Consider the following 55,809-nt stretch of genomic DNA (forward strand, 5'->3'; position numbering starts at 1 on the left):
CTCGTGGTCGAGGACGGCGCCGTGGTCGGTCGCGGCACCCACGAGGAGCTGCTCCAGGACTGCCCGACCTACCAGGAGATCGTCTCCTCCCAGCTCGGCGCGGAGGCGACGGCATGAGCGGGCACGAGACGGCCCGGTCCGAGGGCCCCGACGGCCCCGACAACCCCGACACCCCCGGCGGCCGGCTGCAGGAGACCGAGCGCATCCCGCCCAGCGGCGGCGGTCCGGGCCGCGGACCGTTCGGCGGCGGCATGGTCGGGCAGAAGGCCTCGAGCTTCGGACCGTCCGCCCGCCGGCTGGTCGGCCGGATGGCGCCCGAGCGGACCAAGGCGGTCCTCGTCGTGGTGCTGGCGGTGCTCAGCGTCGGCCTGACCGCGCTCGGCCCCTGGCTGCTGGGCCGGGCGACCGACCTGATCTTCTCCGGCCTGCTCGGCGCACGGCTCCCGGAGGGCCTGACCCGGGCCGAGGCCGTGGCGGGGCTGCGGTCGCGCGGCGAGGACCAGCTGGCCTCGATGGTCGGCTCGATGGACCTCGTGCCCGGCCGCGGCGTCGACTTCGACGCCGTCGGGCGGGTGCTGCTGCTCGTGCTCGCGGTCTACGTCGTGGCCGCGCTGCTGGCCTTCGTCCAGGGCTACCTGCTCAACGACGTGGTGCAGAAGACCGTGCTGCGGCTGCGCGCCGAGGTGGAGGACAAGGTCAACGCGCTGCCGCTGGCCTTCGTGGACAAGCAGGCCCGCGGCGAGCTGCTCAGCCGGGTCACCAACGACATCGACAACGTCAGCCAGACCCTGCAGCAGACGATGAGCCAGCTGCTCACCTCGTTGCTGACGGTGCTGGCCGTGATCTCGCTGATGTTCTGGATCTCGCCGCTGCTGGCGATGGTCGCGCTGGTCTCGGTGCCGGTCTCGATGCTGGTCGCCAAGGTCGTGATGGGCCGCTCGCAGGGGCTCTTCGTGACCCAGTGGCGGCGTACGGGACGGCTGAACGCCCACATCGAGGAATCCTTCTCCGGGCACGCCCTGGTGACGGTCTTCGGGCGCCGCCGCGAGGCCGAGGCGGTCTTCGCCGAGGAGAACGACGAGCTCTACCGGGCCAGCTTCGGGGCGCAGTTCGTGAGCGGCCTGATCATGCCGATCATGATGTTCGTCGGCAACCTCAACTACGTCGTCATCGCCGTGGTCGGCGGGCTGCGCGTGGCGAGCGGGTCGCTGTCGCTGGGCGACGTGCAGGCCTTCATCCAGTACTCCCGCCAGTTCACCCAGCCGCTCACCCAGGTCGCCTCGATGGCCAACCTGCTGCAGTCCGGCGTCGCCTCGGCCGAGCGCGTCTTCGAGCTGCTCGACGCCGAGGAGCAGACCCCCGACCCCGCGCCGTCGGCGGTGGCCGGCACCGGCCCGGTCCCCTCCGGCGTACGCCGCGGCGAGGTGCGCTTCGAGCACGTCGACTTCTCCTACGACCCGGCGCGACCGCTGGTGCAGGACCTGTCGCTCGTCGCCCGGCCGGGGGAGACGGTCGCCATCGTCGGCCCGACGGGCGCGGGCAAGACGACGCTGGTCAACCTGGTGATGCGGTTCTACGAGGTCGATGCCGGACGGATCACCCTCGACGGCGTCGATGTGGCCGCCGTGCCCCGGGCGGTGCTGCGGCGGCAGACCGGGATGGTGCTGCAGGACACGTGGCTGTTCGCGGGCACGATCCGCGACAACATCGCCTACGGCAACCCCGACGCGACGTCAGAGGAGGTGCTCGAGGCGGCCCGGGCCACGTTCGTCGACCGGTTCGTGCACTCGCTGCCCGACGGCTACGACACCCTGGTCGACGAGGACGGGTCCAACCTGTCGGCGGGGGAGCGCCAGCTGGTGACGATCGCCCGTGCGTTCCTCTCCGACCCGGCGCTGCTGATCCTCGACGAGGCGACCTCGTCGGTGGACACCCGCACCGAGCTGCTGCTGCAGCAGGCCATGCGGGCGCTGCGCAGCGACCGCACGTCGTTCGTGATCGCCCACCGGCTCTCCACGATCCGCGACGCCGACCTCATCCTGGTGATGGAGGACGGCGCCATCGTGGAGCAGGGCACCCACGAGGAGCTGCTCGCCGCCGACGGGGCCTACGCCCGCCTGCACGCCGCGCAGTTCAGCGGGGCCGGGGTCTAGCCGGGGTCCAGCCGGGTCTAGCCCGCGCCGCCGCCGCCGTTGTCGAGGGTGTCGGACCCGTCGTCCTCCTCGGAGCCGACGCGGCCGTCGCCGGTGCCGTCGCCGCCGGAGCTCGTGCCGCCGTCGGTCCCGCTGCTCGAGCCGCCGGCGCCGGAGCCGTAGTCGGCCTCGTCGGCGGTCAGGGGAGCGGTCTCCGGGTCCTCCTCGCGGTCGGCGCCGATCTGGTCGTCGTCGTTGCCGGTCTGGTCGGGGTGGGTGGCCAAGGGGTTGTCCTCTCCGGGCTGCAGGTCCTCGGGCAGCTGGGCGTCGGTCACCTCGCCGGGCTCGCCCGGCTCGACGTCCCGGCTCGCCGAGCCGCCCGACTCGCTGTTGCTCGAGTCGCTGCTGCTCGACTCGGTCGTGGTCGACGCGGTCTCGGTCGACTCGTCGGTCGTCTGGTCCTCGTCCGGCTGCTCAGTCATGCGAGCGACGTACCCCACCACCGGGGGCGCAGACAAAGTCCGTTGAACCGACGGACCTCCCGTCCTACGCTGGTCGGACACGGGAAAGGAGGTGGTCCGAGGAATGAGTTCTTCGAGGACGCGTGAGGTGGCTGCCCACTAGCAGCGCACCGCCCAGCCGCGTGAGCGCGCTGGTGAATTCCAAGCAGTCACCCGACCCGCAGACGATCCGGGAACACGTCCCCCGGAGCGGCCGAACCCTCGGCCACGTCTGCGGGTCGCCTGCTTTTGTAGGGTGCGCCCATGGCCGACGACGAGACCATCCTGGCGCTGGAGCACGAGATGAGCGTGCTGATCCGTCGGCTGCGCCGCAGGATCGCCGAGCGGGCCCGCCTGGTGCACCCCGAGCTCGCGCCCGTGGCGTACTCGATGCTGATGGCGCTCCACGACGGCGGCGCCCAGCGGGCCAGCGCGCTGGTGGAGCTGTTCTCGATCGACAAGGGGGCCGTCAGCCGCCAGGTGCAGACGCTGCTGGAGCTCGGGCTGATCGAGCGCACCCCCGACCCCGACGACCGCCGGGCCGCCATCTTGGAGATCACGCCCCTCGGGCGCGAGCGGCTCGACGCCGTCGCGGCCCAGCGGCGCCTCGAGGTGATCGAGAAGCTGCACGACTGGTCCGACGAGGACCTGCGGGACTTCGTCGACGTGATGTCGCGCTACAACACGGCGCTCGAGCGGGGCTGACGGGCGCCGGAGGGCCGCTGCCGGGCCGGGCGGCGACGCCCGCTGCGTCGATGGGAGAGGATGGGCACGTGAGCGACCTGATCGACACCACGGAGATGTACCTCCGCACCATCTACGAGCTCGACGAGGAGGGCATCGTCCCGCTGCGCGCCCGGATCGCCGAGCGGCTGCACCAGAGCGGTCCCACCGTCAGCCAGACCGTGGCGCGGATGGAGCGCGACGGGTTGCTGACCGTGGAGGGCGACCGCCACCTCCAGCTCACCGAGGAGGGCCGCAGCCTGGCCACGCGGGTCATGCGCAAGCACCGCCTCGCCGAGCGGCTGCTGACCGACGTGATCGGGCTCGACTGGGAGCTGGTGCACGAGGAGGCGTGCCGTTGGGAGCACGTGATGAGCGAGACCGTCGAGCGCCGGCTCCTCGAGCTGCTCGACCACCCCACCGAGTCGCCCTACGGCAACCCGATCCCCGGACTGGCCGAGCTGGGGGAGACGCCGGCCGGCGAGCAGTTCCGCGACGGCGTCGAGTCGTTGACCGACGTCGCCGGTGCCGAGTCGCTGCGGGTGCGGGTGCGCCGGATCAGCGAGGAGATGCAGAAGGACGAGTCGCTGATGACCGCGCTGCGCCGCGTCGGCGCGCTGCCCGGGGCCGTCGTGGCCGCGGTCGCGACCGCCGAGGGCGTCCTGCTCGGCTCCTCGGGCGAGACCGCCGAGATCGTCCCGGAGGCGGCCGACCACATCTTCGTGACCGTCGCCGGCGAGGTCACGCGGGTCTGAGCGCCCCGCGCTCCTGCTCGGCCGCGTCGGCCAGGTCGCTGAGCCAGCCGCTGCAGCCGGTCTCGAGCTTGAGCGTGGCCAGGTCGTCGCCGCGCGTGGCACCCCGGTTGACCAGCACGACCGGTGTGCCCGCCTTGGCGGCGTGGCGCACGAAGCGCAGGCCCGACATCACCGTCAGCGAGGAGCCGACGACCAGCAGCGAGTCGGCGTCGTCGACGGCGGCGTAGCAGCGGGCGACCCGGTCCTTGGGCACGTTCTCGCCGAAGAAGACCACGTGGGGCTTGAGCCGGCCGCCGCACGCCTCGCAGCCGGGCACCACGAAGTCGTGGGTCTCCTCCAGGGCGACGTCGCCGTCGGGTCGCGCGGCCACGTCGGCGTGGGCCTCGGCCCAGCCGGGGTTCAGCTCGGTCAGCCGCCGTTGGAGGGGTGCGCGGTCCGACGTACGGCCGCAGTCGAGGCAGACCACCTTGCTGACGCGCCCGTGCAGCGCCACGAGCTGCTGCTGCCCGGCACGCTCGTGCAGGCCGTCGACGTTCTGCGTGATCAGCAGCGGCACCCGCCCGGCGGCCTCGAGCCGCACCAGCGCGCGGTGCCCGGCGTTGGGCTCGGCCGAGCCCATCCGCGACCAGCCGACGTGGGCGCGTGCCCAGTAGCGCTGCTGGCTGGCCGGCGTGGCCACGAACTCCTGGTAGGTCATCGGGCGCCGCGCCGGGGCGCCCGGCCCGCGGTAGTCGGGGATGCCCGAGTCGGTGGAGAGCCCGGCGCCGGTGAGCACCACGGTGCGCGGCCCGAGGAGGTCGAGCAGCTCCGCCGGGGGAGGCGCGTGGTCAGCCACGGGCGTAGCGCACCTCGGCCCGGGCGCGCGCCTTGGCGGCCTCCTCCTCGCGGTTCTTCGGCGGCGCCGGCGTGCTCAGCCCGTCGAGGAGGCGTCGCGTCGCGGCCTCGACCTCGGCGATCGCGGCGTCGAACGCGGCCTGGTTGGCCTGCGAGGGACGGGTCGACCCGCTGATCTTGCGGACGTACTGCACGGCGGCGGCGTGCACCTCGTCGTGGGTGGCCGGGGGCTCGAAGTTGTGCAGGGTGCGGATGTTGCGGCACATGCCACCGAGGGTACGTCGCACCCGGCCGTCCGGCATGGGACAGGATGGGCGGCCCGACCCCCGACCACCTCTTCCCAGGAGCCCCGGTGCCCGAGCCCACCCCTGACCGAACCCCCGACCGGGCCCACGACCTCGTCGTCCTCGGGGCGACCGGCTTCACCGGCGAGCTGACCGCGGCCTACCTCGCCGAGCACGCGCCGGCGGGCCTGCGCTGGGCCCTGGCGGGGCGCAACCAGGGCAGGCTGGAGGCCGTGCGCGGCCGGCTCGCGCAGATCGACCCCGCCCTGGCCGAGCTGCCGCTGCTGCAGGCCGACAGCAGCGACGAGGTCTCGCTGCGCACCCTCGCGGAGTCCACCCGTGCGGTGATCACCACGGTGGGCCCCTACCTCGCCCACGGCATGCCGCTGGTCGCCGCGTGCGCCGCGGCCGGCACCGACTACCTCGACCTCACCGGGGAGCCGGAGTTCGTCGACCGGGCCTACCTCGCGCACCACGAGACCGCCGTGGCCTCGGGCGCCCGGCTGGTCCACGCCTGCGGCTTCGACTCGATCCCGCACGACCTCGGCGCGTGGTTCACCGTGCAGCAGCTCGGTGACACCGACCCGATCACGGTCCGCGGCGTGGTCCGCGCGGCCGGCACCTTCTCCGGCGGCACCTTCCACTCCGCGCTCGGCGCGATGAGCAACGCCGGCGGGATGCGCAGCGCGATGAAGGAGCGCCGCGCCCGCGAGCCGCGCCCGCAGGGACGTCGCTCGCGCGCGGTGGCCGGCAAGCCCCACCGCGACCGGGTGCTGGGCCGCTGGCTGCTGCCGCTGCCGACGATCGACCCGTTCGTGGTGGCCCGGTCGGGCGCTGCGCTGTCGTCGTACGGCCCGGACTTCCGCTACAGCCACTACGCCGGTCTCAAGACGCTGCGCTACACCGCCGGTGCCGTCGTCGGCGTCGGCGCGCTGGCCGCCGCCGCCCAGGTCGGGCCGCTGCGCTCCCAGCTGCTCAAGCGGGTGCCGCAGGGCCAGGGTCCCTCGGAGCAGCGCCGCGAGAAGTCGTGGTTCACCGTCGACTTCGTCGGCGAGAGCGCCGGGCGCACCGTCCACACCCGCGTCTCCGGCGGCGACCCGGGCTACACCGAGACCGCCAAGATGCTCGCCGAGTCGGCGCTGTGCCTGCTCCTCGACGACAACCCGACGACCGCCGGCCAGGTCACCACCGCCCAGGCCATGGCGGCCAACCTGGTGCCGCGGCTGCAGGCTGCCGGGATGCGGTTCGAGGTCGTCTGAGGATCGGCAGTGGTGGGTAGTCCGAGACGAAAAGCACCGCCGACAGCCTGATGACGGTGCTTCTCGTCTCGGACTACCGGGGTTCCGGGCTCAGGTGAAGAGCGTGTCGCCGACGAAGCCGGTCGAGCGGCGTACGCCGGGAGGCACCGCCCACAGGCCCGAGCCGGTGTGCTGGAGGTACTCCATCAGCCCGTCCTGGGCCGAGAGCCGGGTCTGCATCGGGATGTAGTGAACGTCGGGGTCGCGGACGAAGGCCACGAAGAACAGGCCGGCGTCGAGGCGCCCGAGCGCGTTGCTTCCGTCGGTGAAGTTGTAGCCGCGGCGCAGCATCTTCACGCCCTTGTTCTGGGTCGGGTGCGCCAGCCGGACGTGGGAGTCCAGGCCGATGAGCGGGCCCTCGCGGCCCTGGAGGTCGAAGTCGGGCTCGGTGAACTCGGTGCCGCCCGAGAGCGGCGCGCCCTGCTCGCGGTCGCGGCCCACCAGCGACTCCTGCTCGCGCAGGCTGCTGCGGTCCCAGGTCTCGATCTGCATGTTGATGCGGCGGGCCACCAGGTAGGTGCCGCCGGCCAGCCAGTCGGCGCGGGGGTCGTCGCCCTCGCCGACCCAGACGAACTCCTCGACGCCCTCGCGGTCCTGCGACTTCAGGTTGGCGGTGCCGTCCTTGAAGCCGAACAGGTTGCGCGGCGTGGCCTGCGCGGTCGAGGTCGAGGAGGTGCGGCCGAAGCCGAGCTGGGCCCACCGCATCGCGGCGGTGCCGAAGGCGATGCGGGAGAGGTTGCGGATGGCGTGGACCGCGACCTGGGGGTCGTGGGCGCAGGCCTGGACGCACAGGTCGCCGTTGCTGCGGGCGGGGTCGAGCTTGTCGGCCGGGAAGTGCGGCAGCTCGCGCAGCGCCGCCGGCTGCTTGCCGTCGAGCCCGAAACGCGGCTTGCCGTCCCGCTCGAACAGCGTCGGGCCGAAGCCGAAGGTGAGGGTCAGCCCGGAGGCGTCGAGGTCGAGCGCCTCGCCGGTGTCGTCCGGCGGCGCGTCGTACGACGTGGGAACGCCCTCGCCGACCGGGCGGCCCGAGGTCATCGCCCGCGCGGCCGCCGTCCACGCCCGCAGCAGCAGGATCAGGTCGTCGCGCGACTCCGAGGTGACGTCGAAGGCGGCGAAGTGGAGCCGGTCCTGCGCGGGGGTGACGATGCCGGCCTGGTGACGGCCGCCGAAGGCGTAGCTGGACTGGCCGGGCTTGCCCGGGTCCTCGGCCGCGTGCCCCACGGCGTACCCGCCGACCCCGGCCGCGCCCACGGCGAGCGCGCCGGCACCGGCGGCGCCGAGGAGGCGTCGCCGGCTGACGCCGGAGGGCGAGGTGGGGGTCTCGGAGGCGGGCTCGGTCACAGCGTGATGGCCCCGGTGAGCTTGGAGAGCGGCTCGGCCAGCGCGTTGACCCGGTCGGAGAGCTCCTTGCGCTGCGGCTCGGTGACGGTGTCGTAGGAGACGAAGTCGTCCTTGCCCCGGCGGTACTGGTCGAGCGAGGTCTGCAGGTCGCGGAACGCCGACTGGATCTTCTGCGACAGCGCCGGGTCCTTGACGTCGAGCAGGGGCTTGAGGCCCTCGTAGGCCACGCGGGCGCCGTCGACGTTGGCCTGGAAGTCGTAGAGGTCGGTGTGCGACCAGATGTCCTCCTCGCCGGTGATCTTGCCGCTGGCGACCTCGTCGAGCAGGCCCTTGGAGCCGTTGCCGATCTGGTCGACGGTGTAGTCGAGGTCCTGGACGCGGCTGTCGAGGGTCTTGGTGTTCGCCAGCAGGTCCTGGCCGTACTTCTCGCGGTCGGCCTCGCCGAGCGCGGTGTAGCCCGACGCCGGCGGCCAGAGGTCCTTCTCGATCCGGTGCCAGCCGGTCCACTCCTGGCCGGGGGTGAGGTCGGCCTCGCGGAGGTCCATCTTGGGGTCGAGGTCGCCGAAGGACTCGGCCACGGTCTCGATGCGCTCCCAGTAGGTGCGGGCCTGGGGGTAGAGCTCGCGGGCGCGCTCGTCCTGCCCCGCGGCGTACGCCGTGACGAAGGCGGTGGTCTCGTCGACCAGCTGCGAGGACTGGTCCTTGACGTAGGCGGCGTACTGCGTCGTCGCGGCGTCGATGTCGGCCTGCTCGACACCGGTGATCGTGGTGTCCTCGCCGGAGTCGGTGACGGTGAAGTCGGTGCGGATGCCCTTGCCGGTCATGCCGGGACGGCACGAGGCGACGTACGAACCGGGGGCGGCCCGCACGACGAGGTCCCGCGACAGGCCGGGGCCGACGTTCTCGATCTCGCCGACGATGCGCAGGCCGTCCTCGGCGTAGAAGTAGAACTCGGTGACCTGGTCGCCGGAGTTCTTGACGTCGAAGACCAGGTTGCCCGAGGGCGCCTTCGTGGTGGTCAGGTCACAGGCGTCGGCGGTGGAGTCGACGGTGATGGTGCCGTCGCCGGCGGAGCCGGAGGCCTGCGGGTCGTTGGACTCGGTCAGGGAGCAGCCGGTGGTGCTAATCAGGAGCGCGGCGCAGGCGGCAGCGGCGGGGACGAGCTTCACGGGGAGGAGGGTCTCTCTGCTCAGGCGGCCCGCGCCGGCGCCGGCGTGGGTGCGGTGGTGGCGGTGCCGGTGCGGCGGGGGCGACGCGCCCGCAGCAGGAACACCGTCATGGTCGGGACGACGTAGGCCACCCAGGCGACGGCCTCGAGCCAGGTGGTGGCGGGGGAGAAGTTCAGCGTGCCCTTGAGGATCGTGCCGAGCACCGAGGCGGGCGCGATGGTGTCGCTGACGTCGAAGGCCAGGCTGTTCAGGCCGGGGAGCATCCGGGCCTCCTGCAGGTCGTGGACGCCGTACGCCAGGACGCCGGCCGCGACGACGATGAGGATCGCCCCGGTCCAGGTGAAGAAGCGCGACAGGTCGATCTTCAGCACGCCCTTGTAGAAGGCGTAGCCCATCGCCACGGCGGTGAGGATGCCGAGCAGGGCGCCCAGCAGTGGCACCAGCTGCGAACCGCCCGAACCGGTCGCCTGCGTGGCCGACCAGAGGAAGAGCGCGGTCTCCAGGCCCTCGCGACCGACGGCGAGGAAGGCGACGAGCGCGAGGCTGGCGCGCCCGGCCTCGGCGGCGGCGTCGATGCGGCCGCGCAGCTCACCGCTCAGGGCGCGGGCGTGCCGGGCCATCCAGAAGACCATCCAGGTCACGAAGCCGACGGCGACGATCGACAGGATGCCGCCGAGCGCTTCCTGGGCCTCGAAGGTGAGCCGGCGGGGGCCGAAGGTGAGCAGCGCACCGAAGGCGGCGGAGATCGCGACGGCCAGGGCGACGCCGACCCAGATGCGGGGCAGCAGGTGACGGCGACCGGACCTGACGAGGTAGGCGACGAGGATGACGACGACGAGGCTGGCCTCGAGGCCTTCGCGGAGGCCGATGAGGTAGTTGCCGAGGGGGAAGGACGACATCACGGCTCCTGACAGGTAAGGCTTGCCTAATCAGCGTAGACCCGTTGGTTGGGGGCGACAACCGTGGGCCAGGTCACGCCGCGGCCGTAGGGTCGGGGCATGCGCGTAGCTCTGCAGGTGACCTGTCTGGGGGACGCGTTGTTCCCCGACGTCGGCAAGGCGACCCTGAGGCTGCTCCGGCGGCTCGGGGTGGAGGTCGACTTCCCGGAGGCGCAGACCTGCTGCGGCCAGCCGATGATCAACTCCGGCTACCTCGACGAGGCGGTGCCGGCGGTGCGTTCCTTCGTGCGCGCCTTCGAGGGGTACGACGCGATCGTCACCCCCAGCGGGTCGTGCGCCGGGGCGGCGCGGCACCAGCACGCGATGGTGGCCCGCCGGGCCGGTGACCAGGGCCTCGCCGACGCGGTCGCCACCACCGGCCCCCGCACCCACGAGCTCAGCGAGTTCCTCGTGGACGTGCTCGGCGTCACCGACGTGGGGGCGTCGTTCCCGCACGCCGTGACCTACCACCCGACCTGCCACTCGCTGCGGATGCTCGGGGTCGGCGACAAGCCGCTGCAGCTGCTGCGCGAGGTGCGCGACATCGACCTGCGCGAGCTGCCGGGGGCCACCGAGTGCTGCGGCTTCGGCGGCACCTTCGCGGTCAAGAACTCCGACACCTCGATCGCGATGGGCGCCGACAAGGCCCGCCACGTCCGCGACACCGGCGCCCAGGTGCTGGTCGCCGGCGACGCGAGCTGCCTGATGCACGTCGGCGGCATGCTGGGTCGCCAGCGGGCCGGCGTACGCACGATGCACCTGGCGGAGGTCCTCGCCAGCACCGAGGGACTGGCGGTCGAGGGATCGGGCGCCGGCTCCGCGCCCAAGCACACCGAGGAGCCCGTATGACGCTCGCCCCCGACCCCCTGACCAGTGCCGCGACGTTCGTCGGGATGCCGGCCTTCCCCACCGCGGCCCGCGCCGCGCTGGCCGACAGCCAGCTGCGCCACAACCTCGAGCACGCCACCCACACGATCCGCGACAAGCGGGCCCGGGTCGTGGCCGAGGTCGACGACTGGGAGGAGCTCCGCACCCGCGGGGCGGCGCTCAAGGACGCCACGCTCGCCGACCTCGAGACCCACCTGCTCACCCTGGAGGAGCGGCTCACCGCTGCCGGCGCCACCGTGCACTGGGCTCGCGACGCCGAGGAGGCGTGCCGGGTCGTCGCCGACGTGGCCCGCAGCCACGGGCTCGACGAGGTCGTCAAGGTCAAGTCGATGGCCACCGCCGAGATCGGGCTCAACGAGGCGCTGGCCGCCGAGGGCATCGCCGCCTGGGAGACCGACCTGGCCGAGCTCATCGTCCAGCTCGGCGACGACCTGCCCTCCCACATCCTGGTGCCGGCGATCCACCGCAACCGCTCCGAGATCCGTCAGATCTTCCTCGACAAGATGGCCGGTGCCGGCCGACCGGCTCCCGCCGACCTGAGCCAGGAACCGGCCGAGCTGGCCGCGGCGGCCCGGCTGCACCTGCGTGAGAAGTTCCTGCGGGCCAGGATGGCCGTGTCCGGCGCCAACTTCGCGGTCGCCGAGACCGGGACCCTGGTCGTCGTGGAGTCCGAGGGCAACGGTCGGATGTGCCTGACCCTGCCCGAGGTCCTCGTCTCGGTCGTGGGCATCGAGAAGGTGGTCCCGACCTTCGAGGACCTCGACGTCTTCCTGCGGCTGCTGCCCCGGTCGAGCACCGGCGAGCGGATGAACCCCTACACCTCGACCTGGACCGGCGTCAGCCCCGGCGACGGGCCGCAGGAGCTGCACGTCGTGCTGCTCGACAACGGTCGCACCCGGGCGCTCGCCGACGAGGTGGGCCGCCAGGCGCTGCGCTGCATCCGGTGCTCCGCCTGCCTCAACGTCTGCCCGGTCTACGAGCGCACCGGGGGCCACGCCTACGGCTCGGTCTACCCCGGCCCCATCGGCGCGATCCTGAACCCGCTGATGAAGGGCGTCGGCGTCGACGAGCAGACCGACTCGCTGCCGTACGCCTCGTCGCTGTGCGGCGCCTGCTACGAGGTCTGCCCGGTCAAGATCGACATCCCCTCGGTGCTGGTCGACCTACGGTCGCAGGTCGTCGACGCCCACCGCGGCGGCCGTCCCTCGGTCGAGGCGGTCGCCATGAAGGGGGCCGGCGCCACCTTCGGCTCGTCGCGTCGGCTGCGCCTGGCCGAGCGCTTCACCGGCATCGGCACGCGCGTCGCCGGCCGCTTGGGCCTCGCGTCCGCGTGGTCCGGCGCCCGCGACCTCCCGACTGCCCCCACGGAGTCCTTCCGGGCCTGGTGGAGGCGCACGGGTGGCGGCACGGACAGCGCTCCAGGCGGTCCGGGCAGCGGCACGGGCGGGCTCGACCGATGAGCGCCCGCGACGACGTCCTGGCCCGCGTCCGCGCGGCCACCGCCACCGCGGTCGCACCGCCGCTCGAGCGCCCGGTGGTGCAGAGCCGCCCCGGCGACGTCGACCTCTTCGTCGAGCGGGTCGCGGACTACCGCGCCGTGGTCGAGCGCTGCACCCCCGAGGAGCTCGGGGCGCGGCTCGCGGAGGTGGTGGGGGAGCGGCGGGTCGTGGTGCCCGACGGCCTGCTCGAGGTCCTCGACCAGGGCGGTCTCGTGCTCCCCGGCGCCGTCGCCGACGACGGCCTCGCCGCGACCGAGCTCGACCGGCTCGACGGCGTGGTGACCGCCGCGACGGTCGGCATCGCCGAGACCGGCACGATCGTCCTCGACCACGGCCCCGGCCAGGGCCGTCGCGCGGTCACGCTGGTGCCCGACCTGCACGTGTGCGTCGTGCGTGCCGACCAGGTCGTCGCCGACGTCCAGGACGCAGTGGCCCGGCTCGATCCCGCACGGCCCCACACCTGGATCAGCGGCCCCTCCGCGACCAGTGACATCGAGCTCGACCGTGTCGAGGGCGTCCACGGCCCTCGGCAGCTGCACGTCGTCGTGGTGGGCTGAGGCCGCTGCACCCAGGTCGCCCCCCGTCCTCGGGCGTTGCGGGGCGTCGCGGTCGATGAGGTGCCCCAGGCCAGAGTCGAACTGGCGACCTTTCGCTTAGGAGGCGGCTGCTCTATCCACTGAGCTACTGGGGCGCGTCAGGTGAGCACCGCCCACCTGGCAGGGCTCATCTTGTCAGGGGCGCCCCGCCGGGGTCGAAACCGCCTCGCACGACCCCCGTCCTCCCCACCTGAGGCTTTCCTCAGCCCCGGCACAGGGACCCGTGGCAGGATGGGCCGGCTAGTGCCCCCGGTCCGAACCGCGGCGCACCCCCACTGACCAGCACCGACGCCCCGGGCCCCGGGCGACCGACAGACGGAGACCGACACGGTGAGCGACGCAGAACCCCGCCACGCCGGCGTCTCCCGTCGGCGGCGCATCCTGCGGCGGGTGGTCGTCGGGCTGTGCGTGCTGGCCGTGATCGCGACCGCGGGCGTCGTCGTGGCCTACCGACAGCTCGAGGGCAACATCAACGCGGTCCAGATCGACCTCGGTGACGACCGGCCCGAGCAGGTCGAGGTCGAGGGGCCCGACGAGCCGCTCAACGTGCTGGTGATGGGCTCCGACGAGCGCTCCGGCAGCGGCATCGGTGGCGAGACCCCGGGGCTGTCGGACACCACGATGCTGCTGCACCTCTCGGCCGACCGCAAGCGCGCCTACGGCGTCAGCCTGCCGCGCGACCTGATGGTCGACCGGCCCGACTGCGTCGGCAAGCGGGGCCGGGTCGTCCGCGGCGCGAAGACGCAGTTCAACGCGGCCTACAACGTGGGTGGTCCCGGGTGCACGGTCCGCACCGTCGAGGCCATCACCGACGTGCGCATCGACCACTTCGTCGTGATCAACTTCGCGGGCTTCAAGGACATGGTCGACGCCGTCGACGGCGTCAAGGTGTGCGTGCCCAACGAGGTCAACGACGACATCGGCAACATCTACCTGCCCGCCGGCACCTACAAGGTCAACGGCAACCAGGCGCTCGACTACGTGCGCGTACGACACGGCCTGGGCGCCGAGAACGGCGACATCGGGCGGATGAAGCGACAGCAGGCCTTCATCGCCGCCATGATCGAGAAGGTCGTCTCGCGCGGCACCCTGGCCAACCTGCCCCGGCTCTACCGCTTCCTGGACGCCGCCACCAGCTCGCTGACCACCGACCGCGGCTTCGCGCAGCTGCGCGAGCTCGCCGGCCTCGGGTCGTCGCTCAAGGACATCGGTCTGGACAACATCCAGTTCATCACCGTGCCCAACGAGCCCTACCCGGCCGACACCAACCGGCTGCAGTTCGCCCCCGAGGCCAACGCGCTGTGGCGCCGGATCCGCTTCGACCGCCCGCTCGGACCGCTCGCCGCCGACGCCGTCGTCCCGGGCCGCAAGCCCGGGGAGCTGCCCTCGGACGACGCCTCGCAGGACCCCTCGCCCGGGCCCTCCGGCGCCTCGCCCTCCACCTCGCCGTCGCCGACCACGACCCCCGACCAGGCCGCCGCCCGCGCCGCCGCGGAGGCCGAGCGCCGGCGCATCGCCGAGGAGGCCGGGCTCTGCGCCTGACGCCCCGTCCGGAGGGTGGGCGGTGGGTGCGAGTACCCCACGTCCGTCGACCTGACACGGCGCGTCCGATTTGCCGTCACCGGATCGTTATCGCAGGATGGCGGGGATGAGGACAGTCCTGACCGGAGGCACCGGCGTCATCGGACGCGCCGCCGTCGCCTCCCTGCGGCGAGCCGGCCACGACGTCGCGGTGGTCACGCGCTCGCCGCGTGCCGACCGGACTGCCGCCGCCCTCGGTGTCGTCGCCCTGCGCGGCGACGTGCTCGACCGGGCCTCGCTGCGCGCCGCCTTCGACGGTGCCCACGTCGTCGTCAACCTCGCTGGACGCACACCCGTGGGCCACAGCGCCCTGACGCCCGGACCGTGGCGTCGCCAGGACCTGCTGCGCACGCAGGGCGTGGCCAACGTCGTGCACGCCGCCCGCGCCGCCGGTGTGCGGCGGCTGGTCCAGGAGGGCGTGAGCTATCTCTACGCCGACCAAGGCGACGAGTGGATCGACGAGCGCAGCCCGCTGGAGATCACCACGACCACCGAGCCGGCCGCGGTCGGCGAGTCGCACGTGCAGGACTTCGGCAGCTGCTCGCGCGTCGGCGTGGTGCTGCGCTTCGGCAGCATCGTGGGCGACGACCAGCAGACCCGGTACTGGCTGCGCGCCGCGGAGGCCGGGCGACGCATCGGTCTGGGCCACCCCTCGGACTGGGCGCACGTCGTGCACACCGACGACCTGGGCGACGCCGTGCTCGCGGCCCTGCACGCGCCGACGGGCGTCTACAACGTGGGCGCGGAGCCGGTGCAGCGCCACGAGCTCGTGCAGGGGTACGCCGACGCGATGGGCGTCGAGTCGACCTCGTTCATGGGCCCGGTCGGCCGGTGGTGGATCGGCCCGCGCTACGAGCCGCTCGCCCGCTCGCTGCGGGTGTGCTCCGACCACTTCGCCTCGCAGACCGGCTGGCAGCCGCAGCGACCGAAGTTCGACGCGGGGTGGCTCGACGCCGCGCTGCGACGATGCGCGAGCGCGAGCCGCTGACGCCCCCGGACGGCCCGGAGACCGCTGCCGAGCGGGCCCGCCGTCGGCGACGGCTGGCTGAGGTCTTCGGCGAGGTGCTGCCCGAGCAGACGGGCGACGACCGAGGAGGTCGCGGCGACGACGAGCGCGCGGACGCGGCCGACGAGCGGTTGCGCCGCGACGTGCCCCCGCACCACGGCCCGGTCGGCTGACCGGGCCGCGGCCCGGGGTCGCCACGGCGCCCCGGTGGTCAGCGGTCGGCGGGCGAGGACGTGCCGGGAGGGGTGACGCTGCCACCCGCGAGCAGGTCGCGGATCTGACGGAGCAGCTCGATGTCCTCGGGCGTGCCCGGGGCCGGCGAGGGGAAGTAGCGCTCCTTGGCCTTCGTGTAGGGCGTCACGATGAAGAAGTAGACGACCGCGGCCAGGATCACGAAGGACACCACGGCGTTGAGGAACGCGCCGAAGGTGTTGGGGTCGTTGGTGAAGTACTCCTTGCTGCTCTCCGGGAGCAGGGCGGTCAACCAGTTGGTGAACGTGGTCACCACGGCACCGAACGCCGTGCCGATGATGACGGCGACGGCGAGGTCGATGAGGTTGCCGCGGAGGAGGAAGTTCTTGAAGCCGCTCATGCGGGCTCTCCTGTCCGAGAGGGGACGTGACCCGGGTCGGGGCCCGACCCGGCCCGGCTCAACCTAGTCCCTCCAGACGGGGATGAGAACTGCGGTCGCGGCGCGCGCGGCCACCCGCGTCGCGGCCAGGTCGGGCACGGCCACGACCACCAGACGGCCGGGCGGCGCGCCGTCGGAGAGGCCGGCGGACCGGTCGGCCGCGGCCGGCAGCGCCACCACGGGCACGTCCTCGACCAGGACCTCCGGAGCCGCCCGTCCGGCGGGGTCGGCGAGCACGAAGCTCACCCGGTCGCCGACGCGGAGTAGCGACACCGCCGTAGCGTCGGCCACCCGCAGCGGCACGGCGGTGCGGCCGGGGTAGCCCCGCAGCAGTCGGCCCTGCACCACCCGGAGCCGGGTGAGCGTCTCCCCTCGGGTGACCGGGGCGGCGAGGACGCGGCCCACGACCTGCCGGGGGTCGGTGACCGCGTCGTCGGGCAGCGTGCCGGGCGGGACCTCGCGGGCCACGACCGAGCCCGGCCGCAGCACGCTCCCGCCGGCGAGGTCGGTGGCGGCCGTCCACGCCCGCACCGTGGGTGGGGCCTGCGGCGAGGCGGCCCCCAGGGCGACCAGCACGGCCAGCCCCGCGCACAGCGCCGAGAGGCCGCGGCGGTGCAGCAGCACCCGGCGCCGCACCCGGCGCGCGAGGGTGCGCGGTGCGGACCACGGGGAGCGGGCAGGTCGGGAGGAGGACGCCGGGGCCATGCCCGGACGCTAGGCGCGGACGCCGCCGAGCGTCGTACGTCGTCCACAGGCCCCGGCGCGGGGACCGTCGGGGTGGCTTGGGTCAGGCGGACTTCGTCTGGCTCGAGGAGGAGCCGTCGCTCTTCGAGGGCGCGGGGGACGACTCCTTCTTCGCCGGCGTCGACTCCGTGGGCGTCGAGGTCGAGCCGCCGTCACCGGAGGAGCCCGACGAGCTGCCGGAGGAGCCGGAGCCGCCGTTGGTGGCGCGGCTGTCGTTGCGGTAGAAGCCGGAGCCCTTGAAGACCACGCCGACCGCGTTGAAGACCTTGCGGAGCCGGCCCTCGCAGACCGGGCAGACGGTCAGCGAGTCGTCGGAGAAGCTCTGCACGGCCTCGAAGAAGTGGCCGCACTCGGTGCAGGAGTACTGGTAGGTGGGCACGGGTGGGGGTCCTCCGGGGAAGTCACACGGACGGGGGAGCGGCGCTCGTCGTCGCCGCCGAATGCTACGGCACAATGCCTGCCGTGACGTCGTCCCGCCTGCTCGGCCGCCTCGACACCTTCCGCGGCTGGCCGGGGTGGGCCCGTGCGACGACGTACGCCGTGGCGGCGCTCGCGCTGCTCCTGGTGGTGGTCACGGTGGGCGCGGTGGCGATGGTCCGGCGGCCGCTGCCGCAGACCCAGGGCACCGTGGACGTGCCCGGGCTCGGCGCCGAGGTCGAGGTGCTGCGCGACGCCCGTGGGGTCCCGCAGATCTACGCCGACGACGCCACCGACCTCTTCTACGCCCAGGGCTACGTCCAGGCCCAGGACCGCTTCTACGACATGGACGTACGCCGCCACGTCACCGCGGGTCGGCTCTCCGAGCTGGTCGGTCCCGCGGCGGTGGAGTCCGACCTGACCGTGCGCACGCTGGGCTGGCGCCGCGTGGCCGAGCGCGAGCTCGACCTGATCGACCCGGCCACCCGCGGCTACCTGGAGTCCTACAGCGACGGCGTCAACGCCTGGCTCCGCGGGCGCTCGACGACGTCGATGTCGGTGGAGTACACCCTGCTGGCCCTCGGCGGGCTGGACTACAAGCCCGAGCCGTGGACGCCGGTCGACTCCCTGGCCTGGCTCAAGGCGATGGCGTGGGACCTGCGCGGCAACATGGCCGACGAGGTGGCCCGCACCCGGCTCGCGGTCGACCGGTCGCCCGAGCAGGTCGACGAGCTCTACCCGCGCTACCCCTACGGCCGTCACGAGCCCGTGCTGCCCGACGTGACCGCCGCGGCGGCGGCGCCGCGCGCGACCCCGGCCTGGGCCACCCGGTCACCGGGGGAGGAGCAGCGCCGCCGACGCGCCGACGCCCTGGAGGCGGTCCGCGACCACCTGGCCTCCGTGCCGGCGCTGCTCGGCACCGGCGACGGCCTGGGCTCCAACGCCTGGGCGGTGTCGGGAGAGCACACCGTCTCGGGCGAGCCGCTGCTGGCCAACGACCCGCACCTGGGCGTCTCCCAGCCCGCGGTCTGGTACCAGACCGGACTGCACTGCCGCTCGCTCGGCGAGGACTGCCCCTTCGACGTCTCGGGGTTCACCTTCGCCGGCTTCCCGGGGGTGATCGTCGGCCACAACCGCGACATCGCCTGGGGGATGACCAACCTCGACCCCGACGTGACCGACCTGTTCCTGGAGAAGGTCGAGGGCAAGACCTACGAGTACGACGGCCAGCAGCTGCCGCTCGTCGAGCGCGACGAGGAGATCCGGGTCGAGGGTGAGGGGACCCGCCTGATCACGGTGCGGTCCACCCGCCACGGACCGCTGCTCTCCGACGTCTCCCGCGAGCTGTCCAGCGTGGGCGCCAACGCCGAGGTCGGCCCCGACGCCCCCGAGCGCGGCAACGGCTACGGCGTCGCGCTGGCGTGGACGGCGCTGACCCCGCGACCCACGGCCGACGCGGTCTTCGCGCTGGGCCGCGCGCGCGACTGGGACGACTTCCGCGAGGCGGCCCGCGACTTCGCCGTCCCCAGCCAGAACCTCGTGTACGCCGACCGCGAGGGCAACATCGGCTACCAGGCGCCGGGCGACGTGCCCGTCCGCCGGTCGGGCCGCGACGGTCGCTACCCGGCCGCCGGGTGGGACCCGCGCAACGACTGGACCGGTCGGCTGGTGCCCTTCGAGCAGCTGCCCAGCCGCCTCAACCCCGCCGAGGGCTTCGTGGTCTCGGCCAACCAGGCCGTCACCGGGCCCGAGTACCCCTTCCTGCTCACCACCGACTGGGACCACGGCTACCGCAGCCAGCGGATCCGCCGGCTCCTCGAGGCCCGGATCGACGCGGGCGCCCAGCTCGACGTGCGGGCGATGCAGGGCATCCAGACCGACACCCGCAACCCGATGGGGCCGGTCCTGGTGCCCTACCTGATGCGGCCGCTGATGACCTCGGAGTACTACGCCGACGGCCAGCGGCTGCTGCTCGACTGGGACTTCACCCAGACGCCCGACTCGGCAGCGGCGGCGTACTTCGACACGGTCTGGCGCACGCTGCTGCGACTGACCTTCCACGACGAGCTGCCCGAGTCGCAGTGGCCCGACGGCGACCAGCGGTGGGTCGCCGTGGTGACCAACCTGCTGCGCCAGCCCGACTCGCAGTGGTGGGACGACAGCACCACCACCGGCGTGATCGAGGACCGCGACGAGATCCTGGCCGAGGCGCTGGAGCAGGCCCGCGACGAGCTCACCCGACGGCTCTCGGTCAGCCCGCGGCAGTGGAGCTGGGGCCGGCTGCACCGGATCGAGCTGGAGCACCAGACCCTGGGCCGGGGGTCGTCGGTGGCGCGGGCGCTGCTCGACCGCGGGCCCGAGCCGGTCGGCGGGGGCGGCGCCAGCGTCAACGCGACGGCGTGGGCCGCGCCCGAGGGGTACGACGTGACGACGGCGCCCTCGATGCGGATGGTCGTCGACCTGGCCGACCTCGACGACTCCCGGTGGGTGCTGCTGGGCGGGGCCTCGGGCCACCCGGCGTCGCCGCACTACACCGACCAGCTCGACACCTGGCTGGCCGGCCGCTCGCTGGCCTGGCCGTTCTCCCGCGACGCCGTCGAGCGGGCGGCCGAGGACCGCCTGGTGCTACGCCCCCGCGGCTAGCCGCACCACGCCGTCGGGCGTGACCGCCGCGTGGACGGCGCGGTCGTGTGCCTCCGCCGGCACCTCGTCGAGCAGCTCGCCGCGGTGCAGCACCGCGCAGGTGAAGGTGCCCCGCGGGACGCGCTGCAGGGCCCGGTCGTAGCACCCCGCCCCCCGGCCGAGCCGGGTCCCGTCGGCCCCGACGGCCAGCCCGGGCACCAGCACCACGTCGGCGCCGGCCACCGCGTCGACGCCCAGCCGGGCACCGGTCGGCTCGAGCAGCCCGCGGGACGGTCGCAGCTCCTCCGGCCCGGCGTACGCCGCCCAGTCGAGGTCCATGCCGGGCAGCACGACCGGCAGCAGCACCCGGGTGCCGGCCTGGGCCAGCGCCTCGAGGAGGGGACCGGTGCCGGGCTCGTGCGAGACCGAGACGTAGGCCGCCACGGTCGCGGCCCGACGCACCTCCTCGGTGGCGAGCAGGTGCGCGGCCGTGGCCCGGGCGCCCTCCCCGAGCTCCAGCACGGGGATGCGGCGGCGGGCGGCCAGGAGCTGGTCGCGCAGGGCGAGCTTGGCGGTCCGTGTGAGGTCGGGCACGGATGGAGCCTACGATCGGAGGCATGAAGTCGAAGGGACTCAAGCAGGCCCGCGAGAAGATGGCCGCCGAGGGCGTCGACCAGGTCGCGATCGAGGTCTTCTCGCACTACTACCGCCAGATCGAGCACGGCGAGACCGGCATGATCGCCGAGGACTCGATCGAGCCGGTCGACATCGAGTCGCTCGCCGACGTCGAGGTCCCGGACGACGTCGCCGCCGAGGCGGTGGGCGCCACCGTGGTGATCAAGCTCAACGGCGGGCTCGGCACCTCGATGGGCATGGCGCGCGCCAAGTCGCTGCTGTGCGTGCGCCGCGGGCTGTCCTTCCTCGACGTGATCGCCCGTCAGGTGCTCCACCTGCGCCGCGAGTACGGCACCACGCTGCCGCTGATCTTCATGAACAGCTTCCGCACCTCCGAGGACACCCTGGCCGCGCTCGCGCGCTACGCCGACCTCGAGGTCGACGGGCTGCCGCTGGAGTTCCTGCAGAACAAGGAGCCCAAGCTCCGCAAGGACGACCTCACCCCGGTGACGTGGACCAAGGACCCGGCGCTGGAGTGGTGTCCGCCCGGCCACGGCGACCTCTACACCGCGCTGGTCGGCACGGGCCTGCTCGACCGGCTCATCGACGCCGGCTACCGCTACGCCTTCGTGTCCAACTCCGACAACCTCGGCGCCGTCGCCGACGCGCGGGTGGCCGGCTGGTTCGCCCAGTCCGGGGCCCCGTTCGCGATCGAGGCGGTGCGGCGTACGCCCTCGGACCGCAAGGGGGGCCACTTCGCCCGCCGCAAGGCCGACGGCCGCATCGTGCTCCGCGAGACCGCGCAGACCCCGAAGGCCGACCAGGAGGCGCTGCAGGACCTCTCGCGCCACCAGTTCTGCTCCACCAACAACCTGTGGTTCGACCTCGCCCGGATGCGAGAGGAGATGGCGCGGCGTGACGGCATCCTCGGTCTCCCGCTGATCCGCAACGAGAAGAACGTCGACCCCGCCGACAAGCGCAGCCCCGAGGTGATCCAGGTCGAGACCGCCATGGGCGCCGCGATCGAGGTCTTCGAGGACTCCCGGCTGATCGAGGTCGGCCGCGACCGGTTCGTGCCGGTCAAGACGACCAACGACCTGCTGGTGCTGCGCTCGGACGCCTACGACATCGGCAGCGACTTCGTGCTCGACCAGCAGGTGGAGAGCATCCCGTTCGTCGACCTCGACGACGAGCACTACAAGCTGGTCGCCGACTTCGACCAGCGCTTCGCCTCCGGCGTGCCCTCGATGCGCCAGGCCGAGTCGCTGGTCGTCTCGGGCGACTGGAGCTTCGGCGAGAAGGTCGTGGTGCGCGGCCGGGCCGAGCTCGACGGCGACCACGGCCGCGTCGAGGCCGGCAGCGTCCTCGGCGACGCGCCCGCCGAGTAGGACGCTGCACCCGGCCGTCTAGGTTCGTCCCATGTCCTCGCCGTCCCGTGAGACCCGCCCGATCCCGCCCGAGGACTACCTCCGCCGGGTGCTGGAGGTCGTCACCCCGCTCGAGGCCGCCGAGCGGCCGCTGCTCGACGCCCTCGGTCTGCCCGTCGCCGAGGACGTCCACGCCGACGTCCCGCTGCCGGTCTTCGACAACTCCTCGATGGACGGCTACGCCGTGGCGTTCCGCGACGTCGCGGAGGCCACCGCCGAGCGACCCGTCCACCTGCCGGTGGTGGGGGAGATCGCGGCCGGGCAGACCACGATCCACACCCTGACCCCGGGCACCGCCGTACGCATCATGACCGGCGCGCCCGTGCCGACCGGGGCGACCGCGGTGGTGCCGTTCGAGTGGACCACCGAGGAGGGGCGCCAGGTCGTCGTCTCCCAGGCGCCCGAGGAGGGCCAGCACGTACGCCGCTCCGGCGAGGAGGTCGCGCGGGGCGACCTGTTGATGCGACGCGGCGAGGTCGTCGGCACCCGTCAGGTCGGGCTGCTCGCCGCGCTGGGCCGCGGCCGGGTCGCCACCGCGCCCCGCCCCCGCGTGGTGGTGATGTCCACGGGGCTCGAGCTGGTCGAGCCCGGGAGGGCGCTCCAGGGCGCCCAGATCTACGACTCCAACAGCTATCTCCTGGCGGCGGCCGTCCGCGCCCACGGTGGCATCGCCTACCGGGCCACCGCCACCACCGACGACCCCGACCAGTTCGCCGACGCCCTGGCCGACCAGCTGCTGCGCGCCGACCTCGTCGTCACGAGCGGCGGTGTCTCCAAGGGCACCCACGACGTGGTCAAGGAGGTGCTGCGCGAGCTCGGCACCGTGGAGTTCCTCGAGGTCGCGATGCAGCCGGGCAAGCCCCAGGGCTTCGGGGTGGTGGGGGAGGACCGGACCCCGATCTTCACGCTGCCCGGCAACCCGGTCTCGGCGTACGTCTCCTTCGAGTCGTTCGTCGTGCCGGCGATGCGCCGGATGACCGGGCACGCCCGGGTCGAGCCGGTGCTGCGCGCCGGGGTGATCACCGAGGCGGTGCGCTCGATGCGCGGCAAGACCCAGCTGCTGCGGGCGCGGGTCGAGCACTCCGGGGGCCGGCTGCTGCTGACCCCGGTGGGCGGCCCCGGCTCCCACCTGATCGCGGGGCTGGCCCAGGCCGACGCGCTGGTCGTGCTCGACGCCGACGTCACGGCCGTCTCGCAGGGCGACGTCGTCCCCGTGCTGCTGCTCGACCGGGTGGCGGGCTCGTGAGCGACCGGCACGAGGGGACCGACGGTCCGCGCCTGACCCACGTCGACGAGCGCGGCGCCGCCCGGATGGTCGACGTGGGGGACAAGGACGTCACCTCCCGCAGCGCCACCGCGACCGGCCGCGTGCTGGTCTCCGCCGACGTCGTCGCGCTCTTGCGCGGAGAGGGCGTGCCCAAGGGCGACGCGCTCGGCGTGGCCCGGGTGGCCGGCATCATGGCGGCCAAGCGCACCGCCGACCTCGTGCCGCTGTGCCACCCCCTCGCGATCTCCGGCGTCACCGTCGACCTCGAGGTGGAGGACGACGCCGTGGCGATCCGGGCCACCGTGCGCACCACCGACCGCACCGGGGTGGAGATGGAGGCGCTCACGGCCGTCTCGGTCGCCGCCCTCACGGTGGTCGACATGGTCAAGGCCGTCGACAAGGGCGCGGTCATCACCGAGGTCCGCGTCGAGGAGAAGCTCGGCGGCAAGAGCGGGACGTGGCGCCGTGGCTGAGGCCCCGACCCCGCTGCCCGCCGCCGTCGTCGTCGCCTCCAACCGCGCCGCGGCCGGGGTGTACGACGACACCACCGGTCCGCTGATCGTCGAGGCGCTCCGGGCCGACGGCTGGACGGTCGGCGACCCCGTCGTCGTGCGCGACGGCGAGCCCGTCGGAGAGGCGATCCGCGCCGCCCTCGACGCCGGCGCCCGTGCCGTGCTGACCACCGGCGGCACCGGCCTCACCCCGACCGACCTGACCCCCGAGGTCACCCGCCCGCTGCTGAGCCGCGAGGTCCCGGGCATCGCCGAGGCGATCCGCGCCCACGGCACGGCCAAGGGCGTCCCGACCGCGGCGCTCTCGCGCGGCCTCGCCGGGGTCGCCGGCCAGGCGTTGGTCGTCAACCTCCCGGGGTCGCGCGGCGGGGTCAAGGACGGCCTCGCGGTCGTCGTGCCCCTGCTGCGGCACGCCGTGGAGCAGATCGTCGGGAGCGACCACTGAGCGCCGGGTGGCCCGTGGTGCTGGAGTCCGGCGGCGTCCGGCTGCGACCCATCACCCAGGCCGACCGGCACACCTGGCGGCGGGTCCGCCAGGCCAACGCCGCGTGGCTCGGACCCTGGGACGCCACCGCCCCCTCGCACTCGCAGGCCCAGCCGCGCTCGTTCGCCGCGATGGTGCGCACCATGCGCCGCGAGGCGCGCGCCGGACGGCAGCTGCCGTTCGTGATCGAGCTCGACGGCCGCTTCGTCGGCCAGCTCACCGTGAGCAACGTGCTCCGGGGCTCCGCGCAGTTCGCCTCGGTCGGCTACTGGGTCGACGAGGCGTACGCCGGCCGCGGCATCGTCACCCGGGCCGTGGCCCTGGCCGTCGACCACTGCTTCGGCCCGGTCGGGCTGCACCGCATCGAGGTGGCCATCCGGCCCGAGAACCACTCCTCGCTGCGGGTGGTGGAGAAGCTGGGCTTCGTCGAGGTCGGCCACGCCCGGCGCTACCTGCACATCGACGGGGAGTGGCGCGACCACCGGCTGTTCGCGCTGACCCAGGAGGACGTGCCCGAGGGGCTGCTCGTCCGGCTCGAGCGGGGCCTCCGCGAGGGCCCCGGCACCCGGGATCCACACCAGTCACAGGAGTGAACTGACGACACACCGCCACGGGTCCGGTGCGCGGTGACCGCCCGCTCGTAGGGTTCGGGTTGTGGACCTGTCAGCTGTGATCTTCGTGGTGCTCGCCCTCGCCTGGGCCGTCTACCTCATCCCCAAGGCCCTCGCCCACCACGACGAGGTGGCGGGGGAGCGGCTCGAGGAGGGCCACTCCGAGAAGGTCCGCGTGCTGACCCGTCGTCGCCGCCCCGTCGACGAGGCGGCCCCCGACGCCGTCGAGGAGGTCGAGACCGCGATCGAGGTCGAGCGCACCGACACCGTCACGCGTCGCGCCGCTCCGGAGCTCAGCCCCACCGCTCGCGCCGCGCGCAACCGGCGTCGGGTGCTCGGTGGCCTGGTCACCGTGCTGCTCGCGGTCGTGGCGCTGGCCGGCTTCGCGGTCGCGCCGTGGTGGTCCGTCGCCGTCCCGGCGGTGGCGATCGTGGCCTTCCTGGTCGTCGCCCGGATGTCGGTGCGCCGGGCCCAGGCGCGCCGCACCCGCCCTGCGGACTCGTCGGCCCCCTCGGTCGAGCCCGTCGAGACCCCGGCCCGCGTCGAGACCCCCGCCCCCACGTCGTCGGTCGCGCCCCGCTCGTCGGTCGCGCCCCGCTCGTCGGTCGAGCCCGTCGAGACCCCCTCGCCGGCACCCGCCCCGATGTCCTACGAGGCCCTCGAGCTGCTGACCGACCCCGGCACCGGGCGCGAGCAGCGGGCCGAGCTCGAGGCCGCGCTGGCCGACGAGGGCTCGCTGTGGGACCCGCTTCCCCTCACCCTCCCGACCTACGTGGGCAAGGCCACCGCCCGCCGCACCGTGCGCACCATCGAGCTGACCGGGATGACCAGCTCGGGCCACGACGACGCCGACACCGCGATCGCCCGGCAGGCCGACGAGGACGCCGACCGTGCGGCCTCGGAGGCGACCGACCGCAAGGTCGCCGGCGCCTGACCCGATTCGGGACCACGCCGGTCCCGGTGGTAACTTTTCCCTCGCGCTCGTGCAGACGGGCGCTCCGGGGCTGTGGCGCAGTTGGTAGCGCGTCTCGTTCGCAATGAGAAGGTCAGGGGTTCGAATCCCCTCAGCTCCACCCGAGAAGCCGCAGGCCACTGGCCTGCGGCTTCGGTGCTTCCCGGGCGCTGCGGACACCGCCCGACGCAAGGACCGCCCCGTGCAGACGCTGCGTGAGGTCTGCCCGGGGCGGTCGTTGGGGCCGCTGTACCCGCCGCCCGCGACCTCATGCACCCCACCGGTGACCTGTGTCACGGCCCCCGCCCACGGGACGGACGGGTCTTGGCGGCGACCGTAGACTGCCCGCACGGGTCGTGAGCGCCGCTCGGCGCCACTCGACCACATGGTTCTTGCCAGACGGGGGTGGACAGGACGTGCCAGCACTGCTGGAACGAGAGCCCTCGCCGGCTCCCGACGTCGACCGCCGACGGCGTCCGTGGCTCCCTCGCCTCCTGGTGGTGGTGACCGCCGTCCTGGTGGTCGTGCTCGTGGTGGTGACCGTGGTCTACCGCGACGTCACGTCGAGCCAGGAGCCCCCGCGCACCTTCAGCGACGACTTCGCGGCCGCCCAGCTGGCGTCGCAGTGGACGCGTGAGTCCAGCGACGGCTACGGGATCGAGACCTTCACCTCCGACGAGGACCTCGTGACGGTCGACGACGACGACCGTCTGGTGGTCTCGGCCAAGCGCAACGAGGACGGCTCGTGGCGCGGCGGCATGGTGAGCACGCGCAAGAGCTTCAAGCTCTCCAGCGGCACCGTCGAGGTGCGGGCGGCGCTGCCCACCGCGCAGGGGGCCTGGCCCGCGATCTGGCTGCACAACTCGGCCTACGGCGAGGCCGGTCCGGCCCGGGCCGAGATCGACATCATGGAGCTCTTCCCCGGCGGCGGCGACGGCGGACCCGGGTCCTACATGACCGTGCACGACTGGGTGCACAACGACCAGGGCACCTTCATGAAGCCCCCGCACGTCCCCTCCACCGACGGCCGGATGCACACCTGGAAGATCTCGTGGGACGCCACGGGGATCTCGCTGTGGATCGACGGCGAGCCGCAGGGCAAGATCACCGCCACCGAGTTCAACGCGCTCGGCAACGGCGCCGACTGGTCGGTGTTCACCAAGACCGACCAGTACCTCATCCTCAACATGGCCGTCGGCACCTCGTGGGGCGGCCCCGAGCCGACGCCCGACACCAACCGGCTCGACATGCTGGTCGACTGGGTCAAGATCCGCCGGGGCGACTGACCCCGACCGTTCCGTCCTCCCGGCTCCGGGTGTGTCGTGCGCCACGGACGGGTACGGCGCCACCACGCCGGTCCGCTCGGGCCGTCGGCGTCGAGCCCAGGGGGCGTCATGACCCAGACCGAGGACCGCAGCGAGGCGCAGGAGGGTGCGCTCAACGGGCTGATGCTGGTGGTGGCCGTCGTCTCGGCCGTGAGCGGGCTGCTCTACGGCTACGACACCGGCATCATCTCCGGCGCGCTGCTGCAGATCTCCGAGGAGTTCTCGCTCGGCAACGGCCTCGAGCAGTTCATCGCCGCCGGCATCCTGGCGGGCGCGGTGATCGGTGCGCTCGGGGGCAGCTTCCTGTCCGAGCGCTGGGGTCGCCACCGCACCATCCTGCTGATCTGCGTCCTCTTCGTCGCCGGGAGCCTGCTCTGTGCGATCTCGCCCAGCCCGGTGCTGCTGGCGCTGGCGCGGGTGCTCCTGGGCGTCGCGGTCGGTGGGGCCACCCAGACCGTCCCGATGTACGTCGCCGAGATGGCGCCGGCGCGGCTGCGCGGCCGCCTGGTGCTGTGCTTCCAGCTGGCGATCGGTGTCGGCATCGTCATCTCCACCCTCGTCGGTGCCACCGAGCTCGTCGACTGGCGGGTGTCGATCGGCGCGGCCGCCGTACCCGCCCTGCTCATGCTGCTGCTCCAGCTGCGCCTGCCCGAGAGCCCCCGCTGGCTCGTTAAGCAGGGCCGCCGCGAGGAGGCCGAGACGGTGCTGCGCCGGGTCCGGCCCGACGGCTACCCGATCGACCGCGAGCTCGAGGAGATCGTCGAGCTCGAGGAGCGCAAGGCCGAGACGAAGGCGCGCGACCGCGGGTGGAGCGGGCTGAAGCGACCCTGGGTGCGGCCCGCCCTGCTGGTCGGCTGCGGTATCGCAGCGCTGACCCAGCTGTCCGGGATCGAGATGATCATCTACTACGCCCCGACGATCCTGACCGACAACGGGTTCAGCACCACCGCCGCGCTGCGGGTCAGCGTCGCGCTGGGCGTGACCTACCTGCTGGCGCAGGTGGTCGGCCTCATGATCGTCGACCGCGTCGGTCGCCGGCGGCTGACCCTGGTCATGGTGCCCGGGGCGGCACTGAGCCTGTTCGTGCTGGGCGCGTTCTTCGTCACCGGCAATGCCGGGAAGGACAACATCCCGTTCATCGTCACCTGTCTGATCGTCTTCATGCTGTTCAACGCCGGTGGCCTGCAGCTGATGGGCTGGCTCACCGGCTCCGAGATCTACCCGCTCGCCGTCCGTGGGGCCGGGACGGCCGTGCAGTCGGCCACCCTCTGGGGCACCAACCTGCTGATCACGCTGACGCTGCTGACGATGATCGAGCTGCTCGGGGTGGGCCAGGTGTTCTGGCTCTACGGGCTGTTCAACGTGGCGGCGTGGGTGTTCGTGTGGCGGTTGATGCCCGAGCTGACCGGCCACAGCCTGGAGGACATCGAGTCCCACCTGGCCGAGGGTCGCTTCACGCCGGCCGACTTCGCGGAGCGTCGTACGGCCTGAGGGGGCGCCGCCTATGTTCGGGGCGTGGCGACGACGACGCAGGACGCAGGCTCCCGCACCAGCGTGCGGTGGGCGGGGCCGGTGACCGCCGGGGTGCTCAGCGCCCTGCCCGGCGTGACCCTCATGGCGGCGGGGTGGTTCCACCCCGAGAACCTGGACGAGACGACGGCGCACCGGTGGTGGACGCTGCACGTGCCCGGGATGCTGGTCTTTCCGCTGGTCGGCCTCGCCCTGATGTGGCTGTTCAAGGGCCGCCGCGACCCCGTGGCCGTGGTCGCGGTGCTCGCGTCCTTCGTCTACGCGATCTTCTACAACGCCCTGGACATCCTCAGCGGCATCGGGGCGGGGTGGGTGACCTCGCGGCTGCCGTCCGGGGCGCCGCGGCCCGACGAGGTGCGGTCGATCTTCGCGCTCGGCACGCCGCTCGGCGAGATCGGCTCGTGGGCGTTGCTGCTCGCGGCCGTGGTCGTGGCGGGCGACTTCCTGGTGCGTCGTCGGCTCGCCGCTCTGCCCGCGGTGCTGCTGCTCCCCGGCGCCTGGCTGGTGCACACCGACCACATCTACTGGCCGGGCGGGGCGCTGGGGATGGGGCTCGTCGGCGTCGCGACGGGCTACCTCGCCTGGCTGGACCGACGCGGCTGAACGACCCACTCGTCGGGCCCGGTTGTCAACTCCGGGGGTCCGAGCGGATCTTCTGATCTAGTCCAGATGAACTATGTCCGAATTCCTGGAGATGCCCTACGGTGGGGGAACAGTTGTTCACCGAGGTACCTGGGAGGGGCACCATGGGAGCAGTCGCACCGCTGTCGGTCCTGCTGGTCGGGTTGGTCGGCCTCGCGATCGTCGCGCTCGCCGTGGCCCGGATCGCGCTGCTGGAGCGTCGTCTCCGGATGGTCGAGCCGACCCCGCTCACGCCCGCGACCAGCGACGCCGAGCCCTGGACGCTGCCCGGCACCGCCGTCGCCTGAGGCGCTAGATCCAGCGGCGGAACCACATCCGCTGCAGCCACTGCGCGTTGGTGAGCAGCTCGTCGGTCCACACGGGCCAGAAGAAGACGAACGCCACCACCGTGAGTGCCAGCACGACACCGGCCACCGAGCCGGCCAGCAGCCGTCGGGTCCGTGACGAGGCCGGCCCGCCGGCGATCCCGCCCACGAGCAGGGTCAGGGCGAGCACCAGGAACGGCAGGCTGGCCGAGGAGTAGTAGCTGAAGATCGGCCGGTCGGCGTAGCGGAACCACGGCAGCCACGTGGCGGCGAGCCCGACCAGGACGAGCCCGTGGCGCCAGTCGCGTCGCAGCAGGCCGGCCACCACCGACCACAGCGCCGCCGCGGTGCCCGCCCACCACACCACCGGGTTGCCCAGCAGCAGCACCTGCCGCAGGCAGGTCGATCCCGCGACCGCCGTGCACCCCTGCTCGCCCGGGGCGATGTCGAGCTCGGTGGAGATGCCGACGGGCCGGTTGAGCACGAACCAGCCCCACGGGCTGGACTGGTAGGCGTGGGTGCTGTCGTCGAGGAACCGGGTGTGGAAGGAGTAGACGTCGCGGTGGTAGTGCCACAGCGACTGCAGCGACTGCCACAGCTCGGGGAAGAACCCGGTGGCGTCCTGCTCCAGGTAGCTGCCCCAGTAGGGGCCGTACTGCGTGTCCGAGAGCGCCCGCTCGTAGGCGTCGGCGTGCAGCAGCCAGCCGGTCCAGCTGAGCACGTAGAGCACGAACGGCAGCAGCACGACGTACGCCAGGGCGGGGGTCGCGTCAATGACCGCGGACCTGGCCACCGCCCAGCGGACCCCGAAGGAGCGCCGGGCGCCGGCGTCCCAGAGCCACATGGTCAGCCCGAAGGCCGCCAGCACGAACAGCGCAGTCCACTTGGTCGAGATCGCCGCGCCCCAGCACAGCCCGGCCGCCAGCCGCCACGGCCGCCAGAGCAGCCGCGGTCCCCAGGCGTTGGCCGCCAGCCGGGTCCCGCCGACCAGGTCGGCCATCCGCGAGCGCGTCCAGTCGCGGTCGGCGACCGTGCACGCGACCGCGCACAGGATGAAGAAGGCCAGGTAGACGTCGAGCAGCGCCAGCCGGGAGAGCACGAAGTGCTGGCCGTCCAGGCACAGCAGCAGGCCGGCGAGGACGCCCAGCGCGGTGGACCGGGTCAGCCGGCGGGCCAGGCGCACCATCACCAGGACCATCAGCGCGCCGACCACGGCCGAGGAGACCCGCCAGCCGAAGGGCGTCATCCCGAAGGCCGACTCCCCGAGCGCGATCAGCCACTTGCCCAGCTCGGGGTGCACCACCATCGACGGGTCGCCGGTCCACAGCCCGGTGGTCTGGCCGCCGAGGATGGCCTGGTCGGCGTCCTGGACGTAGGTCTGCACGTAGCCGAAGTGGCGCAGCGACCACGCGTCCTTGGCGTAGTAGGTCTCGTCGAAGGCGAACGCCCTGGGGTTGCCCAGGTCCCACAGCCGCAGCGCGAGCGCCAGCGCGAAGACGCCGAGCGCCGCCACCCAGCCCCGCACCCGGTCCGAGCCCGGCAGCCGCGCCCGCGAGGGAGCCGTCGGGAGCCGCTCGCCGCGCGGCGTCGCGGACAGCGTCGTACGGCGCTCGAGGAGGCTCACGCTGCCCGAGGATACGGCTGCGATGATCGGGGACATGAGCGATCCGCGCGAGTCCTCCCACCTGGCCGGGGGCGGCGTGCTGGTCCTGGCCGGCACCCCGATCGGCCGCCCCGAGGACGCCTCGCCGCGGCTGGCGACCGAGCTGCGCGGCGCCGACGTGGTCGCCGCCGAGGACACCCGGCGGCTGCGGCGCCTGGCCGGTGACCTGGGCGTGGAGATCCCCGGGCGGGTCGTGTCCTACTTCGAGGGCAACGAGCACCTGCGCACCGACGCCCTGGTCGAGGCCCTGGTGGCCGGCGAGCGGGTCGTGCTGGTGACCGACGCGGGCATGCCGAGCGTCTCGGACCCCGGCTACCGCCTCGTCGCCGCCGCGATCGAGCGCGACGTGACGGTGACCAGCCTGCCCGGCCCCTCGGCGGTGCTGACCGCGCTGGCGGTCTCGGGACTGCCGGTCGACCGGTTCTGCTTCGAGGGGTTCCTGCCGCGCAAGGCCGGTGAGCGGCTCCGGCGGCTGCAGGCGATGGCCGACGAGGAGCGCACGCTGGTCTTCTTCGAGGCCCCGCACCGCACCGCCGCCGCGCTGGGGGCGCTGGCCGAGGCGTTCGGCGACGACCGCCGGGCGGTGGTGTGCCGCGAGCTGACCAAGACCCACGAGGAGGTACGCCGCGGCACGCTGGCCGAGCTGGTCGCCTGGGCCGCCGACGGCGTGCGCGGCGAGGTCACGCTGGTCGTCGAGGGCGCCGAGCCGCCCGAGGCGGTCTCCGACCCGGTCGCGCTCGCCGCGCTGGTGGCGGCCGAGGAGCTCGTCGGGGTGCCGCGCAAGCAGGCGATCGGCGACGTGGCGCGACGCTCCGGGGTGCCCAAGCGCCTCGTGTACGACGCGGTGCACCGCCCGTGACCGCGCTGCTCGACGGCCGGCCGGACCTGCCTGAGCCGCTGCCGCACCCGGTGGTCGACAACCACTGCCACCTCGACGTCGCCCGCGGCGACGAGGCGCCGCTGTCGGTCGCCGACGCGCTCGGCACCGCCGCCGCGGTCGGCGTCACGCGCGTCGTGCAGGTCGGCTGCGACCTGCCGGGCGCGCGCTGGGCCGTGGCGACGGCGCAGGCCCACGAGCAGGTCGTCGCGGCCGTCGCGCTGCACCCCAACGAGGCGCCGCTGCTGAGCGAGCAGGGCCGGCTGGCCGAGGCCCTGCAGGAGGTACGCCGCCTGGCCGCGGGCAGCGACCGGGTGCGGGCGGTGGGGGAGACCGGGCTCGACCACTTCCGCACCGGCCCCGAGGGCCGGGCCGCGCAGGAGGAGTCCTTCCGCGCCCACGTCGCGATGGCCACCGAGCTCGACCGCACCCTGGTGATCCACGACCGCGACGCCCACGCCGACGTGCTGCGGGTGCTCGACGACGTCGGCGCCCCCGAGCGCTGGGTGATGCACTGCTTCTCCGGCGACGCGGACTTCGCGCGGGCCTGCCTGGACCGCGGCGCCCACCTGTCCTTCGCCGGCACCGTCACCTTCAAGAACGCCGAGCCGCTGCGCGAGGCGCTCCGGGCGACCCCGCTGACGCGGGTGCTGGTGGAGACCGACGCGCCGTACCTCACCCCGGTCCCGCACCGCGGCCGCACCAACGCCTCCTACCTCGTGCCGCTCACGATGCGGGCGATGGCGCAGACCACCGGGGTGCCGCTGCGGGAGCTCTGCGAGGCCGTCGAGAGCAACACCTTCGCGGCCTTCGGCGGCCCCTGGGGAGCGTGAGAGGGGCCACACCGAGCCGCCTGGGACCCACCGGCGTGGCGGGTCGCGGTTTGCGCCCGCCCCGTGCACGCACCTAGGGTCGAGCGCTGTTGGCCGGAAGCGGGAGCACCACTTCGTCCGGTTGGCGCCATCTGGGGGGCCCGCGCAGCGTCGACGACGATGCCGCGCGTGTGGCCGGCGCCGCCGCCCGCGGACCGGGAAATGCGATCACTGGAGCATCGTGCGCGCACGCCTTGAGCACCTGACCAAGAACAAGACCCTTCTCGTGGGACTCGCTGTCGCAGTCCTCCTCGGGATCGTCGGCAGCGCCTCGGCGTACGCCGGGATGAGCAAGACGGTCACCCTCTCGGTGGACGGGGAGCGGCAGCAGGTCCGCACCTTCGCCGGCTCGGTCGGCGACGTCCTCGCCGCCGAGGGCATCGAGCCCGGGAAGCACGACTCCGTCGTCCCCGGTCCCGCGACCGACGTGCGCGACGGCTCCGAGATCGCCGTCCGTCTGGGCCGCCCGCTGACGCTCGCCGTCGACGGCGAGGAGAAGACGCTGTGGACGACCGCGACCAAGGTCTCCTCCGCGCTGAGCCAGCTGGGCCTGCGCTTCGGCGGTGCCGCGCTGTCGGTGAGCCGTGGCGCCGAGATCGACCGCGGCGGGCTGGCCCTCGAGGTCACCACCCCCAAGAAGGTCGTGCTGAAGTACGGCGCCGAGAAGGCCACCCGCCACAACCTCGCCGTCAGCACGGTCGGTGAGCTCCTGGCCGAGACCGGCGTCAAGGTCGACCGCAACGACGTCGTGCGCCCCTCGCGGGGTGCCGAGCTCGAGGACGGCGACCGTGTGGTCGTGGTCAAGCGCGGCGAGAAGACCAAGCGCGTCGCCGACGAGACCATCCAGGCCGGCACCGTCCGCCGCGAGGACGACTCGATGCCCGAGGGCGAGACCAAGACGGTCCGCGAGGCCCGCGACGGCGTCCGCGACGTGACCTACAAGACGACGTTCCGCAACGGCAAGGCCGTGCGCACCGTCGTCGTCAGCTCGCGCGTCGTGCGCGAGCCCGTCGACGCGATCGTCAAGGTCGGCACCAAGGTCGAGCCCGCCGCGCCCTCCACCCCGGCCGCGTCCGTGGGTGGCGGCAGCGTGTGGGACGCCATCGCCGCGTGCGAGTCCGGCGGCAACTGGGCCGCCAACACCGGCAACGGCTACTACGGCGGGCTGCAGTTCAGCCTCGGCACCTGGCAGGCGTACGGCGGGTCGGGCATGCCCCACCAGAACAGCCGCGAGCAGCAGATCGCCATCGCCGAGCGGGTCGCCGCGGCCGAGGGCGGCTACGGCGCCTGGCCGCACTGCGGGGCCGGTCACTGACGGCCTCTACGCTCGTCCCCGTGACGACTCCTTCTGCCGGACCGAGCCTGCTCGGTCCGGCAGAAGTGCGTCTGCTGGCCGGCCGGCTCGACCTGCGCCCCACCAAGCAGCGTGGGCAGAACTTCGTCATCGACCCCAACACGGTGCGCCGCATCGTGCGCGACTCCGGCATCGGCCCCGACGACGTGGTCCTCGAGGTCGGCCCCGGCCTGGGGTCGCTGACCCTGGCGCTGCTGGCGGTGGCGCGACGCGTGGTCGCCGTCGAGGTCGACCCGCTGCTGGCCGCCGAGCTGCCCGCCACCGTCGCGGAGCGCGCGCCCGACCAGGTCGCCGCCTTCGAGGTGGTGCTCGCCGACGCCCTGCGCATCGCCGAGGTGCCCGGTCCGGCGCCGACCGCGCTGGTGGCCAACCTGCCCTACAACGTGTCGGTGCCGGTGCTGCTGCACCTGCTCGGCCTGCTGCCCTCGCTCGAGCGCGGCCTGGTGATGGTGCAGTCCGAGGTGGCCGACCGGCTCGCGGCCCGTCCGGGATCGAAGGTCTACGGCGTGCCGTCGGTCAAGGCGTCGTGGTACGCCGAGGTCCGTCGCGCCGGCGCCGTGGGCCGCAACGTCTTCTGGCCCGCCCCCAACGTCGACTCCGGGCTGGTCGCCTGGAGCCGGCGCGAGCCCCCGGCCACCTCGGTGTCGCGCCGCGAGGTCTTCACCGTCGTCGACGCCGGGTTCGCCCACCGCCGCAAGGCGCTGCGCGCGTCGCTGCGCGAGCTGGCCGGCTCGGCCGAGGCCTCGGGCGCCGCGCTGGCCGCGGCCGGTATCGACCCGCTGACCCGCGGGGAGCAGCTGGTGCTGACCGACTTCGTGCGCCTGACCGAGGCGCTCGTCGAGGTCACCGGGCACCCGGTCGTCGCGGGGGAGGGCCGATGAGGCCCGCGCCGGTGACCGTCCGGGCCGCGGCCAAGGTCAACCTCGTGCTCTCGGTCGCGCGACCGCGCTCCGACGGGATGCACCCGCTCGACACCGTCTACCAGGCGATCAGCCTCTACGACGACGTCCGCGCCTCGCCCGCCGAGGAGTGGGAGGTCGGCGTCACCCCGGTCGGCGGGGTGGACTGCTCCGGCGTACCCCTCGACGAGGGCAACCTCGCCGTCCGTGCCGGGCAGCTGCTCGCCGCCCACCACGGCCTCGACCGGGCCGCGCGGCTCGACATCGACAAGGGCATCCCGGTGGCCGGCGGGCTCGCCGGTGGCAGCGCCGACGCCGCCGCGGCCCTGGTGGCGCTGGACCGGATGTGGCACCTGCACACCTCCGACGACGACCTGCTCGACCTGGCCGCCCAGCTGGGCAGCGACGTGCCGTTCGCGCTGCTCGGCGGCACCGCCCACGGCGGCGGCCGCGGCGAGCAGGTCACCCCGCTCGAGGACACCGGCGACCACTGGTGGGTCGTGGTGCCCGATGCGGGCGGGCTGTCGACACCGGCGGTCTACCGCGAGCACGACCGGGTGCGCCCCGACGCCCCCGAGACCCCGCCCGCGAGCCACGCGCTGCTGGCGGCGCTCGCCGACGGCGACCACGCGGCGCTCGCCGCGGCCCTGCACAACGACCTGGAAGGACCCGCGGTGAGCCTGCGACCCGAGCTCGGCGAGCGACTGGCGCTCGTCCGTGCCCACCACGAGGGCGCGGTGCTGCTCTCCGGCTCCGGTCCGACCGTGCTGGCGCTCTCGAGCACCCACGAGGGGGCGACGCAGACCCGGCGCGCCCTGCTGGAGGCCGGCGTGCCGGTCGTCCACGTCGCCACCGGCCCCGTCGCCGGCGCCCACGTCGTCGAGCTCGTCGGATGAGCCAGCGCGCCAACCTCGTCAACCTCGAGCGCGTCACCAAGTCCTACGGCGTCCGGATCCTGCTCGACGAGGTCAGCCTCGGCGTCGGCGAGGGCGACCACGTCGGCATCGTGGGTCGCAACGGCGACGGCAAGACCACGCTGCTCGACCTGATGGCCGGGCACACCGAGCCCGACGGCGGCCGCGTCTCGCGCACCCGCGGGCTCGAGGTCGGCTACCTCGCCCAGCGCGACGACCTCGACGAGACGGCCACGGTCCGCGAGGTCGTCCTCGGCGGCCGCGCCGACCACGAGTGGGCGGCCGACCCGACCTCGCGCGAGGTGGTCGAGGAGCTGCTCGTCGGCCTCGACCTCGAGCGCACCGTCGCCGGCCTGTCCGGCGGCGAGCGCCGTCGCAGCTCGCTCGCCCGGCTGCTGCTCACCGACCACGACCTGCTGCTGCTCGACGAGCCGACCAACCACCTCGACGTCGAGGCGGTCGCCTGGCTGGCGGGCTTCCTGCGCGCACGGGCCGCGGCCCGGCGTACGGCTGCGATGGTGGTGGTGACCCACGACCGCTGGTTCCTCGACGAGGTCTGCACCACGACCTGGGAGGTCCACCCGGGCAGCAACGGGGCCGGGGTGGTCGACTCCTACGACGGCGGGTACGCCGCGTTCGTGCTCGCCCGCGCCGAGCGCAGCCGTCAGGCCGCGGCCTCGGAGTCGCGCCGGCAGAACCTGATGCGCAAGGAGCTGGCCTGGCTGCGCCGCGGCGCCCCCGCCCGGACCTCCAAGCCGAAGTTCCGGATGGACGCCGCCAGCGCGCTCATCGACGACGAGCCACCGCCGCGCGACCGGCTGGAGCTGCAGAAGTTCGCCACCCAGCGGCTCGGCAAGGACGTCGTCGACCTCGAGGACGTCGACCTCGTCCGCGGCGAGCGCTCGCTGCTCTCGCAGGCGACCTGGCGGCTCGGGGCCGGCGACCGCGTCGGCGTGGTCGGCGTCAACGGCGCCGGCAAGAGCTCGGTGCTCGGGCTCGTCGCCGGCGAGGTGTCGCCCGACCGGGGCAAGGCCAAGCTGGGCCGCACCGTCTCGCTCGCGCACCTCTCCCAGCAGGTGCCGGTCGAGGACCCCGACGCCCGCGTGCTGCCGACCGTCGAGGGCATCCGGCGAGTCACCAAGACCGCCGACGGCCAGGAGCTCACCGCGACCTCGCTGCTGGAGCGGTTCGGCTTCACCGGCGACAAGCTCACGGCCCGGCTCGGCGACCTGTCGGGTGGCGAGCGGCGGCGCTTCCAGCTGCTCAAGCTGCTGCTGGCCGAGCCCAACGTGCTGCTGCTCGACGAGCCCACCAACGACCTCGACATCGAGACCCTCAACGTGCTCGAGGACTTCCTCGACGCCTGGCCCGGCACGCTCGTCGTGGTCAGCCACGACCGCTACTTCCTGGAGCGCGTCACCGACTCGGTGTGGGCGCTGCTCGGCGACGGTCAGCTCTCGATGCTGCCCGGCGGGATCGACCAGTACCTCGAGCACCGCCGCGCCGGCCGCGCCTCCGGCGGCCCCTCCCCGCGCTCCTCGACCTCGCAGGGCCCCTCGCCCGCCGCGGGCAGCGCCGACTCCCGCACCGCCCGCAAGACCATGGCGCGGCTGGAGAAGCAGCTGGAGAAGCTCGCCGACCGCGAGGCCGTCCTCCACGACGCCATGCTCACCCACGCCCAGGACCACTCCCGCCTCACCGACCTCATGGCCGAGCTCACCTCGGTCAAGGACGAGAAGGAGGCGCTCGAGATGGAGTGGTTGGCGGCTGCGGAGCAGCTGGGGTGAGGGGCGGGGCAGTTTCCCCGGCCAGCCGGTGAAACTGCCCGTGCAACCGGGATGAAACGGGCGCCGGCGGGCAGTTTTGCCCGCGAGGGTGCCCGACTTGTCCGGCGAGGGCCTCCGGCAACGGAGCGTCGTTCGAAGTGGGCGCCCGGACGACCTGCTCGTATGACGCGTTGCCCGGGTGGCTGGAGCGTCGTACGGGGTGGTCGCTCGGACGACCTGTTCGTATGACGCGTTGCCCGGGTGGCTGGGGCGTCATACGGGGTGATCGCTCGGACGACCTGTTCGTATGACGCGTCGCTCGCCGACGACCAGGACGTATGACGCCCCCCGCCGCGACGCCCCTCCCGATCAGCCGCGCGGGACGTCATCAGGGTCGTGGCCTCCAGGCCACCATCTCGATGACGTCCGGAGCTGATGACGCCGCGCCCCCGGACGCCCTCGGTCGGAGCGTCATACGGGGTGGTCGTCCGGACGACCTGCTCGTATGACGCGTTGCCCGGGTGGCTGGAGCGTCATACGGGGTGCTCGCTCGGACGACCTTTTCGTATGACGCGTCGCTCGCCGACGACCAGGACGTACGACGCGCCCCCACCGCGACGCCCCTCCCGATCAGCCGCGCGGGACGTCATCAGGATCGTGGCCTCCAGCCCACCATCTCGATGACGTCCGGAGCTGATGACGCCGCGCCCCCGACGCCCTCCTCCGCAGCTGACGACGCCCCACCCGACGACCAGCACGTACGACGCACCCCCGCCGCGACGGGAGCCCACCCACGGACCCCCGACCTCAGACCAGCGGCACCATCAGCTGCTTGAGCAACCGCGCGAGCGACTCGCGATCCTCCGGGGGGAGGGCGGCGAGCAGGGAGCGCTCACGGTCGAGCAGCGACTCGAAGGCGTCGTCGACGCTGCGGCCGCCGGCGTCGGTCAGGCGGACGAGTACGCCGCGCCGGTCGTGGGGGTCGGGCAGTCGGTCGACGAGGCCGCGGGCGACGAGCCGGTCGACGCGGTTGGTCATCGTGCCGCTGGTGACCAGCGTCTGCCGTAACAGCGCGCCGGGACTGAGCTGGTAGGGCCGCCCGGCACGCCGGAGCGCGGCGAGCACGTCGAACTCCCACGGCTCGACGTCGACCGCGGCGAAGGCGGCGCGCCGCTCGCGGTCGAGCAGCCGGGCGAGCCGGGTGAGGCGGCTGAAGACCTCGACGGGCGCCAGGTCGAGGTCGGAGCGCTCGCGGCCCCACGCCTCGACCAGCTCGTCGACCTCGTCCCGCTCCACGACCCGAGCGTAGCCCGAACTGGAGGCTGCCGAGATTCTCGATGTCGAGATACCGTCGACGGATGGCCTTCAGCTGGGACCCCGCCCGCTACCTCGGGCACGCCGACCACCGCGCCCGCCCCTTCCACGACCTGCTCGCCCGGGTCGGCGTCGACGACCCGGACCTCGTCGTCGACCTCGGCTGCGGGGCCGGCAACCTGACCGCCCTGCTGCCGCAGCGCTGGCCGGACGCCCGGGTCGTCGGCATCGACAGCAGCGAGGAGATGCTCGACCGGGCCCGGGAGGTGGCCGACGTCGAGCTCGAGGTCGGCGACGTCCGCGACTGGCCCGCCCGCGGCCTGCGACCGGAGGTGCTGGTCAGCAACGCGGTGCTGCACTGGCTGCCCGACCACCTCGAGCTGCTGCCCGCCCTGGCCGCGACGGTCGCGCCCGGCGGCTGGCTGGCGCTGCAGGTGCCCGGCAACTGGCACGCGCCGAGCCACACCCTGGTCGCCGAGCTGGCCGCGCGGGCGCCGTACGCCGAGCACACCGGTGACGTGGCCCGGATGGTCAGCCACGATCCGGAGACCTACCTGCGGGTGCTCGACGCGCAGGGTTGGGAGGTCGACGCGTGGGAGACGACCTACGCCCACGTGCTCACCGGCGCCGACGCCGTCTTCGACTGGATCAGCGGCACCGGCCTGCGCCCGACCGTGCAGGCGCTTCCCGACGACCTCCGCACCGCCTTCGAGGACGAGCTCAAGCAGCAGCTGCGGGCGGCGTACCCCGAGCGCGACGGCGTCGTGGTGATGCCGTTCCGGCGGGTCTTCGCCGTCGCCCGACGCGGCTGAGGCCCGCGGCGCCCGGCAGGATGCCCCCGTGCCCCTCTCCTTCTTCGTCCCGGCCGAGGCCTCCGACCCCGCCGGGACCCGCGACCCCGGCGACCCCGCCGACCCCGGCGATCGGGACGCCTGGACGCCGACCGATGCCGCCTGCAGCCTGTGGAGCGACGACCACCTCCACGGCGTCGCCGTCAGCGGGTTCCTGGCGCGGGCCGCGGAGGCCGAGGTCGCGAGACGCGGACGCGACGACCTGCGGGCGGCGCGGTGGACGGTCGACCTGTTCCGCCCCGCCCGCCGTCGGGTGACGCGGGCGCGCGTCCACGTGGTGCGCGAGTCGGCGCGGCTGTGCCTGGTCGACGTCGAGCTGGTGCAGGACAACGACGACGGCGAGGAGGTCGCCGCCCGGGCCAGCGGGCTGTTCCTCAAGCAGGGCGAGCCCGCGGCCGGCGCGGTCTGGGAGCCCGAGGGCGCCCCCGAGCCGCCGCCGCTCGATCTCGCCCCGCCCACCGACCGGCCGCGGCTGCCGCTGTTCCGCAGCGAGGGCGTCGGCTGGCACGACTCGTTCGAGGTGCACCAGAACTCCGGTCGCAAGACCACCTGGCAGGTCGGGGTGCCCGTCGTGCCGGGGGAGCGTCCCTCGGGCTTCGTCGCGGCCGCCTCGGTCGCGGACGTCGCGAGCATGGTCACCAACTGGGGCGACCGCGGCATCGAGCAGATCAACACCGACATCACGCTCACCCTGGCGCGCGCCCCCGAGGGCGTCGAGATCGGCCTCGAGGCGGCCGACCGGGTCTCGGCCGACGGCATCGCGGTCGGCACGGCGACCGTCTTCGACCGCGCCGGCCGGCTCGGCAGCGCGGTGGTGACCTCGGTGTCGAACGCGCAGCGGGCCGTCGACCTGACCGGCGGTGACCCGGCCGACGACCCGCGGCTGCAGCGCGGAGTCTAGCGGCGCCTCACGCCGCCGGACGCGAGCCCGAGCGCACCCAGGCGTCGCGGGCGGCGACGCCGATGTCGGGGTTGTCGGTGAACAGCCCGTCGACGCCGGCGTCGAGGAAGGCGCGGACCTCGGCCGCCAGGTCACCCGGCGCGTTCGGGTCGGTGCCGCGGCGGAAGTTCACGGCCATGAACTGGTTCTCCCGGCGCAGCGTGAAGGGGTGCACGACCAGCCTGTTGCGGTGGGCGTCGCGCACCAGCGGGCTCGGCGCCCCGGTGCGGCCCGAGGCGTCGCGGGGGAGGACCAGCTCCTTGTTGGGGCCGATGCCCTCGGCGTACGACGAGATGGCGCGCAGCTCGCGCGGCGTGGTCAGGTCGCGGTAGGTGCGGGGGTCGCCCTGCGCCACGAGGTCGTACGGCGCCCCGGAGCCGTCGATGAGCTGGATGATGGGGAGCTTGGTCATCCGGTCGAGCTGACGCAGGTTGGTCGTCTCGAAGCTCTGCAGGAACACCTTGTCTCCTCGCGAGTCGAAGCCGCGGGCGCGCAGCGTGTCCACCAGCGTGCGCTCCATCGGCAGCCCGATGGACTGGAAGTACGTCGGGTGCTTGGTCTCGGTGTAGACGCCGACGTCGCGGGCGGTGCCCGGCCGGGCGTCGTTCGTACGACGCACCAGGTCGAGCACCTCGGTCAGCGTCGGCACCTCGAACCGCCCGTCGTACGCCGTGTTGGCCGGCCGCACCAGCGGCAGCCGCTCCTCGGCCCGCAGGGTCTTGAGCTCCGCGAGGGTGAAGTCCTCGGTGAACCACCCGGTGACCGGGCGGCCGTCGATCTGCTTGGTGGTGCGACGCGCGGCGAACTCCGGGTGCTGCGACACGTCGGTGGTGCCACCGATCTCGTTCTCGTGGCGGGCGACCAGCACGCCGTCCTTGGTCGGCACCAGGTCGGGCTCGACGTAGTCGGCGCCCTGCTCGATCGCGAGCTGGTAGGCCGCCAGCGTGTGCTCGGGCCGGTAGCCGGACGCGCCGCGGTGGCCGATCACGAGCGGCTGCGAGGCGCGCACGCCGCGGTCGCCGGGGTCCTTCGGCGGCGCGGCCTGGGCGGCCCCGACGAGGCCGGGCAGGGTGAGCAGGAGGGCCAGCGCGAGGCCGGCCAGGAGCGTGGGCACGACCGAGAGGCCGCGCTTCCCGAGAGAGGTCATGGCTGACAACCAACCCCGCGGAGGTGACGGCACGCAAGGTCCAGGTGTCCGGCGGGGGTCGATCTGTCGTCGGGCGGGCGGCGAGCCGGGCTAGTCGGGGGACGGCAGGGTGCTTGACGACCCCGGACCTCGTAGTTAGTTTGTCGACCCAACGTACTCGTGACCTACGTCACAGTCTGGGACAGGTGGGGCGCATGGTGCCAGGGCCGGGGGCAGGCCTCGCGACGTCGGCCACGGCCGACCAGGTCGCCGTACGCCGCCACAACCTCGCGGTCGTCGCCACGCACCTGCGCCGTCACGGAGCCCGCTCGCGCGCACGGGTCGCGGCCGAGACCGGGCTCAACAAGGCGACTGTGTCGAGCCTCGTCGCCGAGCTGTGCACCCGCGGCCTGGTGATGGAGGGCGAGGTCGAGCGCGGCGCGGTCGGTCGCCCCGGACGGGTCGTGGCCATCGACACCGACTCCTACGTCGCACTCGGCGCCGAGGTCAACATCGACTACGTCTCGGTGCTGGCGATGGACCTCGGCGGCGGCGTCGTGGAGGAGCGCCGCGTGCCGATGGACACCGCCACCATGGCCCCCGACCTGGTGCAGGACCGCCTGGCCGACACCGTCGCGGACGTCATCGACCGCCTCGTCGCGCGGGGCACGCGTCCCGTGGGCCTGACGCTCGCGGTGCCCGGCCTGTCCGACGAGTCCACGGGCCAGGTCCACGACGCGCCCAACCTCGGCTGGCGCGACCAGCCCGTCGTCGAGGCCGTGCGCCGCCGGCTGGGCGACCCCGACTTCCCGATCCACCTCGACAACGAGGCCAACCTGGCGGCGCTGGCCGAGCTCGACAACCGCGGGCCGGGCCGCTCGGTGCAGCACCTGCTGCTGCTCACCGGCGCGGTCGGCGTCGGTGGCGGCGTGGTGTGCGGCGGCCAGTTGCTGCGGGGGGCCCGGGGCTTCGCCGGGGAGCTGGGCCACGTCCAGGTCGACCCCGACGGCGAGCCCTGCCCCTGCGGTCGCCGCGGCTGCTGGGAGACGGTCGTGGGCCTCAAGGCGCTGCTGCGTCTCGCGGCGGACGCCGACGACGAGGTGCGCGACCCGGCGGTCGACCTCGAGCGCCGCCTCCAGTCCGTACGCCGCCGCGCCGTCGCCGGCGACGAGCGCACCCTGCGGGCCATCGAGGAGGTGGGCCGGTGGCTGGTCAGCGGCTGCGGCAACCTCGTCAACGTCTTCAACCCCGAGATCCTCGTGCTCGGCGGCTACTTCGCCGTCCTGGGGGAGTGGTTCGTCCCGCAGCTGCGTGAGGGCCTGCGCGCGCACGTCTTCGCCCCCGAGGCCGGCGGTGTCACGGTCGAGCTCTCGGTGCTGGGGTTCTCCGCCGCGGTCCGCGGCGGCGCCCTGCGCGCCGCCCAGGCGGTCTTCGACGACCCCACGCTCGCGCCGGTGCGCGAGCCGATCGACCTCGACCACCCGACCCCCGACCGCACGGGAGCCCTCGCATGAGCACCGCCGCCACACCTCCCGACCAGCCCGGTGCTCCGCTGCTGCAGATGCGCGGGATCGTCAAGGAGTTCCCGGGGGTCCGCGCCCTCGACGGCATCGACCTCGACGTCCGCGCCGGCGAGGTCCACTGCCTGCTCGGCCAGAACGGCGCCGGCAAGTCGACGCTGATCAAGATCCTCTCGGCCTCCTACCAGCCCGACGAGGGCACCATCGTGTGGGACGGCGAGGAGCGCCGGCTGACCTCGCCCATGGCGGCCATCAACGCCGGCATCGCCACGATCTACCAGGAGCTCGACCTCGTCCCGGGCCTGACGGTGGCGGAGAACGTCTTCCTCGGCCACGAGAAGTCGCGGCTGGGCATGAGCCAGCGCTCGGTGGCCAACCGGGCGACGCGCGACCTGCTCAAGCGGCTGGGCCACTCCGAGATCGCGCCCCACCGCCGGGTCGAGACGCTCTCCCCGGCCGGCCAGCAGGTCGCGAGCATGGCCCGGGCGCTGTCCCACGACACCCGGCTGCTGATCCTCGACGAGCCCTCGGCGGTGCTGGACGCCGGTGAGGTGGCCAACCTGTTCCGCGTCATCCGCGGCCTGACCGCCGAGGGGGTCGCGGTCGTCTACATCTCCCACCGGCTCGAGGAGATCCGTGAGATCGGCGACCGCATCACCGTGCTCAAGGACGGTGCCACCGTCGCCACCGGCCTGTCCGCGCGCGACACCCCGACCTCCGAGCTGATCAGGCTGATGACGGGGCGCTCGATCGAGTACGTCTTCCCGCCGCGCTCGGAGAAGCCGTTCGGCGACGTGGTCCTCGAGGTGGAGGGGCTGGGCCTCGAGGGGGTCTTCGCCGACGTCGACCTGACCGTGCGGGCCGGTGAGATCGTCGGCCTGACCGGCCTGGTGGGAGCCGGCCGGTCGGAGATCCTCGAGACCGTCTACGGCGCCCGGAAGGCGACGGCGGGCACGGTCAGCGTCGACGGCCGCCGGCTGCGCCCCGGGCAGGTGCCGGCCGCCGTCGGTGCCGGGATCGGGCTCGCCCCCGAGGAGCGCAAGAGCCAGGGTCTGCTGCTCGACCAGTCGGTCGCGGACAACATCACCGTCTCCTCGCTGCGGTCGGTCTCCCGCTTCGGCTTCCTCGACCGCGGCGCCGAGCGGCGCAAGGCCGACGAGCTGTCCACCTCGCTCGACGTGCGTCCCAGCGGGGTGGCCCGCAAGGTCCGCACGCTCTCGGGCGGCAACCAGCAGAAGGTCGTCCTGGCGCGCTGGCTGCTGCGGGGGTGCCGGGTGCTGATGCTCGACGAGCCCACCCGCGGCGTCGACGTCGGCGCCCGGACCGAGATCTACCAGCTCGTCCGCACGCTGGCCGACTCCGGGGTCGCGGTGGTCGTGGTGTCCAGCGAGGTCGACGAGGTGCTGGGCCTGGCCGACCGGGTCCTGGTGGTGCGTGAGGGAGCGGTGGTCGCCGAGGCCCCCGCAGGAGAGCTCGACGAGTCGAAGGTCCTGGACCTCGTCATGGAAGGAAGAGTCGCATGAGCAACAGAGGCACCGAGCCCGTCGCGGTCGACGACGTCCGCGGGGACGCCGACCGGTCGGCCACCGAGCGGGCCGAGCAGGAGGGTCTGGAGGCCGGGTCGTCCCGCGGCGGCCGGGTCTGGGAGCTCCTCTCCTCGAGCGTGGGCCGCAACCTCGGCCTGCTCGTGGGCCTGGCGCTGCTGTGCGTCGTCGGGTTCGCCACGGCGGGGGAGCGCTTCCTCAGCGAGTCCAACCTGATCACCGTGCTGCTGCTGGCCTCGGTCATCGGCGTGGTGAGCGTCGGCATGACCTTCGTGATCACCGGCGGCGGCATCGACCTCTCGGTCGGCGCGATCGTCGCGCTGTCCTCGATCTGGTGCACGACGCTGTCGGTCCAGGCCACCGGGCGCGACGTCGGCTGGCTGACCATGGCGTTCTCGGCCCTGGCGGTCGGCGCGGTGTGCGGCCTGATCAACGGGACCCTGATCGCGTACGGCGGGGTGGTGCCGTTCGTCGCCACCCTCGCCATGCTGGCCAGTGCCCGCGGCTACGCCGAGATCCTCAGCAACCGCCGCACCCAGATCGTCGACGTGCCCGGCTTCACCGACGCCCTCAACGCCCGGCCCCTGGGCGTGCCGATGCTGGTGGTCATCTTCCTCGTGGTCGCGGCGCTGGGGTGGGTGCTGCTCAACCGCACCACCTTCGGTCGGCGCACCGTCGCGGTCGGCGGCAACCCGGAGGCTGCGCGGCTGGCGGGCATCAACGTCAAGCGCCACACCGTGCTGCTCTACGTGCTGCTCGGGATGTGCTGCGGCATCGCCGCACTGATGATCGTGGCCCGCACGACGACCGGCTCCTCCACCCACGGCGGTGGCTACGAGCTCGACGCGATCGCCGCCGTCGTGATCGGCGGGACGCTGATCGCCGGTGGCCGCGGCACGATCGTCGGCACCGTCCTGGGCGTCCTGATCTTCACGACCCTGACCAACGTCTTCACGCTCAACGACCGCTCCACCTCCGAGCAGGCCCTGATCAAGGGCGTGATCATCGTCGTCGCCGTGCTGCTCCAGCAGCGCCTGGCCGAGCGAAAGGTGGCCAAGACCTAGCGGCCGCGCCCGCACCCCGACCCGTCCCATCCCGTCTCACCCGTCATCACACGCACGCAAGGAGCACCGCCATGAACCGCACCCCCCTCCGCACCCGCCTCGGCGTCGGCGCCGTCGCCGGCCTGAGCTGCCTGGCCCTGACCGCCTGCGCCAGCAACGACACCAGCTCCTCCTCCGAGGAGAAGGGGTCCTCCAGCGCCAACGCCGCGTCCGGCTCCAACGACGAGTCGGGCGACAAGCTGGTCATCGGCTTCTCCGCGCCGGCCGCCGACCACGGCTGGATGGCCTCGATCACCGAGTCCACCCGCAAGGCCGCCGAGAAGTACGACGACGTCGAGCTCCGCGTCGCCGAGGGCACCAACGAGGTCAACCTGCAGATCAGCCAGGTCGAGACCTTCATCAACGACAAGGTCGACGCCATCGTGCTGCTGCCCTTCGACGGCGACGCGCTCACCCGGGTGGCCCTCCAGGCGATGGAGGCCGGCATCCCGGTCATCAACGTCGACCGCGAGTTCAACGACCCCAACGCCGCCCGCGTGACCGTGCTCGGCGACAACTACGGCATGGGCGTCTCGGCCGGCCAGTACATCTGCTCCCAGCTCGAGGACGAGCCCGACAGCGTCGTCGCCGAGATCGCGGGCATCGACTCGCTGCCCCTGACCCAGGACCGCAGCAAGGGCTTCAAGGACGCGCTCGACGAGTGCGGCCTCGACGTGGACGCCCGGGTCGCCGCCGACTTCACCGTCGAGGGCGGCGAGGAGTCGACCCGCAACCTGCTGCAGGCCCAGCCCGAGATCGACGCCATCTGGAACCACGACGACGACCAGGGCGTCGGCGTGCTGGCCGCGATGAAGAGCGAGGACCGCGACGAGTTCTTCATGGTCGGCGGTGCCGGCTCGGCCAACGCGATGCGGGAGATCCAGTCCGGCGACGGCGTGCTGAAGGCGACCGTCGTCTACCCGTCCACGCAGGGCGCCGACGGCGTCAAGCTCGCCCGGCTGCTGGCCCAGGAGAAGGCGATGAGCGACCTGGTCGAGGTCGAGGTGCCCCGCGAGGTGCAGCTCTACGCGCCGGTCGTGACCGAGGAGAACGTCGACAAGTACATCGACACCGCCTTCGAGTCCTGAGCCGCCCCTGACGTCCCCGCCCCCGCCCGTCGGACACCCGCGGGCGGGGCGGGGTCACCACCACCCGACCCTGGAGTGACACCCGATGACCGAGACCCGTCCCGCCCTGCAGGTCGCCATGGTCGGCCACGCCTTCATGGGGGCCGCCCACAGCCAGGCCTGGCGCGTGGCTCCCCGCTTCTTCGACCTCCCGCTCGCGCCGGCCATGCACGTCGTCGTCGGTCGTGACGCCGGCCGGGCCCAGGACGCCGCCGAGCGCCTGGGCTGGGCGGGGTCGGCCACCGACTGGCGCGAGGTCGTCGCCCGCGACGACGTCGACCTGGTCGACATCTGCACCCCCGGCCACACCCACGCCGAGATCGCGATCGCCGCGCTCGCGGCCGGCAAGCACGTCCTGTGCGAGAAGCCGCTGGCCAACACCGTCGCCGAGGCGGAGGAGATGGCCGCGGTCGCCGAGCGCGCCGCCGGCGACGGCGTCCGCGCCATGGTCGGCTTCACCTACCGCCGCGTCCCCGCGGTCGCCCTGGCCCGCCGGCTGGTCCAGGAGGGCCGGATCGGCCAGGTACGCCAGGTCCGCGCGGTCTACCTCCAGGACTGGATCGCCGACCCCGAGGCGCCGCTGTCCTGGCGCCTCGACAAGGAGCTCGCCGGGTCCGGCGCCCTGGGCGACATCGGCGCCCACGCCGTCGACCTCGCCCAGTTCGTCACCGGCGACCGGCTGGTCGAGGTCTCCGGCCACCTCGAGACCTTCGTGACCGAGCGGCCCGTCGCCGCGGGCGACACCGCCGGCACCCTCGGCGGCGGGGGCGCCTCGGGCGAGCGCGGCCCGGTCACCGTCGACGACGCCGCGCTGTTCCTCGCCCGGTTCGCGGGCGGCGCGATCGGCACGTTCGAGGCGACGCGCTTCGCCACCGGCCGCAAGAACGCGCTGCGCCTGGAGGTCAACGGCTCGCAGGGCTCGCTGGCCTTCGACTTCGAGGACATGAACGTGCTCGAGCTCTTCGACGCCACCGAGCCCGACGAGACCGCCGGGTTCCGGCGGATCCTGGTCACCGAGCCCGGCCACCCCTACGTGTCGGCCTGGTGGCCCGCGGGTCACGGCCTCGGCTACGAGCACGGCTTCACCCACCAGGTGGTCGACCTCGTCGAGGCGATCGCCGCCGGCACCGACCCCCACCCCACCTTCGCCGACGGTCTGCAGGTCCAGCGCGTGCTGGCGGCCGTCGAGCAGAGCTCGTCCACCCGCACCTGGCAGGAGATCCCCGCATGAGCGACCTCACCCCCCGTCCCGAGGACAAGTTCTCCTTCGGGCTGTGGACCGTCGGCTGGCAGGGCACCGACGTGTTCGGTCCCGCCAGCCGCTCGCTGCTGGACCCGGTCGAGGCGACGTACCAGCTGGCCGAGCTCGGTGCCGCCGCGGTGAGCTTCCACGACGACGACCTGCTGCCCGACGAGGACGCCCGCGACGCCACCCTCGAGCGCTACAAGAAGGCGCTGGCGGAGACCGGCCTCGTCACCGAGATGGTCACCACCAACCTGTTCAGCGACCCGGTGTTCAAGGAGGGCGCGCTGACCGCCAACGACCGGCGCGTGCGGCGCCACGCCGTGGCCAAGGTGCTGCGCAACCTCGACCTGGCCGCCGAGCTGGGCGCCGAGACGTTCGTGGTGTGGGGCGGGCGCGAGGGCGCTGAGCACGGTGGCGGCAAGGACGTGCGCGCGGCCCTGGACCGGATGAAGGAGGCCATCGACCTGTTCTGCTCCTACGTGCTGCGGCAGGGCTACGACCTGAGGTTCGCCCTCGAGCCCAAGCCCAACGAGCCGCGCGGCGACATCCTGCTCCCGACCATCGGCCACGCGCTGGCGTTCATCGACGAGCTGGAGCACCCCGACCTGGTCGGCCTCAACCCCGAGGTCGGCCACGAGGAGATGGCCGGGCTCAACTTCGCCCAGGGCATCGCCCAGGCCGCCTGGCACGGCAAGCTGTTCCACATCGACCTCAACGGCCAGCACGGCCCGCGGTTCGACCAGGACCTGCGGTTCGGCGCCGGCAACCTGCGCGGCGCCTTCTGGGCCGTCGACGCGCTGCTCGGCAGCGGCACCGCCCCGGCGTACGACGGCTACGTCCACTTCGACTACAAGCCGCCGCGCGCCGAGGCGATCGACGGCGTGTGGTCGTCGGCCGCGTCGTGCATGCGCAACTACCTGCTGCTGCGGGAGCGGGCCCTGGCCTTCCGCGCCGACCCCGAGGTGACCGAGGCCCTGGCCGCGGCCAAGGTCGGCGAGCTCGCCACCCCGACGCTCGAGCCGGGGGAGACCCTCGCCGCGCTCCGCGAGGAGGAGCACGACCTGACCGCGCTGCGTGAGCGCGGCACCGCGATGGAGGCGCTGGACCAGCTCGCCATGGAGCACCTGCTCGGCGCCCGCTGAGCCGACCCGACCGACCACCACACCACCGGAGGACCCCATGCCCCGACCCATCACCCTGTTCACCGGCCAGTGGGCCGACCTGCCGCTCGAGGAGGTGGCCGAGCTCGCCTCCGGCTGGGGGTACGACGGCCTCGAGCTCGCCTGCTGGGGCGACCACCTCGACCCCTGGCAGGCCGCCGAGGACGACGCCTACGTGCAGGGCAAGCTCGACCTGCTCGAGAAGTACGACCTGAAGTGCTTCGCGATCTCCAACCACCTCAAGGGCCAGGCGGTCTGTGACGACCCGATCGACGGCCGCCACGAGGCGATCCTGTCCTCGCGGGTGTGGGGCGACGGCGACCCGGAGGGCGTGCGGCAGCGCGCGGCCGAGGAGATGAAGCTGACCGCCCGCACCGCGCAGCGGCTCGGCGTGGACGTCGTCGTCGGCTTCACCGGCTCCTCGATCTGGAAGTACGTCGCGATGTTCCCCCCGGCGACCGAGGAGATGGTCGAGGCCGGCTACCGCGACTTCGCCGACCGGTGGAACCCCATCCTCGACGTCTTCGACGAGTGCGGGGTGCGCTTCGCCCACGAGGTGCACCCCTCGGAGATCGCCTACGACTATTGGACGACCGTCCGGACGCTCGAGGCGATCGGCCACCGGGAGGCGTTCGGCCTCAACTGGGACCCCAGCCACTTCGTGTGGCAGGACCTCGACCCGGTGGGGTTCATGTGGGACTTCCGCGACCGGATCTACCACGTGGACTGCAAGGACGCGAAGCGGCAGACCGGCAACGGCCGCAACGGCCGGCTCGGGTCGCACCTGCCGTGGGCCGACCCGCGGCGCGGGTGGGACTTCGTCTCGACCGGTCACGGGGACGTGCCGTGGGAGCAGTCCTTCCGGATGCTGAACACGATCGGCTACGACGGCCCGATCTCGGTGGAGTGGGAGGACGCGGGCATGGACCGGCTCGTCGGTGCTCCCGAGGCGCTGGACTTCGTCCGACGGCTCGCCTTCGACGCCCCCACCGCGGCCTTCGACGCCGCGTTCAGCACCAAGGACTGAGCACGTCGCCCCCGGGGCACCCGCACGACGCGTCGCGTCGGCGCGGGGCCCCGGGCGGCACCCGTCGCCGGTAGCCTGAGCCAGGTCTTCGTGACTTTCCCCGGTTGGTCTGCCGGCAGGGCCCGCCTGACTTTGAATCAGGACAAGCGACGTAGGTTCGACTCCTACCCGGGGAGCGTGAGCACCGATCGCACCGCCCCGACCCCTCCCGCCACCGACCTGACGGTCGTCGTCCTCGCCGCGGGGGGCGGCACCCGGATGAAGTCCAAGACGGCCAAGGTGCTGCACCCGCTGGCGGGTCGCAGCATGCTCGGCCACGTGCTGGCGGCGGTCCGCGAGCTCGAGCCGCGGCGCGTGGTGACGGTGGTGGGCCACCAGCGCGAGCAGGTCGCGCCCCACGTCGAGCAGCACCTGCCCGAGGCGCGGATCGCGGTGCAGGAGACCCAGGACGGCACCGGTCACGCCGTGCGCATCGCCTGGGACGTTCTCGACGACGCGGACCGACAGGGCACCGTGCTCGTGGCGTACGGCGACACGCCGCTCCTCGAGGGCGCCAGCCTCCGGGCGCTGGTCGCCGACCACGTCGGCGCCGGCCGGGCGGTGAGCATCCTGTCGGGCATCGTCGGCGACCCCCACGGCTACGGCCGGGTGGTGCGCGACGAGGCCGGTGAGGTCACCGGCATCGTGGAGCAGAAGGACGCCACCGACGAGCAGCGCGCGGTCCGCGAGATCAACAGCGGCATCCTCGCCTTCGACGCCGCCTTCCTCGGCGCGGCGCTGCCCCGGCTGTCCTCGCAGAACGCCGCGGGGGAGTACTACCTCACCGACACCGTCGCCCTGGCCCGCGCGGACGGCCTGCCCGTCGGCGCGATGCCGCTCGACGACGTGCTGCAGACCGAGGGCGCCAACGACCGGGTGCAGCTGGCCGAGCTGGGCCGCGAGAAGAACCGCCGCATCCTGGCCCGCTGGATGCGCGAGGGCGTCACCGTGATGGACCCCGCCACCACCTGGGTCGACGCCGACGTGGTGCTCGCCCGCGACGTCACGCTGCTGCCCGGCGTACAGCTGCTCGGCGCGACCGTGGTCGAGGAGGACGCCGTCATCGGCCCGGACTGCACGCTGGAGGACGTCGAGGTGGGCGAGGGGGCGCGCGTCGTACGCACGCACGGGCAGCTGGCCGTCATCGGCGCCGGCGCGACCGTCGGCCCGTTCTCCTACCTGCGCCCGGGCGCCCGGCTGGGGGCCCACGGCAAGATCGGCGCGTTCGTCGAGGTGAAGAACTCCACCATCGGCGACGGCGCCAAGGTGCCCCACCTGTCGTACGTCGGCGACGCCGACATCGGCGAGGGCACCAACATCGGCGCCGGGACGATCTTCGCCAACTACGACGGGGTCGCCAAGCACCGCACCACGATCGGCAGGCACGCCCGCACCGCCAGCAACAACACGTTCGTGGCGCCCGTGACCGTCGGCGACGGCGCCGCCACCGGGGCCGGCTCGACGATCCGCGAGGACGTCCCGCCGGGCGCGCTGGCGGTCTCGGCCGGTCCGCAGCGCACCATCGCCGGGTGGGTGCTCAAGCGCCGCGAGGGCACCGCGCAGGCCGACGCGGCGCGTGACGCAGGGGCGACCGAGGAGTGACCCGGGAGTGAACCTGGGCGCGGCCCGAGGGGTGACCCCCCTGCCGGCCGACCCTGCCGGTGGGCCACAATCGACCCGCACGTCCTTCCAGCACGAGGAGCGCCGCACGTGAGCGGAATGAAGCGCACCACCGAGAAGAACCTGATGGTCTTCACCGGACGGGCCCACCCCTCGCTGGCGGACGAGGTGGCCACGCTGATGGGCACCGAGCTCGTGCCGACGTCGGCCTACGAGTTCGCCAACTCCGAGATCTACGTGCGCTACGAGGAGTCCGTCCGCGGCTCCGACGCCTTCGTGATCCAGAGCCACACCGCGCCGGTCAACGAGTGGATCATGGAGCACCTGATCATGGTCGACGCGCTCAAGCGCGCCTCGGCCAAGCGGATCACCGTGGTGCTGCCGTTCTACGGCTACGCCCGCCAGGACAAGAAGCACCGTGGCCGCGAGCCGATCTCGGCGCGGCTGATGGCCGACCTGTTCAAGACCGCGGGCGCCGACCGGCTGATCGCGGTCGACCTGCACGCCGACCAGATCCAGGGCTTCTTCGACGGGCCCGTCGACCACCTGATGGCGATGCCGATCCTGGCCGACTACGTCAAGGAGAAGTACGGCGACCAGCGCCTCGCCGTCGTCTCCCCGGACGCCGGCCGGATCAAGGTCGCCGAGCGGTGGTCGGCCCGGCTGGGCGGCGTACCCCTGGCCTTCATCCACAAGACCCGCCGCGAGGACCGCCCCAACGAGACCGTCGCCAACCGCGTGGTCGGCAAGGTCGAGGGCCGGATCTGCATCCTCACCGACGACATGATCGACACCGGCGGCACCATCGTGAAGGCCGCCGACGCGCTCATGGCCGACGGCGCGGCCGGCGTGATCATCGCCGCCACCCACGCGATCCTCTCCGACCCCGCGGTCGACCGGCTGAAGAACTCCCCGGCCACCGAGGTCGTGGTCACCAACACCCTCCCGATCGCCCCGGAGTGCCACTTCGACAAGCTCACGGTGCTCTCGATCGCGCCCCTGATCTCCCGCGCGATCAAGGAGGTCTTCGAGGACGGCTCGGTGACCTCGATGTTCGACGGCCACGCCTGAGCGGTCGCTCGCGACCCGATTTCATGCCCGCGTCACCCAGCGGCTAGGATCGTGCAGTTGCCTCGGCGAGGGAGCGGGCCCGCGAGGGTCGGCTCCGTGATCGACGCGGTCGGTTCGTGACCCCATGCACCGCGCCCGTCGGCCTGCGGTGCATGTGCTGTCCCCGGCCCGTGGCAAACCCACTGACGTAGTCCCCGCACGCCCACCTGAGGAGCCGCACCGATGTCCGAAGACAAGATCAAGGCCGAGACCCGCACCGAGTTCGGCAAGGGCGCCGCGCGCCGCATCCGCCGGGCCGACAAGGTGCCCGCGGTCATCTACGGCCACGGCAACGCGCCCATCCACGTCACGCTGCCCGGCCACGACACCTTCCTCGCGCTCAAGCGCGGCGGTGCCAACGCGCTGCTGGACATCGACGTCGACGGCAAGAAGTACCTCGCGCTGACCAAGCAGATCCAGGCCGACCCGATCAAGGGCTTCCTCGAGCACGTCGACTTCGTCGAGGTCCGCAAGGGCGAGATGGTCACCGTCGACATCCCCGTCCACGTGACCGGCGAGTCCAAGTCCGACGCGCTGACGGTGACCGAGCTCAACACGGTCTCCATCGAGGCCGACGCCACCGCGATCCCCGAGGCCTTCGAGATCTCCGTCGAGGACGCCGAGATCGGCTTCCAGGTCTTCGCCAAGGACCTCGCGCTGCCCAACGGCGCGACGCTGCTCACCGACGAGGACCTGCTGGTCGTCAACGTGATCCACGCGCCCACCGCCGAGGAGGTCGAGGCCGAGCTGGAGGAGGCCGAGGCCGAGGTCGGCATCGAGCGCGACGAGACCGACGAGGAGGCCGCCGAGGCTGCCGAGACCGAGGGCAGCGAGTCCGAGGCCGCCGGCGAGGGCGACACCGTCCCCGAGACCGACGCCAACGACGGCCAGCGCTGATCCGCTCCGGTGGTCGATGACGCGGTCTGGCTGGTCGTCGGGCTGGGCAACCCTGGTCCGACGTACGCCGGGACGCGGCACAACATCGGCTACCTCGTCACCGACGAGCTCGCCCGTCGCACGGGCGGCTCGTGGCGCAAGCACAAGACCGGGCGCGCCGACGTCGTCGAAGGACGACTCGGTGCGCCCGGCACTGCGTCACCGCGGGTCGTGCTGGCACGCCCGCGCTGCTACATGAACGAGTCCGGGGGACCGGTCAAGGCGCTGGCCACGTTCTACAAGGTCGCCCCCGACCACGTCGTCGCGATCCACGACGAGCTCGACATCGCCTTCGGCACGCTGCGCACCAAGCTCGGTGGCGGCGACAACGGCCACAACGGGCTGAAGTCGATGCGCTCCTCCCTCGGCACCGGCGACTTCTACCGGGTGCGGGCCGGCATCGGCCGCCCCCCGGGTCGCCAGGAGCCGGCCGACTACGTGCTCTCGGCGTACTCCCGGGCCGAGCAGAAGGAGCTCCCCTTCCAGGTCGACACCGCCGCCGACGCGGTCGAGTCCCTGATCCGCGACGGCCTCGAGTCCACCCAGCAGAGGTACAACAGCTGAGCCGTCGGTCTGGGCCGCTACTGGCTCACTAGGGTGGTCTGCGTGACCGACTTCGACTCCGACCACGAGCTCGCCGCCTGGGCCGCCACCTCCGCCGGGGAGCTCCTCCTCGACGTACGCCGCCAGGGCCTGGAGGGCCGCGAGCTCAAGGACGCCGGCGACATGGCCGCCCACGAGCACCTGATGAAGGTGCTCGCCGAGCACCGGCCCGACGACGCGATCCTCTCGGAGGAGTCGTGGCGCGGCACCGAGTCGACCCACGACCGCTCGATCACCGACCGGGTCTGGATCATCGACCCCCTCGACGGCACCCGTGAGTTCTCCGAGCCGCCCCGCGACGACTGGGCCGTCCACGTCGCGCTGTGGGAGCGCGGCGCCGGCAACGGCGACGGGGGACTGGGCGAGCTGATCGCCGGCGCAGTCGCCCAGCCCGGCATCGGGCAGACGTTCAGCACGGGGGACCGGGTCGACGTACCCCCCCGCACCTCGGACCGCCCCCGCATCGTGGTCAGCCGCACCCGCCCCCCGGCCTTCGTCGAGGCGTTCGCCGCCGAGATCGACGCCGAGCTGGTCCCGATGGGCTCCGCGGGCGCCAAGGTGATGGCGGTC

At 73.4% G+C, this 55,809-nt stretch carries 55 protein-coding genes, 3 tRNA genes and 1 pseudogene (2 of these 59 cut by a window edge); 44 read left to right on the forward strand and 15 right to left on the reverse strand.

Going from position 1 to position 55,809, the window contains the following annotated elements; all coding sequences use genetic code 11:
• Positions 1–117, forward strand: partial view of an ABC transporter ATP-binding protein gene (locus ASG49_RS03545; RefSeq protein ID WP_056537152.1) — the end only. Its footprint begins 1,617 nt before the window's first position; only the last 117 of its 1,734 coding nucleotides appear in the window; its start codon lies beyond the left edge, outside the window; its stop codon occupies positions 115–117.
• Positions 114–2,153 (forward strand): ABC transporter ATP-binding protein, encoded by a 2,040-nt coding sequence (locus tag ASG49_RS03550; protein WP_082533749.1) that lies wholly within the window; start codon positions 114–116, stop codon positions 2,151–2,153. The genes ASG49_RS03545 and ASG49_RS03550 overlap by 4 nt, the downstream gene beginning before the upstream one ends.
• Before the next feature lie 17 nt (positions 2,154–2,170).
• On the opposite strand, the gene ASG49_RS03555 is transcribed toward ASG49_RS03550, so the two are convergent.
• On the reverse strand, positions 2,171–2,614 hold the full coding sequence (locus ASG49_RS03555; protein WP_056537154.1) for a hypothetical protein: 444 nt from the start codon (positions 2,612–2,614) through the stop codon (positions 2,171–2,173).
• Between the two features lie 282 nt (positions 2,615–2,896).
• Between ASG49_RS03555 and ASG49_RS03560 the strand changes: the two genes are divergently transcribed.
• Positions 2,897–3,337, forward strand: coding sequence for a MarR family winged helix-turn-helix transcriptional regulator (locus ASG49_RS03560; RefSeq protein WP_056537160.1), 441 nt, complete (start codon positions 2,897–2,899; stop codon positions 3,335–3,337).
• Between the two features lie 68 nt (positions 3,338–3,405).
• A complete protein-coding gene (locus ASG49_RS03565; RefSeq protein WP_056537163.1) occupies positions 3,406–4,110 on the forward strand; it encodes a metal-dependent transcriptional regulator in 705 nt (234 codons plus the stop codon).
• Here ASG49_RS03565 and ASG49_RS03570 read toward each other — a convergent pair.
• Positions 4,097–4,945, reverse strand: a complete 849-nt coding sequence (locus ASG49_RS03570) for an NAD-dependent protein deacetylase (RefSeq protein ID WP_056537166.1) — start codon at positions 4,943–4,945, stop codon at positions 4,097–4,099. The two genes, ASG49_RS03565 and ASG49_RS03570, sit on opposite strands and share 14 nt — an antisense overlap.
• Entirely contained in the window at positions 4,938–5,210 is a 273-nt protein-coding gene (locus ASG49_RS03575; protein ID WP_056539715.1) for a DUF2277 domain-containing protein, read from the reverse strand. Before ASG49_RS03575 ends, ASG49_RS03570 begins: the two co-directional genes overlap by 8 nt.
• 86 nt (positions 5,211–5,296) lie before the next feature.
• Here ASG49_RS03575 and ASG49_RS03580 point away from each other — a divergent pair, with 86 nt between their 5' ends.
• Positions 5,297–6,487: a trans-acting enoyl reductase family protein gene (locus ASG49_RS03580; RefSeq protein WP_056537169.1), complete on the forward strand. Its 1,191-nt coding sequence runs from the start codon at positions 5,297–5,299 to the stop codon at positions 6,485–6,487.
• A gap of 90 nt (positions 6,488–6,577) precedes the next feature.
• Here ASG49_RS03580 and efeB read toward each other — a convergent pair whose 3' ends face one another.
• Genes efeB through efeU form a run of 3 tightly spaced genes read right to left on the reverse strand, consistent with a single transcriptional unit; the run spans position 6,578 to position 9,935 of the window.
• On the reverse strand, positions 6,578–7,867 hold the full coding sequence (gene efeB, locus ASG49_RS03585) for an iron uptake transporter deferrochelatase/peroxidase subunit (protein WP_056537171.1): 1,290 nt from the start codon (positions 7,865–7,867) through the stop codon (positions 6,578–6,580).
• Positions 7,864–9,036 (reverse strand): iron uptake system protein EfeO, encoded by a 1,173-nt coding sequence (efeO, locus tag ASG49_RS03590; RefSeq protein ID WP_056537175.1) that lies wholly within the window; start codon positions 9,034–9,036, stop codon positions 7,864–7,866. The genes efeB and efeO overlap by 4 nt, the downstream gene beginning before the upstream one ends.
• A gap of 20 nt (positions 9,037–9,056) precedes the next feature.
• Complete coding sequence (gene efeU / locus ASG49_RS03595; RefSeq protein WP_056537178.1) at positions 9,057–9,935, reverse strand: iron uptake transporter permease EfeU; 879 nt, start codon at positions 9,933–9,935, stop codon at positions 9,057–9,059.
• A 99-nt stretch (positions 9,936–10,034) separates the two neighbouring features.
• Between efeU and ASG49_RS03600 the strand changes: the two genes are divergently transcribed.
• From ASG49_RS03600 to ASG49_RS03610, 3 genes are read left to right on the forward strand one after another with little or no spacing between them, the layout of a single operon-like run.
• Complete coding sequence (locus ASG49_RS03600) at positions 10,035–10,823, forward strand: (Fe-S)-binding protein (protein ID WP_056537181.1); 789 nt, start codon at positions 10,035–10,037, stop codon at positions 10,821–10,823.
• Positions 10,820–12,322, forward strand: coding sequence for a lactate utilization protein B (locus ASG49_RS03605; protein WP_056537182.1), 1,503 nt, complete (start codon positions 10,820–10,822; stop codon positions 12,320–12,322). Before ASG49_RS03600 ends, ASG49_RS03605 begins: the two co-directional genes overlap by 4 nt.
• Entirely contained in the window at positions 12,319–12,918 is a 600-nt protein-coding gene (locus ASG49_RS03610) for an LUD domain-containing protein (RefSeq protein ID WP_056537185.1), read from the forward strand. The genes ASG49_RS03605 and ASG49_RS03610 overlap by 4 nt, the downstream gene beginning before the upstream one ends.
• Before the next feature lie 61 nt (positions 12,919–12,979).
• Here ASG49_RS03610 and ASG49_RS03615 read toward each other — a convergent pair.
• Positions 12,980–13,052: transfer RNA gene (locus ASG49_RS03615), tRNA-Arg, on the reverse strand.
• Between the two features lie 235 nt (positions 13,053–13,287).
• Here ASG49_RS03615 and ASG49_RS03620 point away from each other — a divergent pair.
• From ASG49_RS03620 to ASG49_RS03630, 3 genes are all read left to right on the forward strand, one after another.
• Positions 13,288–14,499: an LCP family protein gene (locus tag ASG49_RS03620; protein ID WP_156384161.1), complete on the forward strand. Its 1,212-nt coding sequence runs from the start codon at positions 13,288–13,290 to the stop codon at positions 14,497–14,499.
• Between the two features lie 106 nt (positions 14,500–14,605).
• Positions 14,606–15,526, forward strand: a complete 921-nt coding sequence (locus tag ASG49_RS03625) for an NAD(P)-dependent oxidoreductase (RefSeq protein ID WP_056537192.1) — start codon at positions 14,606–14,608, stop codon at positions 15,524–15,526.
• Complete coding sequence (locus tag ASG49_RS03630; protein WP_056537195.1) at positions 15,505–15,717, forward strand: hypothetical protein; 213 nt, start codon at positions 15,505–15,507, stop codon at positions 15,715–15,717. The genes ASG49_RS03625 and ASG49_RS03630 overlap by 22 nt, the downstream gene beginning before the upstream one ends.
• Before the next feature lie 38 nt (positions 15,718–15,755).
• Here ASG49_RS03630 and ASG49_RS03635 read toward each other — a convergent pair whose 3' ends face one another.
• From ASG49_RS03635 to ASG49_RS03645, 3 genes are all read right to left on the reverse strand, one after another.
• Complete coding sequence (locus tag ASG49_RS03635; RefSeq protein WP_056537197.1) at positions 15,756–16,136, reverse strand: MscL family protein; 381 nt, start codon at positions 16,134–16,136, stop codon at positions 15,756–15,758.
• Positions 16,137–16,199: 63 nt separating this feature from the next.
• A complete protein-coding gene (locus tag ASG49_RS03640; protein WP_056537199.1) occupies positions 16,200–16,880 on the reverse strand; it encodes an SAF domain-containing protein in 681 nt (226 codons plus the stop codon).
• An 82-nt stretch (positions 16,881–16,962) separates the two neighbouring features.
• Entirely contained in the window at positions 16,963–17,298 is a 336-nt protein-coding gene (locus ASG49_RS03645; protein WP_056537202.1) for an FmdB family zinc ribbon protein, read from the reverse strand.
• An 83-nt stretch (positions 17,299–17,381) separates the two neighbouring features.
• Between ASG49_RS03645 and ASG49_RS03650 the strand changes: the two genes are divergently transcribed.
• Positions 17,382–19,979 carry a penicillin acylase family protein gene (locus tag ASG49_RS03650; protein ID WP_235561891.1) on the forward strand — a complete coding sequence of 866 codons (2,598 nt, stop codon included), beginning with the start codon at positions 17,382–17,384 and terminating at the stop codon, positions 19,977–19,979.
• On the opposite strand, the gene ASG49_RS03655 is transcribed toward ASG49_RS03650, so the two are convergent.
• Positions 19,962–20,552 carry a 5-formyltetrahydrofolate cyclo-ligase gene (locus ASG49_RS03655; protein WP_056537205.1) on the reverse strand — a complete coding sequence of 197 codons (591 nt, stop codon included), beginning with the start codon at positions 20,550–20,552 and terminating at the stop codon, positions 19,962–19,964. The two genes, ASG49_RS03650 and ASG49_RS03655, sit on opposite strands and share 18 nt — an antisense overlap.
• 23 nt (positions 20,553–20,575) lie before the next feature.
• Between ASG49_RS03655 and ASG49_RS03660 the strand changes: the two genes are divergently transcribed.
• From ASG49_RS03660 to ASG49_RS03710, 11 genes are all read left to right on the forward strand, one after another.
• Complete coding sequence (locus ASG49_RS03660) at positions 20,576–21,961, forward strand: UTP--glucose-1-phosphate uridylyltransferase (protein ID WP_056537209.1); 1,386 nt, start codon at positions 20,576–20,578, stop codon at positions 21,959–21,961.
• 31 nt (positions 21,962–21,992) lie between these two features.
• The gene (glp, locus tag ASG49_RS03665; protein WP_056537212.1) at positions 21,993–23,246 is read left to right on the forward strand and encodes a gephyrin-like molybdotransferase Glp; all 1,254 of its coding nucleotides are present in this window, start codon (positions 21,993–21,995) and stop codon (positions 23,244–23,246) included.
• Positions 23,247–23,311: 65 nt separating this feature from the next.
• Positions 23,312–23,740, forward strand: a complete 429-nt coding sequence (gene moaC / locus ASG49_RS03670; RefSeq protein WP_056539717.1) for a cyclic pyranopterin monophosphate synthase MoaC — start codon at positions 23,312–23,314, stop codon at positions 23,738–23,740.
• Positions 23,733–24,224 (forward strand): molybdenum cofactor biosynthesis protein B, encoded by a 492-nt coding sequence (locus ASG49_RS03675; protein WP_235561892.1) that lies wholly within the window; start codon positions 23,733–23,735, stop codon positions 24,222–24,224. Before moaC ends, ASG49_RS03675 begins: the two co-directional genes overlap by 8 nt.
• A gap of 14 nt (positions 24,225–24,238) precedes the next feature.
• On the forward strand, positions 24,239–24,856 hold the full coding sequence (locus ASG49_RS03680) for a GNAT family N-acetyltransferase (RefSeq protein ID WP_056537215.1): 618 nt from the start codon (positions 24,239–24,241) through the stop codon (positions 24,854–24,856).
• A gap of 61 nt (positions 24,857–24,917) precedes the next feature.
• Positions 24,918–25,808 (forward strand): hypothetical protein, encoded by an 891-nt coding sequence (locus tag ASG49_RS03685; protein ID WP_156384163.1) that lies wholly within the window; start codon positions 24,918–24,920, stop codon positions 25,806–25,808.
• Between the two features lie 66 nt (positions 25,809–25,874).
• Positions 25,875–25,947 (forward strand) — tRNA-Ala (locus ASG49_RS03690).
• Between the two features lie 379 nt (positions 25,948–26,326).
• Positions 26,327–27,112 (forward strand): glycoside hydrolase family 16 protein, encoded by a 786-nt coding sequence (locus ASG49_RS03695; RefSeq protein ID WP_156384164.1) that lies wholly within the window; start codon positions 26,327–26,329, stop codon positions 27,110–27,112.
• A 108-nt stretch (positions 27,113–27,220) separates the two neighbouring features.
• Entirely contained in the window at positions 27,221–28,642 is a 1,422-nt protein-coding gene (locus ASG49_RS03700; RefSeq protein WP_056537224.1) for a sugar porter family MFS transporter, read from the forward strand.
• 24 nt (positions 28,643–28,666) lie between these two features.
• Positions 28,667–29,284, forward strand: coding sequence for a hypothetical protein (locus ASG49_RS03705; protein ID WP_056537228.1), 618 nt, complete (start codon positions 28,667–28,669; stop codon positions 29,282–29,284).
• 143 nt (positions 29,285–29,427) lie between these two features.
• The gene (locus ASG49_RS03710) at positions 29,428–29,610 is read left to right on the forward strand and encodes a hypothetical protein (RefSeq protein WP_056537229.1); all 183 of its coding nucleotides are present in this window, start codon (positions 29,428–29,430) and stop codon (positions 29,608–29,610) included.
• 4 nt (positions 29,611–29,614) lie between these two features.
• Here the strand turns inward: ASG49_RS03710 and ASG49_RS19555 are convergent, their stop codons facing one another.
• Both ASG49_RS19555 and ASG49_RS19560 read right to left on the reverse strand, forming a co-directional pair.
• On the reverse strand, positions 29,615–30,373 hold the full coding sequence (locus ASG49_RS19555; RefSeq protein WP_369814208.1) for a hypothetical protein: 759 nt from the start codon (positions 30,371–30,373) through the stop codon (positions 29,615–29,617).
• Positions 30,359–31,288: pseudogene (locus ASG49_RS19560) on the reverse strand (phospholipid carrier-dependent glycosyltransferase); the annotation flags it as partial. The gene ASG49_RS19555 and the pseudogene ASG49_RS19560, both read right to left, overlap by 15 nt.
• On the opposite strand from ASG49_RS19560, the gene rsmI reads away from it, so the two are divergent.
• The 6 genes from rsmI to ASG49_RS03745 all read left to right on the forward strand — a co-directional run bounded on the left by rsmI (position 31,287) and on the right by ASG49_RS03745 (position 37,994).
• Complete coding sequence (rsmI, locus tag ASG49_RS03720) at positions 31,287–32,150, forward strand: 16S rRNA (cytidine(1402)-2'-O)-methyltransferase (RefSeq protein ID WP_156384165.1); 864 nt, start codon at positions 31,287–31,289, stop codon at positions 32,148–32,150. The pseudogene ASG49_RS19560 and the gene rsmI overlap by 2 nt on opposite strands.
• Positions 32,147–33,001 carry a TatD family hydrolase gene (locus ASG49_RS03725; protein ID WP_235561894.1) on the forward strand — a complete coding sequence of 285 codons (855 nt, stop codon included), beginning with the start codon at positions 32,147–32,149 and terminating at the stop codon, positions 32,999–33,001. Before rsmI ends, ASG49_RS03725 begins: the two co-directional genes overlap by 4 nt.
• Positions 33,002–33,221: 220 nt before the next feature.
• Positions 33,222–34,355 carry a resuscitation-promoting factor gene (locus ASG49_RS19230; RefSeq protein ID WP_156384166.1) on the forward strand — a complete coding sequence of 378 codons (1,134 nt, stop codon included), beginning with the start codon at positions 33,222–33,224 and terminating at the stop codon, positions 34,353–34,355.
• A gap of 20 nt (positions 34,356–34,375) precedes the next feature.
• Complete coding sequence (gene rsmA / locus ASG49_RS03735) at positions 34,376–35,275, forward strand: 16S rRNA (adenine(1518)-N(6)/adenine(1519)-N(6))-dimethyltransferase RsmA (RefSeq protein ID WP_056537235.1); 900 nt, start codon at positions 34,376–34,378, stop codon at positions 35,273–35,275.
• On the forward strand, positions 35,272–36,189 hold the full coding sequence (locus ASG49_RS03740) for a 4-(cytidine 5'-diphospho)-2-C-methyl-D-erythritol kinase (RefSeq protein WP_056537237.1): 918 nt from the start codon (positions 35,272–35,274) through the stop codon (positions 36,187–36,189). Before rsmA ends, ASG49_RS03740 begins: the two co-directional genes overlap by 4 nt.
• Positions 36,186–37,994: an ABC-F family ATP-binding cassette domain-containing protein gene (locus tag ASG49_RS03745; RefSeq protein ID WP_056537247.1), complete on the forward strand. Its 1,809-nt coding sequence runs from the start codon at positions 36,186–36,188 to the stop codon at positions 37,992–37,994. The genes ASG49_RS03740 and ASG49_RS03745 overlap by 4 nt, the downstream gene beginning before the upstream one ends.
• Positions 37,995–38,780: 786 nt before the next feature.
• Here ASG49_RS03745 and ASG49_RS03750 read toward each other — a convergent pair.
• Entirely contained in the window at positions 38,781–39,269 is a 489-nt protein-coding gene (locus tag ASG49_RS03750) for a MarR family winged helix-turn-helix transcriptional regulator (protein WP_056537250.1), read from the reverse strand.
• 62 nt (positions 39,270–39,331) lie between these two features.
• Between ASG49_RS03750 and ASG49_RS03755 the strand changes: the two genes are divergently transcribed.
• Positions 39,332–40,099 carry a methyltransferase domain-containing protein gene (locus ASG49_RS03755; RefSeq protein ID WP_056537255.1) on the forward strand — a complete coding sequence of 256 codons (768 nt, stop codon included), beginning with the start codon at positions 39,332–39,334 and terminating at the stop codon, positions 40,097–40,099.
• A gap of 28 nt (positions 40,100–40,127) precedes the next feature.
• Positions 40,128–41,039 (forward strand): acyl-CoA thioesterase domain-containing protein, encoded by a 912-nt coding sequence (locus ASG49_RS03760; RefSeq protein ID WP_082533755.1) that lies wholly within the window; start codon positions 40,128–40,130, stop codon positions 41,037–41,039.
• Between the two features lie 7 nt (positions 41,040–41,046).
• On the opposite strand, the gene ASG49_RS03765 is transcribed toward ASG49_RS03760, so the two are convergent.
• Positions 41,047–42,225, reverse strand: coding sequence for a glycerophosphodiester phosphodiesterase (locus ASG49_RS03765; protein ID WP_056537258.1), 1,179 nt, complete (start codon positions 42,223–42,225; stop codon positions 41,047–41,049).
• A gap of 194 nt (positions 42,226–42,419) precedes the next feature.
• Between ASG49_RS03765 and ASG49_RS03770 the strand changes: the two genes are divergently transcribed.
• The 13 genes from ASG49_RS03770 to ASG49_RS03830 form a co-directional block, all read left to right on the forward strand.
• Positions 42,420–43,718: an ROK family transcriptional regulator gene (locus tag ASG49_RS03770; protein ID WP_056537261.1), complete on the forward strand. Its 1,299-nt coding sequence runs from the start codon at positions 42,420–42,422 to the stop codon at positions 43,716–43,718.
• On the forward strand, positions 43,715–45,247 hold the full coding sequence (locus ASG49_RS03775; RefSeq protein WP_200936189.1) for a sugar ABC transporter ATP-binding protein: 1,533 nt from the start codon (positions 43,715–43,717) through the stop codon (positions 45,245–45,247). Before ASG49_RS03770 ends, ASG49_RS03775 begins: the two co-directional genes overlap by 4 nt.
• A complete protein-coding gene (locus ASG49_RS03780) occupies positions 45,244–46,332 on the forward strand; it encodes an ABC transporter permease (protein ID WP_056537264.1) in 1,089 nt (362 codons plus the stop codon). Before ASG49_RS03775 ends, ASG49_RS03780 begins: the two co-directional genes overlap by 4 nt.
• A 71-nt stretch (positions 46,333–46,403) precedes the next feature.
• Positions 46,404–47,459 (forward strand): substrate-binding domain-containing protein, encoded by a 1,056-nt coding sequence (locus tag ASG49_RS03785; protein ID WP_056537266.1) that lies wholly within the window; start codon positions 46,404–46,406, stop codon positions 47,457–47,459.
• 85 nt (positions 47,460–47,544) lie between these two features.
• Entirely contained in the window at positions 47,545–48,729 is a 1,185-nt protein-coding gene (locus ASG49_RS03790) for a Gfo/Idh/MocA family protein (protein ID WP_056537268.1), read from the forward strand.
• On the forward strand, positions 48,726–49,886 hold the full coding sequence (gene xylA, locus ASG49_RS03795) for a xylose isomerase (RefSeq protein WP_056537272.1): 1,161 nt from the start codon (positions 48,726–48,728) through the stop codon (positions 49,884–49,886). Before ASG49_RS03790 ends, xylA begins: the two co-directional genes overlap by 4 nt.
• Positions 49,887–49,923: 37 nt before the next feature.
• A complete protein-coding gene (locus ASG49_RS03800; protein WP_056537275.1) occupies positions 49,924–50,931 on the forward strand; it encodes a sugar phosphate isomerase/epimerase in 1,008 nt (335 codons plus the stop codon).
• Positions 50,932–51,028: 97 nt separating this feature from the next.
• Positions 51,029–51,107: transfer RNA gene (locus tag ASG49_RS03805), tRNA-Gln, on the forward strand.
• 1 nt (position 51,108) lies between these two features.
• Positions 51,109–52,572: a bifunctional UDP-N-acetylglucosamine diphosphorylase/glucosamine-1-phosphate N-acetyltransferase GlmU gene (gene glmU / locus ASG49_RS03810; protein ID WP_082533756.1), complete on the forward strand. Its 1,464-nt coding sequence runs from the start codon at positions 51,109–51,111 to the stop codon at positions 52,570–52,572.
• 108 nt (positions 52,573–52,680) lie between these two features.
• Entirely contained in the window at positions 52,681–53,661 is a 981-nt protein-coding gene (locus ASG49_RS03815) for a ribose-phosphate diphosphokinase (RefSeq protein ID WP_200936190.1), read from the forward strand.
• A gap of 222 nt (positions 53,662–53,883) precedes the next feature.
• The gene (locus tag ASG49_RS03820; RefSeq protein WP_056537284.1) at positions 53,884–54,597 is read left to right on the forward strand and encodes a 50S ribosomal protein L25/general stress protein Ctc; all 714 of its coding nucleotides are present in this window, start codon (positions 53,884–53,886) and stop codon (positions 54,595–54,597) included.
• Between the two features lie 9 nt (positions 54,598–54,606).
• Complete coding sequence (gene pth, locus ASG49_RS03825) at positions 54,607–55,200, forward strand: aminoacyl-tRNA hydrolase (RefSeq protein ID WP_056537285.1); 594 nt, start codon at positions 54,607–54,609, stop codon at positions 55,198–55,200.
• A 42-nt stretch (positions 55,201–55,242) separates the two neighbouring features.
• A protein-coding gene (locus ASG49_RS03830) for a 3'(2'),5'-bisphosphate nucleotidase CysQ (RefSeq protein WP_056537286.1) crosses the window boundary here: on the forward strand, positions 55,243–55,809 show its 5' portion. It continues 225 nt past the right edge of the window; only the first 567 of its 792 coding nucleotides appear in the window; its start codon is at positions 55,243–55,245; the stop codon falls past the right edge of the window.

This window comes from Marmoricola sp. Leaf446, assembly GCF_001424755.1.
Classification (GTDB): Bacteria; Actinomycetota; Actinomycetes; order Propionibacteriales; family Nocardioidaceae; genus Marmoricola.

What these genes read in the sequence shown, in the direction of transcription:
- xylA (WP_056537272.1), top strand. Translation starts at nt 48,726, where the DNA reads ATGAGCGACCTCACCCCCCGTCCCGAGGACAAGTTCTCCTTCGGGCTG.
- ASG49_RS03790 (WP_056537268.1), top strand. Translation starts at nt 47,545, where the DNA reads ATGACCGAGACCCGTCCCGCCCTGCAGGTCGCCATGGTCGGCCACGCC.
- ASG49_RS03765 (WP_056537258.1), bottom strand. Translation starts at nt 42,225, where the DNA reads ATGACCTCTCTCGGGAAGCGCGGCCTCTCGGTCGTGCCCACGCTCCTG.
- ASG49_RS03710 (WP_056537229.1), top strand. Translation starts at nt 29,428, where the DNA reads ATGGGAGCAGTCGCACCGCTGTCGGTCCTGCTGGTCGGGTTGGTCGGC.
- ASG49_RS03555 (WP_056537154.1), bottom strand. Translation starts at nt 2,614, where the DNA reads ATGACTGAGCAGCCGGACGAGGACCAGACGACCGACGAGTCGACCGAG.
- ASG49_RS03755 (WP_056537255.1), top strand. Translation starts at nt 39,332, where the DNA reads ATGGCCTTCAGCTGGGACCCCGCCCGCTACCTCGGGCACGCCGACCAC.
- moaC (WP_056539717.1), top strand. Translation starts at nt 23,312, where the DNA reads ATGGTCGACGTGGGGGACAAGGACGTCACCTCCCGCAGCGCCACCGCG.
- ASG49_RS03630 (WP_056537195.1), top strand. Translation starts at nt 15,505, where the DNA reads ATGCGCGAGCGCGAGCCGCTGACGCCCCCGGACGGCCCGGAGACCGCT.
- rsmI (WP_156384165.1), top strand. Translation starts at nt 31,287, where the DNA reads ATGAGCGATCCGCGCGAGTCCTCCCACCTGGCCGGGGGCGGCGTGCTG.
- ASG49_RS03770 (WP_056537261.1), top strand. Translation starts at nt 42,420, where the DNA reads ATGGTGCCAGGGCCGGGGGCAGGCCTCGCGACGTCGGCCACGGCCGAC.
- ASG49_RS03785 (WP_056537266.1), top strand. Translation starts at nt 46,404, where the DNA reads ATGAACCGCACCCCCCTCCGCACCCGCCTCGGCGTCGGCGCCGTCGCC.
- ASG49_RS03625 (WP_056537192.1), top strand. Translation starts at nt 14,606, where the DNA reads ATGAGGACAGTCCTGACCGGAGGCACCGGCGTCATCGGACGCGCCGCC.
- ASG49_RS03820 (WP_056537284.1), top strand. Translation starts at nt 53,884, where the DNA reads ATGTCCGAAGACAAGATCAAGGCCGAGACCCGCACCGAGTTCGGCAAG.
- glp (WP_056537212.1), top strand. Translation starts at nt 21,993, where the DNA reads ATGTCCTCGCCGTCCCGTGAGACCCGCCCGATCCCGCCCGAGGACTAC.
- ASG49_RS03780 (WP_056537264.1), top strand. Translation starts at nt 45,244, where the DNA reads ATGAGCAACAGAGGCACCGAGCCCGTCGCGGTCGACGACGTCCGCGGG.
- ASG49_RS03575 (WP_056539715.1), bottom strand. Translation starts at nt 5,210, where the DNA reads ATGTGCCGCAACATCCGCACCCTGCACAACTTCGAGCCCCCGGCCACC.
- ASG49_RS03610 (WP_056537185.1), top strand. Translation starts at nt 12,319, where the DNA reads ATGAGCGCCCGCGACGACGTCCTGGCCCGCGTCCGCGCGGCCACCGCC.
- ASG49_RS03745 (WP_056537247.1), top strand. Translation starts at nt 36,186, where the DNA reads ATGAGCCAGCGCGCCAACCTCGTCAACCTCGAGCGCGTCACCAAGTCC.
- ASG49_RS03740 (WP_056537237.1), top strand. Translation starts at nt 35,272, where the DNA reads ATGAGGCCCGCGCCGGTGACCGTCCGGGCCGCGGCCAAGGTCAACCTC.
- ASG49_RS03640 (WP_056537199.1), bottom strand. Translation starts at nt 16,880, where the DNA reads ATGGCCCCGGCGTCCTCCTCCCGACCTGCCCGCTCCCCGTGGTCCGCA.
- ASG49_RS03550 (WP_082533749.1), top strand. Translation starts at nt 114, where the DNA reads ATGAGCGGGCACGAGACGGCCCGGTCCGAGGGCCCCGACGGCCCCGAC.
- ASG49_RS03635 (WP_056537197.1), bottom strand. Translation starts at nt 16,136, where the DNA reads ATGAGCGGCTTCAAGAACTTCCTCCTCCGCGGCAACCTCATCGACCTC.
- ASG49_RS03605 (WP_056537182.1), top strand. Translation starts at nt 10,820, where the DNA reads ATGACGCTCGCCCCCGACCCCCTGACCAGTGCCGCGACGTTCGTCGGG.
- ASG49_RS03660 (WP_056537209.1), top strand. Translation starts at nt 20,576, where the DNA reads ATGAAGTCGAAGGGACTCAAGCAGGCCCGCGAGAAGATGGCCGCCGAG.
- ASG49_RS03775 (WP_200936189.1), top strand. Translation starts at nt 43,715, where the DNA reads ATGAGCACCGCCGCCACACCTCCCGACCAGCCCGGTGCTCCGCTGCTG.
- efeU (WP_056537178.1), bottom strand. Translation starts at nt 9,935, where the DNA reads ATGTCGTCCTTCCCCCTCGGCAACTACCTCATCGGCCTCCGCGAAGGC.
- ASG49_RS03800 (WP_056537275.1), top strand. Translation starts at nt 49,924, where the DNA reads ATGCCCCGACCCATCACCCTGTTCACCGGCCAGTGGGCCGACCTGCCG.
- ASG49_RS03600 (WP_056537181.1), top strand. Translation starts at nt 10,035, where the DNA reads ATGCGCGTAGCTCTGCAGGTGACCTGTCTGGGGGACGCGTTGTTCCCC.
- ASG49_RS03700 (WP_056537224.1), top strand. Translation starts at nt 27,221, where the DNA reads ATGACCCAGACCGAGGACCGCAGCGAGGCGCAGGAGGGTGCGCTCAAC.
- ASG49_RS03560 (WP_056537160.1), top strand. Translation starts at nt 2,897, where the DNA reads ATGGCCGACGACGAGACCATCCTGGCGCTGGAGCACGAGATGAGCGTG.